Source organism: Streptomyces sp. NPDC004134, from assembly GCF_042874195.1.
Taxonomy (GTDB): Bacteria; Actinomycetota; Actinomycetes; order Streptomycetales; family Streptomycetaceae; genus Streptomyces.
Genome location: NZ_JBIAMS010000034.1, coordinates 1 through 55,458, shown reverse-complemented (window position 1 = coordinate 55,458; position 55,458 = coordinate 1). Strand labels below are relative to the sequence as shown.

At 75.4% G+C, this 55,458-nt stretch carries 50 protein-coding genes, 2 pseudogenes and 1 riboswitch (1 of these 53 only partly in view); of the genes and pseudogenes, 30 read left to right on the top strand and 22 right to left on the bottom strand.

All coding sequences use genetic code 11. The features are described 5' to 3' along the window. The 5 genes in view from ACFYVJ_RS31705 to ACFYVJ_RS31685 are tightly spaced (at most 49 nt apart) and all read right to left on the bottom strand, a layout consistent with a single transcriptional unit that may run on beyond the window. Nucleotides 1-608, bottom strand: the 5' portion of a protein-coding gene (locus ACFYVJ_RS31705; RefSeq protein WP_388898887.1) for a hypothetical protein. 103 nt of this gene lie to the left of the window's left edge; the window shows 608 of its 711 coding nt (coding positions 1-608); its start codon is at nucleotides 606-608; its stop codon lies beyond the left edge, outside the window. Nucleotides 609-613: 5 nt separating this feature from the next. Then, a complete protein-coding gene (locus tag ACFYVJ_RS31700) occupies nucleotides 614-1,288 on the bottom strand; it encodes a DUF6286 domain-containing protein (RefSeq protein WP_388898884.1) in 675 nt (224 codons plus the stop codon). Then, nucleotides 1,285-1,683 carry a hypothetical protein gene (locus ACFYVJ_RS31695; protein ID WP_388898881.1) on the bottom strand — a complete coding sequence of 133 codons (399 nt, stop codon included), beginning with the start codon at nucleotides 1,681-1,683 and terminating at the stop codon, nucleotides 1,285-1,287. The genes ACFYVJ_RS31700 and ACFYVJ_RS31695 overlap by 4 nt, the downstream gene beginning before the upstream one ends. Before the next feature lie 4 nt (nucleotides 1,684-1,687). Continuing rightward, the gene (locus tag ACFYVJ_RS31690; protein ID WP_018835772.1) at nucleotides 1,688-1,882 is read right to left on the bottom strand and encodes a hypothetical protein; all 195 of its coding nucleotides are present in this window, start codon (nucleotides 1,880-1,882) and stop codon (nucleotides 1,688-1,690) included. 49 nt (nucleotides 1,883-1,931) lie between these two features. Next, nucleotides 1,932-2,348, bottom strand: coding sequence for an Asp23/Gls24 family envelope stress response protein (locus ACFYVJ_RS31685; protein ID WP_234380831.1), 417 nt, complete (start codon nucleotides 2,346-2,348; stop codon nucleotides 1,932-1,934). A 229-nt stretch (nucleotides 2,349-2,577) separates the two neighbouring features. Here ACFYVJ_RS31685 and ACFYVJ_RS31680 point away from each other — a divergent pair, with 229 nt between their 5' ends. Further along, nucleotides 2,578-3,303, top strand: coding sequence for a hypothetical protein (locus ACFYVJ_RS31680; protein WP_388898878.1), 726 nt, complete (start codon nucleotides 2,578-2,580; stop codon nucleotides 3,301-3,303). 52 nt (nucleotides 3,304-3,355) lie between these two features. On the opposite strand, the gene ACFYVJ_RS31675 is transcribed toward ACFYVJ_RS31680, so the two are convergent. The 3 genes from ACFYVJ_RS31675 to ACFYVJ_RS31665 form a co-directional block, all read right to left on the bottom strand. After that, nucleotides 3,356-4,147 carry an enoyl-CoA hydratase/isomerase family protein gene (locus ACFYVJ_RS31675; RefSeq protein WP_388898876.1) on the bottom strand — a complete coding sequence of 264 codons (792 nt, stop codon included), beginning with the start codon at nucleotides 4,145-4,147 and terminating at the stop codon, nucleotides 3,356-3,358. A gap of 93 nt (nucleotides 4,148-4,240) precedes the next feature. Next, complete coding sequence (locus ACFYVJ_RS31670) at nucleotides 4,241-4,459, bottom strand: helix-turn-helix domain-containing protein (RefSeq protein ID WP_026276177.1); 219 nt, start codon at nucleotides 4,457-4,459, stop codon at nucleotides 4,241-4,243. A 335-nt stretch (nucleotides 4,460-4,794) separates the two neighbouring features. After that, nucleotides 4,795-6,393, bottom strand: a complete 1,599-nt coding sequence (locus tag ACFYVJ_RS31665) for an ABC-F family ATP-binding cassette domain-containing protein (protein WP_388898873.1) — start codon at nucleotides 6,391-6,393, stop codon at nucleotides 4,795-4,797. Between the two features lie 219 nt (nucleotides 6,394-6,612). On the opposite strand from ACFYVJ_RS31665, the gene ACFYVJ_RS31660 reads away from it, so the two are divergent. Then, a complete protein-coding gene (locus ACFYVJ_RS31660) occupies nucleotides 6,613-7,020 on the top strand; it encodes a VOC family protein (RefSeq protein WP_388898870.1) in 408 nt (135 codons plus the stop codon). 16 nt (nucleotides 7,021-7,036) lie between these two features. Here ACFYVJ_RS31660 and ACFYVJ_RS31655 read toward each other — a convergent pair whose 3' ends face one another. The 3 genes from ACFYVJ_RS31655 to ACFYVJ_RS31645 form a co-directional block, all read right to left on the bottom strand. Beyond that, nucleotides 7,037-8,341, bottom strand: coding sequence for a hypothetical protein (locus ACFYVJ_RS31655; RefSeq protein ID WP_388898867.1), 1,305 nt, complete (start codon nucleotides 8,339-8,341; stop codon nucleotides 7,037-7,039). A gap of 222 nt (nucleotides 8,342-8,563) precedes the next feature. After that, a complete protein-coding gene (locus tag ACFYVJ_RS31650) occupies nucleotides 8,564-9,703 on the bottom strand; it encodes an alpha/beta hydrolase family protein (RefSeq protein ID WP_388898864.1) in 1,140 nt (379 codons plus the stop codon). A 69-nt stretch (nucleotides 9,704-9,772) separates the two neighbouring features. Continuing rightward, entirely contained in the window at nucleotides 9,773-10,405 is a 633-nt protein-coding gene (locus ACFYVJ_RS31645) for a class II aldolase/adducin family protein (protein ID WP_388898861.1), read from the bottom strand. A gap of 160 nt (nucleotides 10,406-10,565) precedes the next feature. Here ACFYVJ_RS31645 and ACFYVJ_RS31640 point away from each other — a divergent pair, with 160 nt between their 5' ends. From ACFYVJ_RS31640 to ACFYVJ_RS31630, 3 genes are read left to right on the top strand one after another with little or no spacing between them, the layout of a single operon-like run. Next, nucleotides 10,566-11,786 (top strand): anion permease, encoded by a 1,221-nt coding sequence (locus tag ACFYVJ_RS31640; protein WP_388898858.1) that lies wholly within the window; start codon nucleotides 10,566-10,568, stop codon nucleotides 11,784-11,786. Between the two features lie 32 nt (nucleotides 11,787-11,818). Further along, on the top strand, nucleotides 11,819-12,061 hold the full coding sequence (locus tag ACFYVJ_RS31635; RefSeq protein WP_388898855.1) for a hypothetical protein: 243 nt from the start codon (nucleotides 11,819-11,821) through the stop codon (nucleotides 12,059-12,061). After that, nucleotides 12,058-13,587 carry a cobyric acid synthase gene (locus ACFYVJ_RS31630; RefSeq protein WP_388898852.1) on the top strand — a complete coding sequence of 510 codons (1,530 nt, stop codon included), beginning with the start codon at nucleotides 12,058-12,060 and terminating at the stop codon, nucleotides 13,585-13,587. The genes ACFYVJ_RS31635 and ACFYVJ_RS31630 overlap by 4 nt, the downstream gene beginning before the upstream one ends. Nucleotides 13,588-13,847: 260 nt before the next feature. Here the strand turns inward: ACFYVJ_RS31630 and ACFYVJ_RS31625 are convergent, their stop codons facing one another. Together ACFYVJ_RS31625 and ACFYVJ_RS31620 are read right to left on the bottom strand one after the other, a co-directional pair. After that, on the bottom strand, nucleotides 13,848-14,825 hold the full coding sequence (locus tag ACFYVJ_RS31625) for an SCO1860 family LAETG-anchored protein (protein ID WP_388898850.1): 978 nt from the start codon (nucleotides 14,823-14,825) through the stop codon (nucleotides 13,848-13,850). 192 nt (nucleotides 14,826-15,017) lie between these two features. After that, complete coding sequence (locus ACFYVJ_RS31620; RefSeq protein ID WP_388898847.1) at nucleotides 15,018-16,109, bottom strand: amidohydrolase family protein; 1,092 nt, start codon at nucleotides 16,107-16,109, stop codon at nucleotides 15,018-15,020. A 410-nt stretch (nucleotides 16,110-16,519) separates the two neighbouring features. On the opposite strand from ACFYVJ_RS31620, the gene ectA reads away from it, so the two are divergent. The 4 genes from ectA (at nucleotide 16,520) to thpD (ending at nucleotide 19,824) form a co-directional block, all read left to right on the top strand. After that, nucleotides 16,520-17,074, top strand: a complete 555-nt coding sequence (gene ectA / locus ACFYVJ_RS31615; protein ID WP_388898845.1) for a diaminobutyrate acetyltransferase — start codon at nucleotides 16,520-16,522, stop codon at nucleotides 17,072-17,074. A 56-nt stretch (nucleotides 17,075-17,130) separates the two neighbouring features. Then, nucleotides 17,131-18,399 carry a diaminobutyrate--2-oxoglutarate transaminase gene (gene ectB, locus ACFYVJ_RS31610; protein WP_388898843.1) on the top strand — a complete coding sequence of 423 codons (1,269 nt, stop codon included), beginning with the start codon at nucleotides 17,131-17,133 and terminating at the stop codon, nucleotides 18,397-18,399. 127 nt (nucleotides 18,400-18,526) lie between these two features. Then, on the top strand, nucleotides 18,527-18,925 hold the full coding sequence (locus ACFYVJ_RS31605; RefSeq protein ID WP_101425214.1) for an ectoine synthase: 399 nt from the start codon (nucleotides 18,527-18,529) through the stop codon (nucleotides 18,923-18,925). A gap of 5 nt (nucleotides 18,926-18,930) precedes the next feature. Further along, a complete protein-coding gene (gene thpD / locus ACFYVJ_RS31600; RefSeq protein ID WP_388898841.1) occupies nucleotides 18,931-19,824 on the top strand; it encodes an ectoine hydroxylase in 894 nt (297 codons plus the stop codon). A 186-nt stretch (nucleotides 19,825-20,010) separates the two neighbouring features. Here thpD and ACFYVJ_RS31595 read toward each other — a convergent pair whose 3' ends face one another. Both ACFYVJ_RS31595 and ACFYVJ_RS31590 read right to left on the bottom strand, forming a co-directional pair. After that, complete coding sequence (locus ACFYVJ_RS31595) at nucleotides 20,011-20,718, bottom strand: DsbA family protein (RefSeq protein ID WP_388898839.1); 708 nt, start codon at nucleotides 20,716-20,718, stop codon at nucleotides 20,011-20,013. Between the two features lie 74 nt (nucleotides 20,719-20,792). After that, complete coding sequence (locus tag ACFYVJ_RS31590; protein ID WP_388898994.1) at nucleotides 20,793-21,443, bottom strand: histidine phosphatase family protein; 651 nt, start codon at nucleotides 21,441-21,443, stop codon at nucleotides 20,793-20,795. 122 nt (nucleotides 21,444-21,565) lie between these two features. Next, nucleotides 21,566-21,648, top strand: a riboswitch (cobalamin riboswitch). A 59-nt stretch (nucleotides 21,649-21,707) separates the two neighbouring features. Between ACFYVJ_RS31590 and ACFYVJ_RS31585 the strand changes: the two genes are divergently transcribed. From ACFYVJ_RS31585 to cobC, 17 genes and pseudogenes are all read left to right on the top strand, one after another. Next, nucleotides 21,708-21,923, top strand: coding sequence for a CbtB domain-containing protein (locus ACFYVJ_RS31585; protein ID WP_388898838.1), 216 nt, complete (start codon nucleotides 21,708-21,710; stop codon nucleotides 21,921-21,923). 23 nt (nucleotides 21,924-21,946) lie between these two features. Further along, entirely contained in the window at nucleotides 21,947-22,735 is a 789-nt protein-coding gene (locus ACFYVJ_RS31580; RefSeq protein WP_388898991.1) for a CbtA family protein, read from the top strand. Between the two features lie 242 nt (nucleotides 22,736-22,977). Beyond that, a pseudogene (locus ACFYVJ_RS31575) lies at nucleotides 22,978-23,223 on the top strand (cobalamin biosynthesis protein); the annotation flags it as partial. Between the two features lie 459 nt (nucleotides 23,224-23,682). Beyond that, the gene (locus ACFYVJ_RS31570; RefSeq protein ID WP_388898988.1) at nucleotides 23,683-24,510 is read left to right on the top strand and encodes a CobD/CbiB family cobalamin biosynthesis protein; all 828 of its coding nucleotides are present in this window, start codon (nucleotides 23,683-23,685) and stop codon (nucleotides 24,508-24,510) included. Continuing rightward, complete coding sequence (gene cobN / locus ACFYVJ_RS31565) at nucleotides 24,507-28,172, top strand: cobaltochelatase subunit CobN (RefSeq protein ID WP_388898836.1); 3,666 nt, start codon at nucleotides 24,507-24,509, stop codon at nucleotides 28,170-28,172. Before ACFYVJ_RS31570 ends, cobN begins: the two co-directional genes overlap by 4 nt. Nucleotides 28,173-28,286: 114 nt before the next feature. Beyond that, a complete protein-coding gene (locus tag ACFYVJ_RS31560; protein WP_388898834.1) occupies nucleotides 28,287-30,461 on the top strand; it encodes a putative cobaltochelatase in 2,175 nt (724 codons plus the stop codon). Further along, nucleotides 30,461-31,084: a cob(I)yrinic acid a,c-diamide adenosyltransferase gene (gene cobO / locus ACFYVJ_RS31555; RefSeq protein ID WP_388898832.1), complete on the top strand. Its 624-nt coding sequence runs from the start codon at nucleotides 30,461-30,463 to the stop codon at nucleotides 31,082-31,084. Before ACFYVJ_RS31560 ends, cobO begins: the two co-directional genes overlap by 1 nt. Nucleotides 31,085-31,091: 7 nt before the next feature. Next, on the top strand, nucleotides 31,092-32,516 hold the full coding sequence (locus tag ACFYVJ_RS31550) for a cobyrinate a,c-diamide synthase (protein WP_388898829.1): 1,425 nt from the start codon (nucleotides 31,092-31,094) through the stop codon (nucleotides 32,514-32,516). After that, complete coding sequence (gene cobI, locus ACFYVJ_RS31545) at nucleotides 32,513-33,241, top strand: precorrin-2 C(20)-methyltransferase (protein WP_388898826.1); 729 nt, start codon at nucleotides 32,513-32,515, stop codon at nucleotides 33,239-33,241. The genes ACFYVJ_RS31550 and cobI overlap by 4 nt, the downstream gene beginning before the upstream one ends. Before the next feature lie 164 nt (nucleotides 33,242-33,405). Further along, nucleotides 33,406-34,194, top strand: coding sequence for a precorrin-4 C(11)-methyltransferase (gene cobM / locus ACFYVJ_RS31540; RefSeq protein ID WP_388898985.1), 789 nt, complete (start codon nucleotides 33,406-33,408; stop codon nucleotides 34,192-34,194). 67 nt (nucleotides 34,195-34,261) lie between these two features. After that, nucleotides 34,262-35,479, top strand: a complete 1,218-nt coding sequence (locus ACFYVJ_RS31535; RefSeq protein ID WP_388898823.1) for a cobalt-precorrin-5B (C(1))-methyltransferase — start codon at nucleotides 34,262-34,264, stop codon at nucleotides 35,477-35,479. A 704-nt stretch (nucleotides 35,480-36,183) separates the two neighbouring features. After that, on the top strand, nucleotides 36,184-37,578 hold the full coding sequence (gene cbiE / locus ACFYVJ_RS31530) for a precorrin-6y C5,15-methyltransferase (decarboxylating) subunit CbiE (RefSeq protein WP_388898821.1): 1,395 nt from the start codon (nucleotides 36,184-36,186) through the stop codon (nucleotides 37,576-37,578). Beyond that, nucleotides 37,575-39,287 (top strand): precorrin-3B C(17)-methyltransferase, encoded by a 1,713-nt coding sequence (gene cobJ / locus ACFYVJ_RS31525; protein WP_388898818.1) that lies wholly within the window; start codon nucleotides 37,575-37,577, stop codon nucleotides 39,285-39,287. Before cbiE ends, cobJ begins: the two co-directional genes overlap by 4 nt. Beyond that, nucleotides 39,275-39,574: an indolepyruvate ferredoxin oxidoreductase subunit alpha gene (locus tag ACFYVJ_RS31520; protein WP_388898815.1), complete on the top strand. Its 300-nt coding sequence runs from the start codon at nucleotides 39,275-39,277 to the stop codon at nucleotides 39,572-39,574. Before cobJ ends, ACFYVJ_RS31520 begins: the two co-directional genes overlap by 13 nt. Next, a pseudogene (locus ACFYVJ_RS31515) lies at nucleotides 39,571-40,134 on the top strand (precorrin-8X methylmutase); the annotation flags it as partial. The gene ACFYVJ_RS31520 and the pseudogene ACFYVJ_RS31515, both read left to right, overlap by 4 nt. 243 nt (nucleotides 40,135-40,377) lie before the next feature. Beyond that, nucleotides 40,378-41,310: a sirohydrochlorin chelatase gene (locus tag ACFYVJ_RS31510; protein ID WP_388898813.1), complete on the top strand. Its 933-nt coding sequence runs from the start codon at nucleotides 40,378-40,380 to the stop codon at nucleotides 41,308-41,310. Beyond that, nucleotides 41,300-42,385: an Rv2231c family pyridoxal phosphate-dependent protein CobC gene (gene cobC / locus ACFYVJ_RS31505; protein WP_388898811.1), complete on the top strand. Its 1,086-nt coding sequence runs from the start codon at nucleotides 41,300-41,302 to the stop codon at nucleotides 42,383-42,385. Before ACFYVJ_RS31510 ends, cobC begins: the two co-directional genes overlap by 11 nt. A gap of 24 nt (nucleotides 42,386-42,409) precedes the next feature. Here the strand turns inward: cobC and ACFYVJ_RS31500 are convergent, their stop codons facing one another. Then, nucleotides 42,410-44,587, bottom strand: a complete 2,178-nt coding sequence (locus ACFYVJ_RS31500; RefSeq protein WP_388898808.1) for a hypothetical protein — start codon at nucleotides 44,585-44,587, stop codon at nucleotides 42,410-42,412. Between the two features lie 138 nt (nucleotides 44,588-44,725). Further along, the gene (locus ACFYVJ_RS31495) at nucleotides 44,726-46,309 is read right to left on the bottom strand and encodes an aldehyde dehydrogenase (NADP(+)) (RefSeq protein ID WP_388898805.1); all 1,584 of its coding nucleotides are present in this window, start codon (nucleotides 46,307-46,309) and stop codon (nucleotides 44,726-44,728) included. A 105-nt stretch (nucleotides 46,310-46,414) separates the two neighbouring features. Here ACFYVJ_RS31495 and ACFYVJ_RS31490 point away from each other — a divergent pair, with 105 nt between their 5' ends. From ACFYVJ_RS31490 to ACFYVJ_RS31475, 4 genes are all read left to right on the top strand, one after another. Next, nucleotides 46,415-47,188 carry an IclR family transcriptional regulator gene (locus ACFYVJ_RS31490; RefSeq protein ID WP_388898802.1) on the top strand — a complete coding sequence of 258 codons (774 nt, stop codon included), beginning with the start codon at nucleotides 46,415-46,417 and terminating at the stop codon, nucleotides 47,186-47,188. Nucleotides 47,189-47,320: 132 nt separating this feature from the next. Then, nucleotides 47,321-48,400 (top strand): hypothetical protein, encoded by a 1,080-nt coding sequence (locus tag ACFYVJ_RS31485; RefSeq protein WP_388898799.1) that lies wholly within the window; start codon nucleotides 47,321-47,323, stop codon nucleotides 48,398-48,400. A 3-nt stretch (nucleotides 48,401-48,403) separates the two neighbouring features. Further along, nucleotides 48,404-49,636, top strand: coding sequence for a sensor histidine kinase (locus tag ACFYVJ_RS31480; RefSeq protein ID WP_388898796.1), 1,233 nt, complete (start codon nucleotides 48,404-48,406; stop codon nucleotides 49,634-49,636). A 101-nt stretch (nucleotides 49,637-49,737) separates the two neighbouring features. After that, nucleotides 49,738-50,373 (top strand): response regulator, encoded by a 636-nt coding sequence (locus tag ACFYVJ_RS31475; protein WP_388898982.1) that lies wholly within the window; start codon nucleotides 49,738-49,740, stop codon nucleotides 50,371-50,373. A 21-nt stretch (nucleotides 50,374-50,394) separates the two neighbouring features. On the opposite strand, the gene ACFYVJ_RS31470 is transcribed toward ACFYVJ_RS31475, so the two are convergent. The 5 genes from ACFYVJ_RS31470 to ACFYVJ_RS31450 all read right to left on the bottom strand — a co-directional run bounded on the left by ACFYVJ_RS31470 (nucleotide 50,395) and on the right by ACFYVJ_RS31450 (nucleotide 55,301). Continuing rightward, nucleotides 50,395-51,300, bottom strand: a complete 906-nt coding sequence (locus ACFYVJ_RS31470) for an NADP-dependent oxidoreductase (RefSeq protein ID WP_388898793.1) — start codon at nucleotides 51,298-51,300, stop codon at nucleotides 50,395-50,397. A gap of 191 nt (nucleotides 51,301-51,491) precedes the next feature. After that, nucleotides 51,492-52,040 carry a S1 RNA-binding domain-containing protein gene (locus tag ACFYVJ_RS31465; RefSeq protein ID WP_388898791.1) on the bottom strand — a complete coding sequence of 183 codons (549 nt, stop codon included), beginning with the start codon at nucleotides 52,038-52,040 and terminating at the stop codon, nucleotides 51,492-51,494. Between the two features lie 7 nt (nucleotides 52,041-52,047). Beyond that, entirely contained in the window at nucleotides 52,048-52,371 is a 324-nt protein-coding gene (locus ACFYVJ_RS31460) for a hypothetical protein (protein WP_388898788.1), read from the bottom strand. A gap of 36 nt (nucleotides 52,372-52,407) precedes the next feature. Then, the gene (locus ACFYVJ_RS31455) at nucleotides 52,408-53,856 is read right to left on the bottom strand and encodes an NCS2 family permease (RefSeq protein WP_388898785.1); all 1,449 of its coding nucleotides are present in this window, start codon (nucleotides 53,854-53,856) and stop codon (nucleotides 52,408-52,410) included. A gap of 164 nt (nucleotides 53,857-54,020) precedes the next feature. Further along, nucleotides 54,021-55,301, bottom strand: a complete 1,281-nt coding sequence (locus ACFYVJ_RS31450; protein WP_388898783.1) for a polysaccharide lyase family 1 protein — start codon at nucleotides 55,299-55,301, stop codon at nucleotides 54,021-54,023. Between the last annotated feature and the right edge of the window lie 157 nt (nucleotides 55,302-55,458).

Genomic DNA, 55,458 nt, shown 5'->3' with positions numbered 1-55,458 from the left:
TCGATGTGGTCCACGGCCGCCGCGGGATGCGCGCCGGGGCCCAGCAGCACACCGAAGCTGGCGCGCGGCGCCGTGCGCCGGCCCGTGAGGGTCACCCGGGCCCGTTCCACCCCCTCCAGCGCACCGGCCTCCTCCGCCAGCACCTCCTCCAGCGCGGAACCGCGCAGCAGGGCCTGCGGGGCGGCCGGCAGCGTGAGCGTGCCGGGGCCCTCCGACTCCGCACCCCCGGCGTCCGGGTCGGTGGCGGAGGCCCAGTCGCCCTTCTCCTCGCGGTCCGCACCGGACGCGCCCGGCACGCCGGGCGCGAGCGCGCCGCCCGTGTCGACGACGACCTCGCCGAGACGGGCCCGGCGCAACTGGGCGACGAGCCACCAGCCGCAGCAGAGCACGAGCAGCGAGAGACCGCCGACCACCGTCGGCCACCACCAGCCGTCGTCCCGCCACCGCATCCGGGTGTCCCGGCTCAGCAGCACGTCGCCGGAGCCGCCGGCGTACGGCGCGAAGCCGGGCCGCGGCAGGTCGAGCCCGGCGAAGAGCACGGCGATCCCGGCACCGGCGACGAGGAGGCCGGTGACGGCGAGCAGGATCCGGTTGACCACACGCAGCATCGCGCTCACCCCTTCGCCGGCGGCCGGCGTACGTGGACGGACAGCTCGGGCCTGCGGGCGAGGCCGAGTTCGCGGATGCCGTCGCCGAGGACCGCGGCGAGATCGGCGCGTACGTCGTCCAGCTCGCGGAAGTGGGACTCGGCGCGGGCGCTGACGCGGCGGCGGCCCACCGAGACCCGTACCGACCGCACGCCCGAGATCTGCATCGCCCGGTCGCGCAGCACGACGGACGCGGCCCGCCGGTCCAGCCCGGCCCGCAGGTCCGGCGAGGCGTGCCGCATCGGCAGCACGCCGCGCAGCCCCGGCGTGACGGCCAGCAGCACCAGCCAGGCGCCGAGCAGCACGGCCAGGGCGGCGGCGGTGAGCACCCAGGCGTCGTCGAGCGGGCGGGCGGCCAGTTCGTCGGCGACGCGGCGGCGCCAGCGCATCCCGGGGCGTTCCGCGCGGACGGCGACGACGTCGTAGAGCAGCAGCCCGATGCCCACGGTGACCGCGGCGGCGGTGAGCGCGGCCGGCACGCGGCGTACGGACCAGAAGCGGGCCGCCGCGTCGGCGCTCGCGCCGTCAGGACCGGCCGCGTACCCGGAGGCCGACGTGCTCTGCCGCCACTCGTCCGGCTCGGCGGCCGCAGTGCCGGCCGAGCCGCCGGCCGGCCGGGACTTCGCCTCGTCGCCGCTCATCGCACCCTCCCCCGCGGCGCGTTCGGCCGCTCCGTGGCGTGCAGCCGCTCGACCTCCACGGCCACCTCCGGGACCTCCAGCCCGACCAGAGCCCTTACCCGCTCGGTGACCGCCCGACTCACGGCGCAGCACTGGGCGCCGAGGTCGGACGGGAACCCCAGGTGGACGCCGACGCGGACGCGGGCGGTGTCGCCGCGTACGACGACGGCGGCGTGCGCGGCGTCGGTGCCTGGCGCGCCCAGGAGCGCCTCGCGGGCCGCCTGGGAGGCGATCTTCGCGATGACGCGGTCCTCGATCCGGGTGGCGCCGCGCTCCTCCGCCGGCACGGCGGGCTCGCCGCCGGCGTCTCCTGGCTGCCCCGCCTCTTCCGCGTGTTCGCTTGTCGCCGACGCCACCCGGTCACCGCCGCCGGTCGTCGCGCTCGCCCGGCCTGCGGAAGAAGTCGCCCGGCTCCAGGTCGCCGTCCAGCACCCTGCCGACGACGAACCCGATCGCGCCCAGCGCCGCCACCAGCAGGAAGGCGCCGAACCCGCCGAAGTAGCCGGCGAAGCCCAGCGCCATCCCGGCGATCAGGCCGACCACTGCCATGCTCATCCGCACGCACCTTCCCCAAGCTCCCCGGGGCGGGTCCCCCGCCCCGCCGTCACTGCAGCCGCGGCTGCTCGGCCCCCTCTTCCTCGTCGTCGGGCAGCTTCACGTCGGTCACCGCGATGTTGACCTCGACCACTTCGAGGCCGGTCATCCGCTCGACGGCCGAAATGACATTCTCCCGTACGGCACGGGCGAGTTCGGTGATGGAGACCCCGTAGTCGACGACGATCTCCAGGTCGAGGGCCGTCTGCACCTCGCCGACCTCGGCCCGCACCCCGGCCACCGACCGGGTGGAGCCGGGCGCGCGGTCCCGTACGGCGCCCGTGGTACGGGCGAGGCCGCTGCCCATGGCGTGCACGCCGACGACGTCGCGCGCGGCGAGGCCGGCGATCTTCTCGACCACGCCGTCGGCGATCGTCGTCCGCCCCCGCGTCGCCGGATCGCCGGTGCCGCGCCGCGTGCCCAGCACCTTCGGCGGGACCGCTGCCGGCTCCCGCGGAACCCCGCTGACCGTCGACTCGCTGCTCACCGTCTCCACCCTTTCCGACGACCGTGGCGTGCGCTCGTTTCGCCCCCCACTATCCGTCCCCTGCCCGGGCCGGGCCAGGGGAATGCGACACCCGGCCCACGCAGGTCCGCGAACGGGTGGCCGGGCGGTGCCGGGCGGAGAGGTGTCCCGGTCGGGGAGGATGGGGCGCATGACGGCGGGGAACTGGGAGCGGGCGGTGCGCGAGCAGGTGGGGCTCGGCAGGCTGCTGCCGCTGGGCGCCGCCGCGGACGGCACGTGGATCGCCGAGCGCGCGGCGGCCGGCGTGCTGCGCCGCGCGGCGGCGGGAGTGCGCGAGGCGCGGGTGACGGGCCTGCGGGTGGGGCCGGCGGACCCCGGCGATGCCGTGGATCCGGAGGCGGCCTGCGGGCGGACCGGCGCCGGGGCCGAGGTGCGGTACCTCGGGCCCCGCGCCCTCGGCGGAGCCCGCGCCGTGGGGCCCGCGCCCGTGAGCGCGCTGCCGTACGGGGAGTTGCGGATCTCGGTGCAGTGCGACGCCGGCGTGGAGCGGCCGATGACCACCACCGCGGCGGCCCTGCGGGAGGCCCTGCTGCGGGGCGCGGAGGAGGGCCTGGGGCTGCGCGTCGCCGCGGTGGACGTCCACGTGGCGGGTCTGCTGGAAACCCCGCAGAACGCCGCAGAGCCCGCCCCCGGCGGCCCGCCGGGCGATCCCCCGCCCGCCCGGGAGACGGCCCGCCCGGGCCACGCCGCACCGGACGTGCCCGGGTTGCTCGGCTCCGACGTCCTCCCCGACGGCGACCACGCCGAGGTACGCGTGGTCCTCGACTCCGCGCACCGCGCGCTCGACGTGGCCCGTGCCGTACGCGCCGGGACCGAGGCCGCGGCCGTCACGGTCCTCGTCACCGACATCCGGTAACCGCCAGGCGGCCGTCCCCGTCGCGCCCGGCCCGGGCCCGCCCGCGGCGGCCCTACTCCCCGACCCCCGCGAGGTCCCGCAGCCTGCGGGCCTGCGCCGCGCGTTCCGCCGCCCGCTGGTCCTCGTACGACCGGCCCGCAGCCCCCCGCAGCAGCGCCTTCGTCTCGATCACCGCGTCCCGCGGCGCCGCCAGCAGCGCCGCCGCCAGGTCCGCGGTCGCCGCGCCCAACTCCGCCGCCGGGACCACGAGGTTCGCCAGGCCCACCCGCTCGGCCTCCTCGGCGTGCACGAAGCGCCCCGTGACGCACATCTCCAACGCCCGCGCATATCCGACGAGTTGCACCAGCGGGCCGGTTCCGGTGAGATCGGGCACCAAGCCGAGCGAGGTCTCCCGCATCGCGAACTGCGCGTCGTCCGCGCACACCCGGAGGTCGCAGGCGAGGGCAAGCTGAAAACCCGCGCCAATCGCATGTCCCTGCACCGCCGCGAGGGAAACGATGTCATTCCGCCGCCACCAGGTGAACGCCTCCTGGTATTCGGCGATGACCGCGTCGAGGTCGCCGTCGGAATAGCGGGCGAGCTCGGGGAATGACGGCTCGTCCGCAAAGCCTTCGGGAGTGAATGCCTGCCGGTCGAGTCCGGCGGAGAACGATTTGCCCTCGGCGCGCAGCACCACCACGCGGACGCTGCCGGGGAGTTCACGCCCGGCGGCGGCGAGCGCCCGCCACAGGGCGGGCGACTGCGCGTTACGCCGGGCGGGGTGGTCGAGGGTCACCGTGGCCAGCGTGCCGTCCTCGCCGTCCAGGGCGAGCCGTACGCCGTCTCTGTGCAGCAGCTCTGTCATATACCGAACAGTAACCACCCGGCCGGTCCGGCGGACCGGCCGGGTGCCTGTGCGGGGTCCGGGATGCCCGTCAGGGCCGCCGCGGCGGTCCCGTCAGGACGACGCTTTCTTGCCTCGCGTCGCGCCGCCGCGACCGCGCAGGGTCACGCCGGATTCGCTGAGCATCCGGTGCACGAATCCATAGGAGCGACCGGTTTCTTCGGCCAGCGCCCGGATACTCGCACCGGAGTCGTACTTCTTCTTCAGGTCAGCCGCGAGCTTTTCGCGCGCGGCGCCGGTAACCCGGCTGCCCTTCTTCAGAGTCTCGGCCACCCGTGCCTCCTCGTACGGAAGTGCGCTCTGGACTCTCATGATCACCCCTTTATGGCCTCCTGGCCACCCGTTCGGCAAGGTCCGCGGCACGAGGTTTTCTCCCCAGTTCCTCTCGGAGACCGTCGGAACCCGGTGTTCCGAGCCCGCCCGCGGACCGGCCGGGACCGCGGCACGGAGTGATTAGGCAGGTCAGGGGGCAGTGCCGGGGCGGGGCCGCGGCGACGGCGCGCGTAGTCGGCACCGCACGCCCGGTGACCAGGCACCACGCCGCGGTACGAGCACCACTCACTCAGATGATGGATCACCCGTGGGCCGAATGATCCAGACGGGGGTGATCAAGCAAGCGCTACCAGGTCTGCGTAGTCCGCGTTCCACAGGTCCTCGACGCCGTCCGGCAGCAGGATGATGCGCTCCGGCTCCAGCGCGTCCACCGCCCCCTCGTCGTGGGTGACGAGGACGACGGCGCCGGTGAAGGTGCGCAGCGCGCCGAGGATCTCCTCGCGGCTGGCCGGGTCGAGGTTGTTGGTCGGCTCGTCGAGCAGCAGCACGTTGGCGGAGGAGACGACGAGGGTCGCCAGCGCGAGCCGGGTCTTCTCGCCGCCGGAGAGCACGCGGGCGGGCTTGTCGACGTCGTCGCCGGAGAAGAGGAACGAGCCGAGCACCTTGCGCATCTCGACGGCGTCCATGTCGGGCGCGGCCGAGGCCATGTTCTCCAGCACCGAGCGGTCCGGGTCGAGGGTCTCGTGCTCCTGCGCGTAGTAGCCGAGCTTGAGGCCGTGGCCGGGGGTGACCCCGCCGGTGTCGGGCTTCTCGACGCCGGCCAGCAGCCGCAGCAGCGTGGTCTTCCCGGCGCCGTTGAGGCCGAGGATGACGACGCGGGAGCCCTTGTCGACGGCGAGGTCGACGTCGGTGAAGACCTCCAGCGACCCGTACGACTTGGACAGGCCCTCGGCGGTCAGCGGCGTCTTGCCGCACGGGGCCGGGTCGGGGAACCGCAGCCGCGCGACCTTGTCGGCCTGCCGCTGCTCGTCGAGCCCGGAGAGCAGCCGCTCGGCGCGGCGGGCCATGTTCTGCGCGGCGGTGGCCTTGGTCGCCTTGGCGCGCATCTTGTCGGCCTGGGCGTTGAGGGCGGCGGCTTTCTTCTCGGCGTTGGCGCGCTCGCGGCGGCGGCGCTTCTCGTCCGCCTCGCGCTGGGCGAGGTAGAGCTTCCAGCCCATGTTGTACGCGTCGATGCGGGCGCGGTTGGCGTCGAGGTAGAAGACCTTGTTGACGACGGTCTCGACGAGCTGGACGTCGTGGGAGATGACGACGAAGCCGCCGTGGTACGTCTTCAGATAGTCCCGCAGCCAGATCACGGAGTCGGCGTCGAGGTGGTTCGTCGGCTCGTCCAGCAGCAGGATCTCGGAGTCGGAGAAGAGGATCCTGGCCAGCTCCACGCGCCGGCGCTGGCCGCCGGAGAGGGTGTGGAGCGGCTGGCTCATGACCCGCTCGGGCAGCCCGAGGCTGGCGGCGATGGTCGCGGCCTCGGCCTCGGCGGCGTACCCGCCCTTGGTGAGGAACTCGGTCTCCATGCGCTCGTAGCGCCGCATGGCCTTCTCGCGGGTGGCGCCCTTGCCGCCGGACATCCGCTGCTCGTCCTCGCGCATCTTGCGGATGACGGCGTCCAGGCCGCGGGCCGCCAGGATGCGGTCGCGGGCGAGCACGTCGAGGTCGCCGGTGCGCGGGTCCTGCGGCAGATAGCCGACGGTGCTGCCGCGGGCGACGGTGCCTGCGGCGGGCTGGCCCTCGCCTGCCAGGACCTTGGTGAGGGTGGTCTTGCCGGCGCCGTTGCGCCCGACGAGGCCGATGCGGTCGCCCTTGGCGATGCGGAAGGTGGCGGATTCGAGGAGGATGCGGGCGCCGGCGCGCAGCTCCAGGCCGGTGGCGGTGATCACGGAAGTTCTCCAGGGCAGGACGGAAGACGGCAGGGACAGCGGAGTGCGGGGCTACGCCGTCTAATGCACGTGGAGAGTTGCCATGCGCCCAGTGTATCGGGGGCCGCAACCCGTTCGGCGCGCCGGACCCGGCGGCCGGCCGTGGGAGCGCGGCCGGGCTGCCGGTGTCAGTGGCCGGTGCCAGACTGCGCGTAGAGCCCCCGAGAGGACGTGATCCGCATGCCCCGCAGCGAGCACACCCCGACCGTCTTCCCCACGCTGGTCTACCGCGACGCCAAAGCCGCGATCCGGCTGCTGACGGAAGGGCTCGGCTTCCGCGAAGTCGCGGTGTACGAGGCCGAGGACGGCACGGTGGCGCACGCGGAGCTGGCCCAGGGCAACGGGATGGTGATGCTCGGCTCGAAGGGCAGGGGCGGCGTCTTCGACGCGGCGATGGGCGACGCGGGCCCCAGCGGGGTGTACGTGGCGGTGGACGACGTCGACGCGCACCACCGGCAGGCCGTGGAGCACGGCGTGGAGATCCTCATGCCGCCGACCGACCAGGACTACGGGGCGCGGGACTACATGGCGCGCGACCACGAGGGCAACATCTGGAGCTTCGGCACGTACGCGCCCGCCCCCCGCTGACCCGCGCCCGCCCCGCTCACGCCCCGCCGGTGTGCACCCGGAAGGCGGCCCGGCGCACGGCCTTGGCCACCGCCGGGTCGGGGTGCGCGGCGGCCAGCGCCACCAGCACCTGGACCGTACGGGGATGGCCCGCGCCACCCACCTCCGCCAGCAGCGCGGGCACGCTGCCCTGCACCGCGGACTCCAGGTGCCGTACCAGCAGGCTGCCCTCGCCGTGGTCGGCGACCGCGGCAGCGGTGTCGACCCACAGCCAGGTCGCCTCCTCGCGGGTCAGCGCGCCCAGCGCCTCGTCCGCGTCGCCGCCCTCCTGCTCGGCCAGCCACAGCAGCGCGTACGGCCGCAGCATCGGCTCGTCGCACGCCCCGCGCACCGCACTCTCCGCGGCCGCGCCGACCGCGCGCAGCGCCTCGAACGCCAGCCCGCGCAGCAGCGCGTCGTCGCCCCGCGCCACCTCCAGCAGCTCGGCGACCGCGCTGCCCGAGGGGCGCGCCGCCAGCCACGCGCGGTACTCGGCGCGGGCCGGGCCGGGCGTCAGCCCCGCGCAACTGCGCAGCATCGCCTCCGCGGGCTTCTCGATGTGGCCCTCGGGGCCCTGGGCGGCGATGCAGATCTGCTCGATCTTCATCCACACGGCCCAGTGGCCCAGCGGCGTCAGCGACACCTCGGGGCCCTCCCGGGTCAGCGCCCCCACGGAGGCGAACGCCTCCAGCGCCCAGTCCAGCAGCCCGGACAGCAGCGCCGGCAGCTCCTCGTCCGGCACCTCCGCCGCCGCCGGCTCGGCCGCCTGGCCCGGCACGGGGGTGCCCTCGCTGCCGTACGCGACCTCGCAGCGCTCGGTGCGCAGTTCGGCGACGCGCTGGCCGAGGAGGTCGAGCAGGACGGGGACGCGGACGGGGCCGCCGGTGAGGTGGAGCAGGGCGAGCATCTGCGGCATGGCCTCGATGGCGTCGCCGAGGGCGACGGAGTCGACGGCCAGCGGCTCGGGCGCGGGGTGCGCCAGCGACCAGGCGTCGAAGAGCGCGACCCAGCCGCGGAGCACCGCGCGCTCGTCGCGGTCCCAGGCCCGCAGCCGCCAGGCGGGGCGGGCGTACGCGCCCTGCACCTCGACCAGGCCCGCGAGCCTGGCCCGGTCCCACTCGGCCTGCGGTGCCTCCGTCCACGGCTGTGGCCGCCCCTCGGCCCACCTGGCGACCCGCACCGCCTCGGCGAGCAGGGTGCGGGCGTGGCCGGCGAGCACCCGGGGCGCGGCGATGCCCTCCGGGGGCCGCGGCGCCGGGCGAAGGGCCCGGTCGACGACGGCCCGGCGGGCTGCGGCGGCCATCTCGCGACGGGGCTGCCTGGGGACGAGGCGGAGCGGCGGGTGGTGCGAACTGTGCGCCATCACGCACCAAGTCTCGCCGGTGGGGCGGAGAAAGCCCAATCCGGGGTTGGCGAGGGGCCGTCGGGGTGGCCCGCGGGGGGGCTCGGCGGCGGGCGGTAAACGGGGCTGCGGCCCGTCCCGCGGATCTTGTCGCGAACCCGGCGGAGATCCGGACGACAGGCGTTAGAGCAGGGGGGTCAGGAAGCGGCGCACGGTCTCCTCGTACGCGGCCGGGGTGGCGTTCCACAGCGCCGCGTGCCGCCCGTCGGGGACCTCGCGGATCAGCATCCGGTCGCCGCCGCGGGCCGCGAACTCCCGCGCCGCGGCGAGCGGGGCGATGTCGTCGGCCTGGCCCTGGAGCACCAGCGCCGGTGCCTCCGGCACGGCGAGGGGGGTGTCCAGCTCCGGGTGCTCCCCGGCCGCCAGCACCGCGAGACCTCGCAGCCGCCCGGGCAGCGGGAGGCGCCCGGGGGCGCCGGAGCGGCCGGAGAGGGCACGTACCGCGGCGCGCCAGTCGAGCACCGGCGAGTCCAGCACCAGCCCCGCGATGCCGTAGGCCGCCGCGGACTCCGCGGCCGTGCGCAGCGCCATGGTGGCGCCGGTCGACCAGCCGTAGAGCACCGCGCGCCGCGCGCCGTGGCGCACCGCCCAGTGGAGCGCCGCGTCGAGGTCGGGCCACTCGGTGCGGCCGAGGGAGCCGCGGCCGCCGGGCACGGGCGGGGCGCCGGGGTCGCCGCGGAAGGCGGGGGCGAGGACCGGCAGGCCCAGCTCGTGCAGCAACGGCAGGGCGGTCAGGGCCTGTTCGCGGGTGTCGCCGATGCCGTGGGCGGCGATGACCCAGGTGCCGCGGGTGCCCGGCACGTACCACGCGGGCAGCGCGCCCAGCGGGCCCGCGACGGTGACCTCCTGGTACGCGATGCCCAGCGCCGAGCGCGGCGTGCCCACGTACACCTTCGGCGTCAGCCGCACCCGCGTGCCCGCGTCCAGGGTGCCGTGCGTGACGCGCTCCAGCCGGCGCACGAGCCGGCCGCCCGGCCAAGACTCGGCGCGCACCAGCGGGCCGACGACGGCGTGCACGTCCCGGCCCGTCAGCCCGTACGTCTCGGGGCGCAGGGCGGGCGGCGAGCCGGGGGCGAGGGTGACCTGCCCGCCGGCCGCGGCCACCACCCGCAGCCGGGGCCCGTCGAAGCCGACGGGACCCGCGGGGGCGGGCCGCAGGGCGGCGCGGGAGCCGTACCGCCCGGCGGCCACGGCGGCGGCCCCCGCGCCGACTCCGGCGGCGAGGAGGCTGGTCAGGGCCGCTGCGGCCGGTTTGATACGCATCCCGGCCATTGTCCGGGTACGGACCGGCCGCTGCCAGTGCGCGCACCCGCCCGGGTCACGGGCGCCGGCTCACCCCTGGCCGTAGCCCTTCAGCTTCTCCGCCACCTCCCCGAGCTGTTCGGCCGACAGCAGCGACGGGCTCAGCCCCGGTACCGAGCGCGCGGCCAGCCACACCCGGCACATCCATTCGAGGTGCGCGGTCCTGTCGTAAGCCTGCGCGAGGCCGGCGCCGTAGGCGACGGTGCCGTGGTTCTGCAGCAGGCAGGCGGACCGCCCGGCGAGCGCCGTCAGCATGCCTGCGGCCAGCTCGGGCGTCCCGTAGAGCGCGTACGGGGCGACGCGCACCGGGCCGCCGAGGGCCGCGGTGGCGTAGTGGACGGTGGGCAGTTCCGGCACCAGCGTGGAGACGGCCGTCGCGTGCACCGCGTGGGTGTGCACGACGGCGCTCGCGTCGGTGTTCCCGTAGACCGCGAGGTGCATGGGCAGCTCGCTCGTCGGCTTGAGCGAGCCGTGCGTCTGCCGCCCCCGCAGGTCGACGGCGACGAGGTCGTCGTCGCCCAACTCCTCGTAGGGAACGCCGGTCGGGGTGATGAGCACATGGTCACCCACCCGTGCGGAGACGTTGCCCGAGGTTCCGACGACCAGCCCTTCGGAGTACATCCGCCGGGCGATCGCCAGCAGCTCACGCCACGCGTGACGCATCTGTATCCTCCCTATGACCTGCGCATGAAGCATTCGGCCGGAGACATTGCGACACCCATTCGCCCTCGTCACCGTCACGTCCGGCCCAGTTCACCTTGTGTTCACTCGGAGTACTTACGTTCCTCACGGCCCCCGACCTTCGAGCGGATTGCTTGGGTACATGGAACACTTCACTCTCATCATCGGAGTCGTCGTAGTCACCGCCCTGGTGTTCGACTTCACGAACGGGTTCCACGACACCGCCAACGCCATGGCCACCACCATCTCCACCGGGGCGCTCAAGCCCAAGACCGCGGTGGCGATGAGCGCAGTCCTCAACCTCGTCGGCGCCTTCCTCTCCGTGGAAGTCGCCAAGACCATCTCCGGCGGCATCATCGACGAAGGGTCCGGCATCCAGCCCGAAGTGATCTTCGCGGGGCTGGTGGGTGCGATCGTCTGGAACCTGCTGACCTGGCTCGCCGGGCTGCCCTCCAGCTCCTCGCACGCCCTCTTCGGCGGACTGATCGGCGCGACCCTCGTCTCCGTCGGCTGGAACGGCGTGCACATGGACGCCATCGTCATGAAGGTCCTCATCCCCGCCATCGCCGCGCCGCTGGTCGCGGGCATCGCCGCCGCCGCCGCGACCCGGCTGACGTACCGGCTGGCCGGCCGCCGCTCCGCGGGCCAGACCGCGAAGGGCTACCGCGCCGGCCAGATCACCTCCGGCGCGCTCGTCTCCCTCGCGCACGGCACCAACGACGCCCAGAAGACGATGGGCGTCATCACCCTGGCCCTGATCACCGGCGGCTCGCTGGCCCCCAACTCCGACCCGCCCACCTGGGTCATCGTCTCCGCCGCCCTGGCCATCGCGCTCGGCACGTACCTCGGCGGCTGGCGCATCATCCGCACCATGGGCAAGGGCCTCACCGACATCCAGCCGCCGCAGGGCTTCTCCGCCCAGACCAGCTCGGCCACGGTGATCCTCGCCTCCTCGCACCTCGGCTTCGCCCTGTCCACCACCCAGGTCTGCTCCGGCTCGATCATGGGCTCCGGCGTGGGCAAGAAGGGCGGCGTGGTGCGCTGGAGCACCGCCGGGCGGATGGTCGCCGCGTGGGGGCTCACCCTGCCGGCCGCGGGGCTGATCGCGGGGGCCTCGGCGTTCCTCGCGGACCGGGGCGACTGGGGCGTGGTGACGGTCGCCATCCTGGGCGTCGCCGCCAGCGCGACGATCTGGGCGGCCTCGCGCCGCGACCGGGTCGACCACTCCAACGTCAACGACGTGGACCCGGTGACCGGACAGCCGGCCGCGGCCGGCGACGGCGGCGCGGACGGCGCCGTGGAGCCGGTGAGCATACCCGCGCCGCGGACCGCGTCGGGCCCCGCCTCCCAGGCCACGGTCTGACGGCCGATCCCGACTGAGACCAAGGAAGCAGCATGGACATCGACTGGGCAGCACTCGGCGAGGTCTTCGGCGTCAGCCTCGTCATGACGGTGGCGCTCGTGGGCCTCTTCACGGTGGGCATCGTCGGCCTCTCCCCGAAGACGGATCCCGACGGCCCCGAGGGCGCCGCGGCGACCGAGACGGCACCCTCCGCCCTGGCCAGGACGGGTGCGTACGTATGCTTCACGCTGTGTGCAGCAGCCGTGGCGTACGGGATCTATCTGATCGTCAAGTGACGGCGCGTGCCGGCGGCCTGCTGGTCGCCGGCACGACGTCGGACGCGGGCAAGAGCGTGGTCACCGCCGGCATCTGCCGGTGGCTGGCCCGGCGCGGCGTCTCCGTCGCGCCGTTCAAGGCGCAGAACATGTCGCTCAACTCGTACGTGACGCGCGAGGGCGCCGAGATCGGGCGGGCCCAGGCCATGCAGGCGGCGGCCGCCCGCACCGAGCCCAGCGCGCTGATGAACCCGGTGCTGCTGAAGCCCGGCGGCGAGGCGCGCAGCCAGGTCGTGGTGCTCGGCCGGCCGGTGGCGGAGCTGAGCGCGGCCGGTTACCACGGGGAGCGGCAGCGGGCGCTGTTCGACACGGTCACGGACTGCCTGGACGAGCTGCGGCGCGCGTACGACGTGGTGATCTGCGAGGGCGCGGGCAGCCCGGCGGAGATCAACCTGCGGCACAGCGACATCGTCAACATGGGCCTGGCGCGGGCGGCGCGGCTGCCCGTCGTGGTCGTCGGGGACATCGACAGGGGCGGGGTCTTCGCGTCGTTCTTCGGCACCACCGCGCTGCTGAGCGCGGCGGACCAGGGCCTGGTCGCGGGCTATCTGGTGAACAAGTTCCGCGGTGACGTCTCCCTGCTGGAGCCGGGGCTGTCGATGCTGCGCGGGCTGACCGGGCGGCAGACCCTGGGGGTGCTGCCGTACCGGCACGGGCTGGGCATCGACGAGGAGGACGGGCTGCGGCTCTCGCTGCGCGGCCTGATACGCGAGCTGCCCGCCGAGCCGCCGCACGGGGCGGAGGTGCTGCGGGTCGCGGTGGTGCCGGTGCCGCTGATGTCGAACTTCACCGACGTGGACGCGCTGGCCGCGGAGCCGGGCGTCGCGGTGCAGTTCACCGACCGGCCGGAGGAACTGGCGGAGGCGGACCTGGTGGTGCTGCCGGGGACGCGGGGCACGATACGGGCGCTCGCGTGGCTGCGGGAGCGGGGCCTGGACGCGGCGGTGGCGCGCCGGGCGGCGCAGGGGCGGCCGGTGCTGGGCATCTGCGGCGGGTTCCAGATGCTGGCGGAGCGGATCGGCGACGCGGAGGGTGTGGAGGCGCGGCCCGCGCAGTCGGTGGCCGGGCTGGGACTGCTGCCGGTACGGGTGGAGTTCGCCGCCCGCAAGACGCTGGGCCGGCCGGCGGGCACGGCGCTGGGCGAGCCGGTGGACGGGTACGAGATCCACCACGGGGTGGCGGACGTACGGGGCGGGGAGCCGTTCCTCGCCGGGTGCCGGGTGGGTCAGGTGTGGGGGACGCACTGGCACGGCGCCCTGGAGAACGACGGCTTCCGGCGGGCGTTCCTGCGGCAGGTGGCGGCGGACGCGGGCCGGGCGTTCGTACCGGCGCCCGACACGTCCTTCGCGGGCCTGCGGGAGGAGCAGTTGGAGAGGCTGGGCGACCTGATCGAGGAGCACGCGGACACCAAGGCCCTGCTGCGCCTGATCGAGTCGGGCGCGCCCGGCGACCTGCCGTTCCTGCCGCCCGGCGCGCCGACGGGCTGACGGGCTGACGGGCTGACGGGCTGACGGGCTGACGGGCTGACGGGCTGACGGGGGCACGCTGCGGCCGCGTTCGAGAGGCGTGGTGCCCGCCGCGGCCGGTGACTTCTTCAACCTCGTGGTACGCGCCAGGGCGCCCGCGGTCGCGGCGGCCGAAGCGGATGGGTGTCCCCTTCAGCGGTCCCGCCGACGCCGGCGGGCGCCCCCGGACCGCCCGTACCGGTAGCGCGCGGAGGCCGTGCACGCACCGGTACGGGCGGGGCTCAGGACCTGGCGCGCAGGCGGGCCAGCACCAGGCCGCTCAGGCCGAGGCCGACGAGCAGGGCGGCGCCGCCGACCAGGTAGGGGGTCGTCGAGCTGCCGCCCGTTTCGGCGAGTTGCTGCTCGGGGGCGGGGTCAGTGGCGTCGGCGGGCCGCTCGTCCTGGACCGGCTCGGCGTCGCCCTGCGGGCGCTCGCCAGGCTCTTCCGCCGGGTCCGTACCGCCGCCGGCCGGCGTCTCGCACGCCGCCTCGACCAGCGTCACCTCGCCCTCCACCTCGGCGACGTTCAGCTTCAGCGGGTTCACCGACACCCGCAGCCGCAGCGCCGCGGCACTGGCCGTCGACTTCGTGGTCTCCGTCTGCGAGAACCCGAGCGACACCTCTCCGACACCCGGCACCGCGACCACCGTGGGCTCGCCGCCCACGGTGACCGTGACGCGCTTGCCCAGGACCGTGACGGAGCCGAGGGTGTGGGACTCCGCCTTCGGCTTCTCCCCCACCGCGCAGACGGCCTTCGACGTCACCTCCTCGACCTTGATGAGCGAGAGCGCAGGCAGCCCGGGGACGTGCACCTCCGCGCGGGCGAGGTTCGACGACGCCTCGGCGCCGTCCGCGTCCACGGTGGCGTCCGCGGTGGCGACTTCGGCGCGCGCGATGTTCACCGCCCGAGGTCCTTCCGGGTGTTCGTCGCCCTCGGAGGCCGCGAGGCCGTCGACCCGGACGTCGAGCGCGGTCTTGTCCGCGGCGCCCGAGTCCCGGCCCGCGGCGGGCACGCGGACCTCGTTGAGCGTGGAAAGCACCGGCACCTGCACGGTCTTGTCGAGCAGGGAGACGTCGAGGTCGGCGCGGAGCACGGAGGCGCCCGCCGAGCCCGTACGGGCCGGAGCGCCGCCGTCGGCATCGTCGGCGTGCCCGGGTGCGGCGAGGAACAGGGCGGGGCCGACGGTCAGCGCGGCCGCCGTGACGGCGGTCGCGGGCATGCGAAACAGGCAGGACAAACGGGACAAGGAACAAACCCCCCACGGGTTTTCGTACGTCGGATCGTCAACTGCCCCGCCATGCTTACGCACTCAGGGTGACGCGACGGACACTCTGCGCTCGTTCACCCCTTCGGGGGAATCAGTTCACGGAAGTCGCCCCGCACCCCCCGCTCCTCTGCTCTCAGCGGGTGCTCAGCCGACGACCCGGCCCCGCAGGACGATCCGCCGCGGCGCCGTCAACACCCGTACGTCGGCCAGCGGATCGGCCTCGTACACCACGAGATCCGCGGGCGCGCCCTCCTCCAGACCCGGCCGCCCGAGCCACTCCCGCGCGCCCCACGCCGCCGCCGAGACGGCGTCCGCGACCGGGATCCCGGCGGCGACCAGTTCGCCCACCTCCTGCCCGACCAGGCCGTGCGCCAGCGAGCCGCCGGCGTCGGTGCCCGCGTAGACGGGGATGCCGGCTTCGTAGGCGGCGCGCACGGTGGCGTACCGGCGGTCGTGCAGCCGGCGCATGTGGTCCGCCCAGCGCGGGAACTTGGCCTGACCGCCCGCCGCCAGCTCCGGGAACGTCGCGATGTTGACGAGCGTGGGCACGATGGCGACGCCGCGCTCGGCGAAGAGCGGCACGGTCTCCTCGGTGAGGCCCGTGGCGTGCTCGATGCAGTCGATGCCCGCCTCGACCAGGTCACGCAGCGAGTCCTCGGCGAAGCAGTGGGCGGTCACGCGGGCGCCGTGGCGGTGCGCCTCGGCGATCGCGGGGGCCAGCGCCTCGCGCGGCCAGCAGGGGGTGAGGTCGCCGGCCTCGCGGTCGATCCAGTCGCCGACGAGCTTGACCCAGCCGTCGCCCCTGCGCGCCTCGCGGGCGACGTACGCGACGAGGTCGTCCGGCTCGATCTCGTGGGCGTAGTTGCGGATGTAGCGGCGGGTACGGGCGATGTGGCGGCCGGCGCGGACGAGCCGCGGCAGGTCGTCGCGGTCGTCGATCCACCGGGTGTCGGCGGCGGAGCCCGCGTCGCGCAGCAGCAGGGCTCCGGCCTCGCGCTCGGTGCGGGCCTGCTTCTCGCTGGTGGCGTCGTCCACCGCGCCGTGCGCGTCGAGCCCGACGTGGCAGTGGGCGTCGACGAGCCCGGGCAGCGCCCAGCCCTCGATGTCGACGACCTCACGGGCGGCGGCGGGTGGCGTGAAGGTGACGCGCCCGCCCACCACCCACAGCTCGTCGCGGACTTCCTCGCGGCCGGTCAGCACCCGGCCCCTCACGCGCAGCACCGGGCTCTCGCTCATGCGGGGCACCTTAGCCAACGGCCGGCCGCGGCGATCTCCCGGGCGTACCACAGCCGCCTTCACGCGAAGGAACGAACACGGGGGGTGAGGCATTGACGTATGTTTAACGGCAGTTTATCGTCGCCTCCGCGAAGTGATTTTCCCGTCTTCTTCTGCCCGCTTCCCGGTCGGATAAACCAGGTAATTTTTCGGCCAGTCAACCTTCTCAATCCGGACAGCGGCCGGAGTCGTTATCAATACGTTACATTTCCGGCTTAGGTGCCCAGTCACCCCGGGAATTCAATGATATATCGGGGCATATCCCCTTCGGTTCGCGCGCTCGCGCGTGCCCGCGGATAACACAGCTACGTCCCTTTTGTAACCCCTATCGGCCGTGCGATTTCAATTTCCCCTAGGTAAATTCAATCTGCATGACTGCCGCACAAGCAGACCTAGCAGGCCCCCCCGATAAACCCCGCACGGCGGCTGCAGACGAGGCCGGTGTCCGGCTGGACACCCCGCGAATCGAGGACGGCGCCGCAATCTGGCGCATCGCACGCGACTCCGGTTCGCTGGACCTCAACTCGTCGTACAGCTACCTCCTCTGGTGTCGCGACTTCGCCGACACCAGCGTCGTGGCACGGGACTCGGACGGCGCCCCGGTCGGCTTCGTCACCGGCTATATCCGGCCCGCGCGGCCGGAGACCCTCGTCGTGTGGCAGATCGCCGTGGACGCCGCGTTCCGCGGCCGCGGTCTGGCCGGCGCGCTCCTCGACGGGCTGACCGAGCGGGCGCTGGCGGACCGCGGCATACGCCGCCTCGAAACGACCATCACGCCGGACAACTCCGCCTCCGACCAGCTCTTCCGCTCGTACGCGCGCCGCCACGGCGCCGGCGTCGACCGCGGCGTGCTGTTCCACGGCGAGCACTTCCCGGACGGGCACGAGCCCGAGCTGCTGTACCGCATCGGCCCGCTCGCGGGCTGAGCCGCACCGACCCATTCGCACCCCCCGCACACCGGATCATCTCCCAGGAGAACGCTGTGACCATCACACCGCCCGCCCTGAGCGTCTTCGAGACCCTGGAGTCGGAGGTGCGCAGCTACTGCCGTGGCTGGCCCGCGGTCTTCGACCGGGCCCAGGGCAGCTATCTGTACGACGAGGACGGCCACACCTACCTCGACTTCTTCGCCGGCGCCGGATCCCTCAACTACGGCCACAACAACGCCGTGCTCAAGCGCGCCCTGCTCGACTACCTGGAGCGCGACGGCATCGTCCACGGCCTGGACATGGCCACCACCGCCAAGCGCGCGTTCCTGGAGACCTTCCAGAACGTCGTGCTGCGCCCGCGCGACCTGCCGTACAAGGTCATGTTCCCGGGGCCGACGGGCACCAACGCCGTCGAGGCCGCGCTGAAGCTGGCCCGCAAGGTCAAGGGCCGCGAGGCGATCGTCTCGTTCACGAACGCCTTCCACGGAATGTCGCTCGGCTCGCTCGCCGTCACCGGCAACGCGTTCAAGCGCGCCGGCGCCGGCATCCCGCTGGTGCACGGCACCCCCATGCCGTTCGACAACTACCTCGACGGCCAGGTCCCGGACTTCCTGTGGTTCGAGCGGCTGCTGGAGGACCAGGGCTCCGGGCTCAACAAGCCCGCCGCCGTCATCGTCGAGACCATCCAGGGCGAGGGCGGCATCAACGTAGCCCGCGCCGAGTGGCTCCGCGGCCTCGCCGAGCTGTGCAAACGCCGCGACATGCTGCTCATCGTCGACGACATCCAGATGGGCTGCGGCCGCACCGGCGGCTTCTTCTCCTTCGAGGACGCGGGGATCACGCCCGACATCGTCACGCTCTCCAAGTCGATCAGCGGCTACGGGCTGCCGATGTCGCTCACGCTCTTCAAGCCGGAGCTGGACATCTGGGAGCCGGGCGAGCACAACGGCACCTTCCGCGGCCACAACCCGGCCTTCGTCACCGCCACCGCGGCGCTCGACACGTACTGGGCCGACGGCCAGATGGAGAAGCAGACCCTCGCCCGCGGCCAGCAGATCGAGCAGGCGCTGGTCGCGATCTGCGCGGAGCACGCCGACGCGGACGCCACGTACCGCGGCCGCGGCATGGTGTGGGGGCTGGAGTTCCCCGACCCGGCGCGCGCCGCGCGTGTCTGCCGGCGCGCCTTCGAGCTGGGACTCATCCTGGAGACCTCCGGGCCGCAGAGCGAGGTCGTCAAGCTGCTGCCGGCGCTGACGACGACGCCCGACGACCTGGACGAGGGGCTGCGCACGCTGGCCCGGGCGGTCCGCGAGACCACCTGACGGCCGGGGTGCGACCCCCGCCCGTACGCGCGGGGGCAGTCCCCGTCGCGTACGGGCAGGCGCGTACCCGCCGGCAGACAAACGGCAGCGCCGCCGACCGATCCCGAGAGAGAGGCACAGAGGCACCGTGATCGTCCGATCCTTCAAGGAGCTTGAGGGCACCGACCGGCACATCAAGTCCGCGTCGGGCACCTGGGAGAGCAAGCGCATCGTGCTCGCGAAGGAGCGCGTCGGCTTCTCCCTCCACGAGACCGTGCTCTACGCGGGCACCGAGACGTCCATGTGGTACGCGAACCACATAGAGGCCGTCGTCTGCGTCGAGGGCGAAGCCGAACTCACCAACGACGAGACCGGCGAGAAGCACGCCATCACGCCGGGGACGATGTACCTGCTGGACGGGCACGAGAAGCACACGATGCGGATCAAGCAGGACTTCCGCTGCATCTGTGTCTTCAACCCGCCGGTCACGGGCCGCGAGGACCACGATGAGAACGGCGTGTACCCGCTGCTGACTGAGGAGGACTGAGAACCATGGCCAGCCCGACTGTCACCGACCTCTACCCGACGCGCGGCGCCGAAGAAGTGAGCACGCCCCGTCAGGACCCGGTGGTCTGGTCGGAACCGGGTGCCGACGGGCCCATCCCGCCCTGGGAGCTGGAGGGCTACGAGCGCAACGGCTACCTGACGGTCGACCAACTGATCACTCCGGAGGAGGTGGAGACGTACAAGGCCGAGCTGGACCGGCTCACCAGCGACCCGGAGGTCCGCGCCGACGAGCGCTCGATCATCGAGGCGGGCACGCAGGCCGTACGCTCCATCTTCGAGATCCACAAGATCAGCGACGTCTTCGGCAAGCTGGTACGCGACGAGCGCGTCCTGGAACGGGCGCGGCAGATCCTCGGCTCCGACGTCTACATCCACCAGAGCCGGATCAACATCAAGCCCGGGTTCGGCGCCAGCGGCTTCTACTGGCACTCGGACTTCGAGACCTGGCACGCCGAGGACGGCCTGCCGAACATGCGGACCGTGTCGGTCTCGATCGCGCTGACGGAGAACTACGAGACCAACGGCGGTCTCATGATCATGCCGGGGTCGCACAAGACGTTCCTCGGCTGCGCGGGTGCCACGCCGAAGGACAACTACAAGAAGTCGCTCCAGATGCAGGACGCCGGCACGCCGTCGGACGGGGCGCTGACGGAGATGGCGGAGGCGCACGGCATCAAGCTGTTCACCGGCGCGGCCGGTGGTGCGACCTGGTTCGACTGCAACTGCATGCACGGCTCGGGCGACAACATCACGCCGTACGCGCGCAGCAACGTTTTCCTTGTGTTCAACAGCGTGGAGAACGCCGCGGTGGAGCCGTTCGCGGCGCCGGTGCGGCGGCCGGACTTCATCGGCGCGCGGGACTTCACGCCGGTGCGGTGACGCGGAGCGCCGGGGCCGTGGCGTACGTCCGCGGACCCGCGGGGATGTGACACCGGGACGGTGCCGCGCCCCCCGCCCGGAGGTTTCCGGGCGGGGGGCGCGGCGGTGTTCCGGGGGCCGCCTGCTCTGCGGGGCGGCCGGCCTGCTTGTGGGCGAGGGCGCGGCCGGCTTCCGCCGGGCGGTCCGCTACGGGACGTCGCAGGCGTCGTCGTCGGCGCAGACGGCGCCGTCGTCGCCCGTACCCGCGACGGTCTGCAGCCCGCCCGCGGCGGCCGCCTGCTCCAGGGCCTGCGTGAAGACCTGCGCCGGCTGCCCGCCGGAGACGGCGAAGCGGCGGTCGATGACGAAGAACGGCACCCCGTTGGCGCCCAGCTCGGCGGCCTCCTTCTCGTCGGCGCGTACCGCGTCGGCGTAGGCGTTCTCGTCCGCGAGCACCTTGCGCACCTCGTCGGCGTCGAGGCCGGCGCCGGCGGCGATGTCGACGATCGTGTCGTCCTCGCTGATGGGGCGGGCCTCGGCGAAGTTGGCGGTGTAGAACGCGTCGAGGAGTTCGTCCTGAAGGCCGCGCTCCTTGGCGAGGTGCAGGACGCGGTGCAGGTCGAAGGTCCCGGTGACGAACCGGTCGTGGCGCATGCCGAGCCCCTCGGCCGCGGCGGCGGCGCCGACCCGGTCCTCCATCGCCTTGAGCTGCGCGTCGTCCCAGCCGTACTTGGCCTTCAGCTCGGGGCCGAGGGCCTGCCGGCCGTTGCGCGGGGCGCCGGCGGAGAGCTCGAAGGAGCGGTGCACCACTTCGACGTCGTCCCGTCCCGCGAAGGCGGCGAGGCCCTTCTCGAACCGGGCCTTGCCGATGTAGCACCAGGGGCAGATGACGTCGGACCAGATCTCTACACGCATGACGGCGGAAACGGACGGGGCGGTGGTGGGTATTCCCGGGGGCGGGGTCGGGGCGCCGGGTCAGGGGGCCGGGGTCAGGGGTCCGGGGTGAGGGGGATGCCGCAGCGGAGGTTCCAGCGGCCGGCGCGGCCGGTCAGCTCGGTGCGGGTCAGGGGCGGTACGTCGAGGCGCCAGAAGGCGGCGGAGGGCAGGTCGAGGGCGTGCACGACGGCGGCGCGGACGGCGGCGGGCTCGGCGACGGCGACGACGCGGTGGGCGGGGGCGGTGCCGTTCGCACTGTCCGTCCCGTCAGTGCTCTGCGTTCCTGCCGTTCCTGCTGTTCCTGCCGTTCCCGACGGGCCGGTCAGGCCGTCGAGCCATACGCCCACCCGTCCCCGCAACTGCAGCAGCGACTCCCCGCCGTGCGGCGCCGCCGCCGGGTCCGTCAGCCAGGCCCGTACCGCCTCGCCCTCCGCCGCCGCCAGCTCCTCCAGCCCCCGCCCGCGCCAGCGGCCGACGTCCCAGTCCGCCAGCTCCGCCTCCGGCTCCGCCGCGAGCCCCAGCGCGTCGGCCGTCTGCCGGCAGCGGACCGACGGCGCGGCGTACGCCGGCGTGTGCGTACGCAGCGAAGCCGCCGCGTGGGCGCCCGCGCGCTCCGCCGCGCGTCGACCCGCCGCGTCCAGCGGTTCGTCCGCGCCGAACACCGCGTGCCGCAGCTCGGCGTTGACCGCCGGCGTGACGAGCATCACCCGGACCGTCACCAGCCGTCTCACCTGCCCCTTCCGTGTTCCGACCGGCGGACGCCTTATGGCCGCCGACCCGCAGGCGACGGTATCGTCACCTCGTCAACCGAAGACGACGGCGCAACGGAAGCCCGGTGAGATTCCGGCACGGCCGCGCCACTGTGAGCCGGACGACGCCCCGCGCGGGGCGGAGTTCGGTGAGTCAGACCCGCACCGTCGTGAGCAGCTCCACCGGATGGGACGCGTGATCCCCGGGAGGTTTCCGCCATGGCTCAGTCGGCCGTGTCACCCAAGACAGACTCTCTCATCACCCCTGTCCCGCTGAAGACCCTCGCCCCATGGGCGCTGTTCGGCGGGATCCTGATGCTCGTTCTGCTGTACTTCGTCGGCGCCGAACAGGGTGCCGTGTCCGTGGTGTCGGGCGAGGGCGTGCACGAGTGGTTGCACGACGGCCGGCACCTGCTGGGCTTCCCCTGCCACTGAGCGGGGGGATCTCGGTGATCACACTGAACTCTGCTGCGGTGCGCGGGCTGTTGCTGCGCGGGATGCTGGCGGGGCTGGGCGCGGGGGTGCCGGCGCTGGTCGTCGCGTACGTCGCGGGCGAACCGCAGGTGGATGCGGCGATCGACCAGGAGGCGCACGCGGCCGGTCACGGTGCGGGTGCGGGTGCGGGTGCGGGTGCCGGTTCCGGAGAAGAAGAGGAACTGGTCAGCCGCTCCCTGCAGTCCACGGCCGGCCTCGCGACGGGCATGCTCGTCTACGGCGTCGCGCTCGGCGGCCTCGCGGCGCTGGCGGTCGCGTACGCCCTGGGCCGGATCGGCCGCTTCGGGCCGCGGGCGACGGCGCTGCTGCTGGCGCTGGGCGGACTGGTCACGGTCTCCGTGGTGCCGTTTCTCACCTACCCGGCGAACCCACCGGGTGTCGGCGATCCGTCGACGGTCGGTTCACGGACGGCGCAGTACTTCCTGATGGTGCTGCTGAGCGTGCTGCTGGCGGTCGGTGCGGCGGTGGTCGGGCGGGCGCTGGTGCCGCGACTGGGCGGCTGGTACGCGACGGTGGCGGGCGGTGCGGTGTTCGTGGCGGCGGCGGGGGTGGCGGCGGCGTTGCTGCCGGAGTCGTCGGTGGAGGTGCCGGAGGGGTATCCGGCGGATCTGCTGTGGCGGTTCAGGTTGGCGTCTTTGGGGGTGCACGGGGTGTTGTGGGTGGGGTTCGGGTTGCTGTTCGGGGAGTTGGCGGAGAGGTTGCTGGTGAGGGGTGGGGTGAGGCGGCGGCCGCGGGCGCCGGTGGCGGGTTGAGGGGGTTGTTCCCCGACCCCGCCCCTTCCCGAAACTCGGGGGCTGCGCCCCCGAGACCCCGCCGGGGCTGCGCCCCCTGCCCCGCTCGGGGCTCCGCCCCGAACCCCGCGGGGGCTTGCGCCCCCGGCCCGCGGACGGCTTCGTAGCCCGCCCGAGGCCGGGGCGGGCGCCCCGCCACTCCGGGGGCTTCGCCCCCATACCACCGAAAGCCCACCGGCCCAGACCTCGCACCGAACGGCACCATGAAACCCGACAACGCGTCACACCCCGCCCGGCTCATCGGCGCCCGCCCGCTGGCGTACGCCGTGGGCGCCACCCTCGGCTACGCCGCCGACCACGTCTTCGGCGACCCCCGCCGCGCCCACCCGGTAGCGGCCTTCGGCCGCGCTGCCGCAGCCCTCGAATCCCGCCTCTGGCGCGACAACCGCGCGGCGGGGGCGGTGCACACGGCACTCTGCGTAGGCGCCACGGTGGCGACCGCCGCCCTGGCCTCGGCGGCAACCCGCAGGGGGGCAGGCCCGGCTTGGGGACAGAGCCCCGAGGCGCGTGCGGATGCGGGGGCGAGGCGAAGCGGCGGCGGACGCACGGCCGTGGCCCCGGGCCCGCGCGCGGGGCTTTCGGACGCAGCCCCGGGCGGGAGTGCGGCGCCAAGCCCCGAAAAGGGCCGGGGCGAGGGCACGAGGCGCAGCCTTCACCGACACACGGGCGCGGACCGGGGCCCGGGCGCGGGGCACAGCCCCGAGGCGGGCACGGGCGCAGCCCCGGCGGTGCCCCAGGGGCGCAGCCCCGAGGGGCACGCGGGGGCGGCCCCGGCACCGGGTTCGGGGCGCAGCCCCAAGGGGGTCAGGGGCGCAGCCCCGGCGGGGCCTCGGGGGCGCGGCCCCCGAGTTTCGGGAAGGGGCGGGGTCGGGGAACAACTCCCCCTCGCCACCCAACCCGGCTCCGGCCTGCCCGCCGGTCCGCGCCCGACGCGCAGCCCCGAAAGGCCCGCGGGCGTAGCCCCGGTGCAGGCATGGGGGCGCGGCGCCCGAGGGGCGGGAAGCGGCGGGGGGCGGGAGCAGGTTGCGGCCGTTCTCCTCGTCGCGTTCGGGGCCTGGGCCGTCCTCGGCGGGGCCTCCCTCCGCCGTGAAGCCCTCGGCATCGCCCACGCCCTCCACACCCACGACCTCGACGACGCCCGCCACCGCCTCCCCCGCCTCTGCGGCCGCGACCCCCACCACCTCGGCGAAGCCGACATCGCCCGGGCCGTCGTCGAGTCCGTCGCCGAGAACACCTCCGACGCCGTCGTCGGCGCCCTCCTCTGGGGCGCGGTCGGTGGCGTTCCCGGGCTCGCCGGCTTCCGGGCCGTCAACACCCTCGACGCCATGGTCGGGCACAGGTCCGCCCGCTATCTGCGGTTCGGCTGGGCCGCCGCCCGGCTCGACGATCTCGTCGGCTATCCCGGCGCCCGGCTCACCGCCGCGCTCGCGGCGCTCGCCGGGCCCGATCCCCGCGCCGCCCTGCGCGTCTGGCGGCAGGACGGGCCGCGGCATCCCAGCCCCAACGCCGGCCCCGTGGAAGCCGCGTTCGCCGGTGCGCTCGGGCTGCGGCTCGGTGGGGAGCTGTCGTATGCCGGGCGGGCCGAGCACCGGGCCGTGCTCAATCCGGCCGGGCGCGCTCCCGGCGTGGACGACATCGAGCGTGCCGTCCGCCTCTCCTCCCGTGTCTCCTTCCTCGCCCTCCTCATCACCACCCTCGCCGCCGCCCTCCTCCCCACCGAAGCGAGTCACGCATGACCACCGTCCTCCTCCTCTCCACGGCCGACACCGACCTCCTCGCCGCCCGCGCCTCCGGGGCGGACTTCCGGATCGCCAACCCGTCCCGCACCGGTCCCGACGACCTGCCCGCCCTCCTCGACGGCACCGACCTCGTCGTCGTCCGTCTCCTCGGCGGCAAGCGCGCCTGGGAGGACGGGCTCGCGGCCCTCCGGGCCGCCGGGCTGCCCACCGTGCTGCTCGGCGGGGAGTCCGTGCCGGACGCCGAGTTGATGGCCGAGTCGTCCGTGCCCGCCGGGGTGGTCGCCGAGGCGCTGCGGTATCTCGTGGAGGGCGGGCCCGCGAACCTCGCCGAGCTGAACCGGTTCCTGTCGGACACCGTGCTGCTCACCGGCGAGGGCTTCGCCTCGCCGCGCGGGATGCCCGCGTACGGGACGCACGGTTCGTACGGGCTGAAGGACGACCGGCCCACCGTCGGCGTGCTCTTCTACCGCGCCCACGAGCTCTCCGGGAACACCGCCTTCGTCGACACCCTCTGCCAGGCCGTCGAGGCGCACGGCGCCAACGCCCTGCCCGTGTACTGCGGTTCGCTGCGCGGCGCGGAGCCCGGGCTGTTCGAGCTGCTGGGGCGCGCGGACGCGCTCGTCGCCACCGTCCTCGCCTCCGGCGGTACGCGGCCGGGCGACGCCTCCGCCGGCGGGGACGACGAGGCGTGGGACGTCGGCGCGCTCGCGGAGCTGGACGTGCCGGTGCTCCAGGGGCTGTGCCTGACCTCGGCCCGCGCCGCGTGGCTGGACTCGGACGCGGCGCTGTCGCCGATGGACGCGGCGATGCAGGTGGCGATCCCGGAGTTCGACGGGCGGCTGGTGACGGTGCCGTTCTCGTTCAAGGAGGACGGTCCCGACGGCGTGCCGGTGTACGTCGCGGACGCCGAGCGCGCCGCGCGGGTCGCGGGGATCGCGGTGCGGCACGCGCGGCTGCGGCACACGCCGAATGCCGGGAAGCGGATCGGGCTGGTCTTCACCGCGTACCCCACCAAGCACTCCCGGGTCGGCAACGCGGTCGGCCTGGACACGCCCGCCTCCGCGGTCAGGCTGCTCGACGCGCTACGGGCCGCGGGGTACCGCGTCGACGGCCACCCGGACGACGGCGACGAGCTGATCCACCGGCTGATCGCCGCGGGCGGGCACGACGTGGAGTGGCTGACGGAGGAGCAGTTGGCGGCGGCGCCCGCGCGCGTGCCGCTGGCCGACTACGAGCGGTGGTTCGCGGCGCTGGACCCTGCGTTGCGGGCCTCGGTGGTCGAGCACTGGGGTGAGCCGCCGGGCGGGCTGTACGTGGACGACGGCGACGCCGGACCCGCGATCGTGCTGGCGTCGCTGCGCTTCGGCAACGTGGTGGTGATGATCCAGCCGCCGCGCGGCTTCGGCGAGAACCCCATCGCCATCTACCACGACCCGGACATGCCGCCGTCGCACCACTACCTGGCCGCGTATCGCTGGCTGGACCGCACGTTCGGCGCCGACGCGCTCGTGCACATGGGCAAGCACGGCACGATGGAGTGGCTGCCGGGCAAGGGGCTCGGTCTGTCGGCGGGCTGTGCGCCGGACGCGGTGCTGGGAGACCTGCCGCTGGTGTACCCGTTCATCGTCAACGACCCGGGCGAGGGCACCCAGGCCAAGCGCCGCGGGCACGCGACGGTGGTCGACCACCTCGTGCCGCCGATGGCCCGCGCCGACTCGTACGGCGACCTGGCGAAGCTGGAGCAGTTGCTGGACGAGTACGCGCTCGTCTCCGACCTCGATCCGGCGAAGGCGCCCGCGGTGCGCAGCCAGATCTGGACGCTGGTGCGGGCCGCCGAGCTGCACCACGACCTGCATGTGGCGGAGCAGCCGGAGGACGCGGACTTCGACGAGTTCGTGCTGCACGTCGACGGCTGGCTGTGCGAGATCAAGGACGTGCAGATACGGGACGGGCTGCACGTGCTCGGCGCAGGACCGGTCGGCGAGCCGCGGGTGAACCTGGCCCTGGCGGTGCTGCGTTCTGCGCAGGTGTGGGGCGGCACCGGCGGCGCGCTGCCGGGGCTGCGGGCGGCGCTGGCGGCCCGGGTGGGGCTGGTCGAGGCGGACCTGCTGGCGGAGCCGGGAGCGAGGGTCGCGGTGCCGGTGGCGCTGACGGAGCGGGCGGACGGGCCGGCGCGTACCGCGTCGGACGCGGTCGACCTGCTGGAGGCGCTGGCGCGGCGGCTTGCGGAGGGTCTTGAGGAGCGCGGCTGGGAGCGCGCGGCGGTGCCTGAGGTCGTCGCGGAGGTGCTGGGCGGTGACGCGGATACGGCAGACGTGGTGCGGGTGCTGGAGTTCGCGTGCGCGGAGGTCGTGCCCCGGCTGCGCCGTACGGGCGAGGAGATCGGCAACGTGCTGCACGCGCTCGACGGCGGCTACGTTCCCGCCGGCCCCTCCGGCTCCCCCACCCGCGGGCTCGTCAACGTGCTGCCGACCGGCCGCAACTTCTACTCCGTCGACCCCAAGGCCATCCCCTCCCGGCTCTCCTGGGACGTCGGCAGCGCCCTCGCCGACTCCCTCCTCGCCCGCCACCTCGCCGACCACGGCGCGTACCCGAGGTCCGTGGGGCTCACGGTCTGGGGCACCTCCTGCATGCGCACCCAGGGCGACGACATCGCGGAGATCCTGGCGCTGCTGGGCTGCCGTCCGGTGTGGGACGACGCGTCGCGGCGGGTGACGGGCTTCGAGGTGGTGCCGGCCGCGGAGCTGGGCCGGCCGCGCATCGACGTGACGGTACGCATCTCCGGCTTCTTCCGCGACGCCTTCCCGCACGTCGTCGGCCTGATGGACGACGCGGTGCGCGCGGTCGCGGAGCTGGACGAGCCGCCGGAGGCGAACTTCGTACGGGCGCACGCGGACGAGGACACCGCCGTCCACGGCGACCGCCGCCGCGCCACCGCCCGCATCTTCGGCTCCAAGCCCGGCGCGTACGGCGCGGGCCTGCTGCCGCTGATCGACGCCCGCAACTGGCGCTCGGACGCCGACCTCGCGGAGGTCTACGCGGTCTGGGGCGGCTACGCCTACGGCCGCGGGCTCGACGGGCGGGCGGCACGCGGCGACATGGAGGCGGCGTTCCGGCGGATCCAGGTGGCGGCGAAGAACGTCGACACCCGCGAGCACGACATCGCCGACGCCGACGACTACTTCCAGTACCACGGCGGCATGGTGGCGATGGTCCGCCATCTGACCGGCGGCTCGCCGGAGGCGTACATCGGCGACAGCGCCGTGCCCGAGCAGGTGAAGACGCGCACGCTCGGCGAGGAGACGCACCGCGTCTTCCGCGCCCGGGTGGTGAACCCGCGCTGGACGGCGGCGATGCGGCGGCACGGCTACAAGGGCGCGTTCGAGATGGCCGCCACCGTCGACTACCTCTTCGGCTACGACGCGACCGCGGGCGTGGTGGACGACTGGATGTACGAGAAGCTCGCCGCCGAGTACGTCTTCGACGCCGAGAACCAGGAGTTCATGCGGCGCGCCAACCCGTGGGCCCTGCGCGGGATCGGCGAACGGCTGCTGGAGGCGGCCGAGCGGGGCCTGTGGACGGAGCCGGACCAGCGGACCCTGGCCCGGCTCCGGGAGATCTACCTCGAACTCGAGGGCGATCTGGAGGGGGAGGAATGACCCACAGGACGCGGACCTGCAAGTCCGCTCCGCGCCCGGCACGTACACGCTGGCATGATTCTTCCCCGTATCACAGCAGTTGACCGCAATATCACCCGTTGGAGGGGCCCGCGCATGAACACCGGTGCGCCGCACTACCCGTTCACCGCCGTCGTCGGCATGGCAGAACTCCGGCTCGCGCTGCTGCTCAACGCCGTGTCCCCGGCGGTCGGCGGGGTGCTCGTGCGCGGCGAGAAGGGGACGGCCAAATCGACCGCCGTACGAGCCCTCGCCGCGCTGCTCCCCGAGGTCGACGTCATAGCCGGCTGCCGTTTCTCCTGCGATCCGGCCGCGCCGGACGCCGGCTGCCCGGACGGACCGCACGAGCCCGCCCGCGCGCACGACGTGCGGGCGGCGCGGATGGTCGAGCTGCCCGTGGGCGCCTCCGAGGACCGGCTCGCGGGCGCGCTGGACATCGAACGGGCGCTGGCCGAGGGCCGCAAGACGTTCGAGCCCGGGCTGCTGGCGGAGGCGCACCGCGGCGTGCTGTACGTGGACGAGGTCAACCTGCTCCACGACCACCTCGTCGACCTGCTGCTGGACGCGGCGGCCATGGGCGCCAACTACGTGGAGCGCGAGGGCGTCTCCGTGCGGCACGCGGCGCGCTTCCTGCTGGTGGGCACCATGAACCCGGAGGAGGGCGAGCTGCGCCCGCAGTTGCTGGACCGGTTCGGGCTGACGGTGGAGGTCGCCGCGTCCCGCGAGCCCGCGGAGCGGGCGGACGTGGTGCGGCGGCGGCTGGCGTACGACGCGGACGCGGCCGGCTTCGCGGCCCGCTGGGCGGCGGAGGAAGACGCGCTGCAGGCGCGGATCGCGGCGGCGCGGGCGCTGCTGCCGGCGGTGGTGCTGGGCGATGCGGCGCTGCGGCAGATCACGGCGACGTGCGCGGCGTTCGAGGTGGACGGGATGCGCGCGGACATCGTCATGGCCCGTACGGCGACGGCGCTGGCGGCGTGGTCGGGGCGTACGGAGGTGGCGGCGGAGGACGTACGGCAGGCGGCGCTGCTGGCGCTGCCGCACCGGCGGCGGCGCAACCCGTTCGACGCGCCGGGCCTCGACGAGGAGAAGCTGGACGACACGCTACGGGAGCACGGCGGCACCGGCGAGGGCCCGCCGGACGGCGACGGCGGCGGGGCGCCGCCCGGGGAGGCGGCGGGACCGGACGGCGCGGACGGAGCCGAAGCCGCGCCCCAGGAGCGACCCGGTGCCGACACCTCCCGGGACCCCGCACCGCAGGACGCCGCCGGTACGGACGACGCCCCCGAACCCCCCGGCTCCGCCCCCGCCGCCACCCGTGCCCCGGCGGAGGAACCCGGCGCGGAGCCCCACCCGCCCGGGACCGCGCCACCCCCGCCCGACGGGCAACCCGCCGCCCCCGCCGAGCCGTTCCGCACCCGCCGCCTCGACGTCCCCGGCGTCGGGGAGGGCGCCGCCGGACGCCGCTCCCGTGCCCGTACCGCCCACGGCCGCACCACCGGCGCCCGCCGCCCCCGCGGCGCCCTCGGCACCCTGCACCTCGCCGCCACCGTCCAGGCCGCCGCCCCGCATCAGCTCGCGCGCGGCCGCCGCGGCCCCGGTCTCGTCGTCCGCCGCGACGACCTGCGCGAGGCCGTCCGCGAGGGCCGCGAGTCGAACCTGGTGCTCTTCGCCGTCGACGCCTCCGGGTCCATGGGCGCGCGGCAGCGCATGGGCGCCGTGAAGGGCGCGGTGCTGTCGCTGCTGCTGGACGCGTACCAGCGCCGCGACAAGGTCGGCCTGGTCACCTTCCGCGGCCGGGACGCGGAGTTGGCGCTGCCGCCGACCTCGTCGGTGGACGCCGCGGCGGTCCGCCTGGAGCGGCTGCCCACCGGCGGCCGCACCCCGCTGGCAGCCGGGCTGCTGCGGGCCCGCGAGACGCTGCGCGTCGAGCGGCTGCGGGACCCGGCCCGCCGCCCGCTGCTGGTCGTGGTCACGGACGGCCGGGCGACGGGCGGTCAGGAGCCGGTCGGCCGGGCGGCGCGCGCGGCGCGCCTGCTGGCGGCCGAGGGGGTCGCTTCGGTAGTCGTCGACTGCGAGTCGGGGCCGGTGCGGCTCGGGCTCGCGGGCGAACTGGCCCGCGAGCTGCGGGGCACGGCGGTGGCGCTGGGCGAGCTGCGGGCAGAGGCGGTGAGCGGGCTGGTACGGGAGGCCCGGGAGGACCGGCGGGCACGTCCCGTACGCGATGGGCCCGCCGCCGGGCGGGGCGCGACGAGTGCGAGGAGGGCCGCCTGATGCCGAAGGGACAGCCGGCCGCCGTGCCGGACGACGGCCTGACGACGCGGCAGCGCCGCAACCGCCCGCTGGTCGTGGTGCACACGGGCCCGGGCAAGGGCAAGTCCACGGCGGCCTTCGGGCTGGCGCTGCGGGCCTGGAACCAGGGGTGGCCGATCGGGGTGTTCCAGTTCGTGAAGTCCGCCAGGTGGCGGGTGGGCGAAGAACGGGCGCTGCGGGTCCTCGGCGCGAGCGGCGAGGGCGGCACGGTGGCGTGGCACAAGATGGGCGAGGGCTGGTCGTGGATCCAGCGGCCCGCGCGCGACGACGCGGCCGGCGGCGCCGAGCCGGACAACGAGGCGCGGGCCCGGGAGGGCTGGGAGCAGGTCAAGCGGGACCTGGCGGCGGAGACGTACCGGCTGTACGTGCTCGACGAGTTCGCGTACCCGATGCACTGGGGGTGGGTGGACACCGCCGAGGTGATCGCGGTGCTGCGGGACCGTCCTGGCAGCCAGCACGTCGTCGTCACGGGCCGCAACGCGCCGGCGGCGCTGGTCGGGTTCGCCGATCTCGTCACGGAGATGGGCAAGGTCAAACACCCCATGGACGCGGGCCAGAAGGGCCAGCGGGGCATCGAATGGTGAGAGTTCCGTGATCGACATCCCCCGGCTCGTCGTCGCCGCGCCGGCCTCCGGCAGCGGCAAGACGACGGTCGCGACCGGCCTGATGGCGGCGTTCGCCGCCGCCGGCCTGACCGTCTCGCCGCACAAGGCGGGCCCCGACTACATCGACCCCGGCTACCACGCGCTCGCCGTCGCCGGCTCTCCCGGCGGCGGCCGCCCGGGCCGCAACCTGGACGCGCACATGTGCGGCCCCGGCCTGATCGCCCCGCTGTTCGCGCACGGCGCGGCGGGCGCGGACGTGGCGGTCGTGGAGGGCGTGATGGGCCTGTACGACGGCGCCTCCGGCGCGGGCGAGTCGGGCTCGACGGCGGAGCTGGCGAAGCTGCTGCGGGCGCCGGTGGTGCTGGTGGTCGACGCCTCGGGGCAGTCGCGGTCGGTGGCGGCGCTGGTGCACGGCTTCGCGTCCTGGGATCCGCAGGTACGGATCGGAGGCGTCATCCTCAACAAGGTCGCCTCCGACCGCCACGAGTCGCTGCTCCGCGAGTCCCTGGACGCGGCGGGCGTCCCGGTCCTGGGCGCCCTGCGCCGCGACCCGGAACTGGCGGCGCCGGCACGGCACCTGGGCCTGGTCCCGGCGGCGGAGCGGCGCCCGGAGGCGGTGGCGGCGGTACGGGCCCTGGCGGCGCGGGTACGCGAGTCGTGCGACGTACGGGAACTGCTGCGGCTGGCCCGTACGGCACCGCCGCTGCCGGCGGAGCCGTGGTCGGCGGCGGAGGCGGTGGCGGCGGCCGAGCCGCCGGTGCCGGAGGCGTCGGCGACGGGACCGGGGAGTACCCGCCGCCCCGCCGGACGGCCGGTGGTCGCCATGGCGTCCGGGCCCGCGTTCACCTTCGCGTACGCCGAGCACGCCGAACTCCTCGCCGCCGCCGGCGCCGACGTCGTCCCCTTCGACCCCCTGCACGACGAAGCCCTGCCGCCCCGCACCCGCGCCCTCGTCATCGGCGGCGGCTTCCCCGAGGTGTACGGCGGCGGGCTGGCCGCCAACGAGCCGCTGCGCCGCGACGTCGCCCGGCTCGCCGCCACCGGCGCACCGGTGGCCGCCGAGTGCGCGGGCCTGGTCTACCTCGCCCGCGACCTCGACGGCGCACCCATGTGCGGCGTGCTGGACGCCCGGGCCCGTATGACCGACGTGCTCACCCTCGGCTACCGCGACGCCGTCGCCGTCGCCGACAGCGCGCTCGCCGCCGCCGGCACCCGGGTGCGCGGCCACGAGTTCCACCGCACCGCCCTCGACCCGCCCGCGGGCGAGACGCCCGCATGGGGGATGACGCGGCCGGTCCGGCGCGTCGAAGGATTCGTACGGGGCGGCGTCCACGCCTCGTACCTGCACGTGCACTGGGCCGCCGCCCCCGCCATGGCGCGCCGGCTCGTCGAAGGGTGTGAAACGGCATGAGCATGCGACTCGTCGGCGTCGGGGTGGGCCCCGGCGACCCCGAGCTGGTCACGGTCAAGGGCGCGGGCGCGCTGCGGACGGCGGCGGTGGTCGTCGTCCCCGTGATGGAGGGCGGCGGCACGGGCCGCGCGGAGGCGACGGTGCTGCACTACGTCGACGAGGCGAAGGTCGTGCGCGTCGTCTTCGCGCTCAACGAGCGCAGCGACGCCGCGCGCCGCGAGGCGGCGTGGGACGCGGCGGGCGCCCGGGTCGCGGAACTGCTGCGCGCGCACCGCTCGGTGGCGTTCGCCACGCTCGGCGACCCCAACGTGTACTCGACGTTCACGTACCTCGCCGCGACCGTCACCGCCCTGCTCCCGGACGTACGGATCGAGAGCGTGCCCGGCATCACCGCGATGCAGGACCTGGCGGCCCGCGGCGGCGCGGTGCTCGCGGAGGGCACGGAGCCGCTGACGCTGGTGCCGGTGACGGCGGGCACGGCGGTGCTGAAGGAGGCGCTGCGGGGGCCGGGAACGGTGGTGGCGTACAAGTTCGGCCGGCTGGCGGGCGAGGTGGTGGGGGTGCTGGCGGAGACGGGCCGGATGGAGGGGGCGGTGTGGGGATCGTCGCTGGGTCTGGCGGAGGAGTCGGTGCGGCCGGCGGCGGAGCTGGGGGCGGAGGCGCTGCCGTACCTGTCGACGCTGATCGCGCCGGCGCGGCGGACGGGGCGGGGCGAGAAGCTGTGAACGGGAAGGGGATGCCGGGCCAGCGCCCGTACGCGAAGGGGAGCCCGCGCGTGAAGGGGAGCACGCACACGAAGGGGAGCCCGGCCGCGCAGCCGGAACCGGAACCGGACGCGAACCCCGAACCGAACCCGCAGACGGCGCAACGCCCGCCCGCCACCGGCAAGGTGACGTTCGTCGGGGCCGGGCCGGGCGCGGCGGATCTGCTGACGTTCCGGGCCGCGCGCGCCATCGCGGAGGCGGACGTCGTGATCTGGGCGGCGAGCCTCGTCCACGAGGACGTACTCCGGCACGCCCGCGCGGACGCGGAGATCGTCGACTCGGCGGCGGTGCCGCTGGAGGAGGTCGTCGCGGTCTACGCGCGGGCGGCAGGCGCGGGGCTGCGGGTGGCGCGGGTGCACTCCGGCGACCCGGCGCTGTGGGGCGGCACGCAGGAGCAGGTCGAGCGGTGCGAGGCGCTGGGGCTTGAGGTGGAGATCGTGCCGGGGGTGTCGTCGTTCTCGGCGGCGGCGGCCGCGGCGGGGCGGGAGCTGACGGTCCCGGAGGTGGCGCAGTCGGTGATCCTCACGCGGCTGGGCGGCGGGAAGACGCCGATGCCGGGCGGCGAGGAGGTGCGGGAGTTCGCGCGGCACGGCACGACGATGGCGGTGTTCCTGTCGGCGGCCCGCTCGGGGCGGCTGGCGGAAGAGCTGCTGGCGGGCGGGTACGCGGCACAGACGCCGGTGGTGGTGGCGTACCGGGTGACGTGGCCGGACGAGCTGGTGGTGCGCTGCACGGTCGGCACGCTGGCGGCGGCGGTGAAGGAGCACCGGCTGTGGAAGCACACGCTGTTCCTGGTCGGCCCGGCGCTGGGGGCGGCGGGCACGCGGTCGCACCTGTACCACCCGGGCCACTTCCACGGCTTCCGCCGGGCGGACCCGGCGGCGCGGAGGGCGCTGCGCGGCGGCGGCGAGTAGGGCGGGGTCCGGTGCGAGTCGGCGGAGAGGAGGGGAGCGGATGACCGGGGACGCGCGGGAACGGAACATGCGGGAACGAGACGCGAAGGAACCGCACGCGCGGGAAGCGGACTTGCCGGAACCGGCCCCGCGGGAACCGGACCCGCCGGGGCCCGACCTCCGTGAGCCCGACCTGCCGCGTACCGCGAAGGTGCGGCAGAAGGCGTTGCGTACCGGATGGACCACCGGCACCTGCGCGTCGGCCGCCGCGCGCGCCGCGGCGCTGCTGCTGGCGACCGGCGAGGCGCGGCGGTGGGTGGAGGTGGCGCTGCCGTCGGGGCGGCGGGTGACGTTCGCGGTGGAGCGGGCGGTGGAGCTGCGGCCGGGGCGTACCGAGGCCGTGGTGGTGAAGGACGCGGGCGACGATCCGGACGTCACGCACGGCTCGCACCTGACGGCGACGGTCAGTTGGCGGCCGCGGCCCGGGCTCGAACTGCACGGCGGTGTGGGGGTGGGGGTGGTGACGAAGCCGGGCCTCGGCCTGGAGCTGGGCGGCCCGGCGATCAACCCCGTGCCGCGGCGGATGATCACGCAGGCGGTGGCGGAGGTCGTGGACCTGGGACGGCGGGGTCTGGACGTGACGATCAGCGTGCCGGACGGCGAGCGGCGGGCGCGGAAGACGACGAACGCGCGGCTGGGGATCCTGGGCGGCATCTCCATCCTCGGTACGACGGGCATCGTGCGGCCGTTCTCGACGGCGTCGTGGCGGGCGAGCGTCGAGCAGGCGGTGTCGGTGGCGGCGGCGCAGGGCGAGACGGCGGTGGTGCTGTGCACGGGCGGCCGGACGGAGCGGGGGGCGATGGAACTGCTGCCGGGGCTGCCGGCGGTGTGCTTCGTGGAGGTGGGGGACTTCACGGGGGCGGCGCTGCGGCGGGCTGTGGCGCAGGGGGTGGAGCGGGTGGTGTTCGTCGGCATGGTCGGGAAGCTGACGAAGCTGGCGGCGGGGGTGCTGATGACGCACTACACGCGCTCGAAGGTGGACCCGGGGGTGCTGGCGGAGATCACACGCGCGGCGGGCGGGGCGGAGGGCCTGGCGGCGGAGGTGGGAGCCGCGAACACGGGGCGGCACGCGTACGAGTTGTGGGAGGCGGCGGGTCTGCTGCCGGCGGCGGGGCGGGAGTTGTGCGGGCGGGTGGCGGAGGTGCTGGAGCGCTTCACGGAGCGGAGGGTCGCGGCGGAGGCGGCGATGGTGGACTTCACGGGGCGGGTGCTGGTGGCGCGGAGCGACGGGGAGTTGCTGCGGTGATCACGGTCATAGGCTGCGGCACGGGTTCGCCTCCGGCGCGGATCGAGGATGCGGCGCTGGTGGTGGGCGCGGCCCGCCACCTGGCGGAGGCGGAGCTGCCACGGGACGCGGAACGCGTGCCCCTGGGCCCGCTGGGCCCGGCCCTGGACCGGATCGCGGCGTATGTCGAGGGAGCTGCATGGCCGGCGAAGCCGCGGGGTGCGGGTGGGTCGAAGTCCTCCGCGAGGCCGGGGACGGAGTCCCAAGGGACTCCCGGGGCGGAACTCCGGGCAGAGACGAGGGAGACGCGTGACTGGCCCGCGGCGGAATCGCGGGTCGGCACGGCCCCGGAGCCCCATGAGGGCAGCGGGACGCAGCACCCGGCAGGGCCCGGGGTGCGGCAGGAAGGTGAGTTCGGGGCGGAGTCCCGGGCCGATTCAGGGGCGGCGATGCGTGGGCGGCCCGGGGCGGAATCGCGGGTTGGGCCGGACGCGGAGCCTCACGGGGGCCGCGGGGCAGGGCCCGGAGCGCGGCACGGAGGTCAACTCGGGGCGGAGTCCCGGACCGATTCAGGGGCGGCGATGCGTGGGCGGCCCGGGGCGGAATCGCGGGTTGGGGCAGACGCGAAGCCCCGCGAGGGCCGCGGGGCGCAGCAACCGGCAGGCGCCGGGGCACGGCACGGGAGTGAACTCGGGGCGGAGTCCCGGACCGAGTCGGGCGGGGCGATGCGTGGGCGGTCCGCGGCGGAGTCGCGGGTTGGGGCGGACGCGGGGGCTCGTGGGGCGGAGGCCCCGGTGGGGTCCGGGGCGGAGGCCCGGTTGGGGTCCGGGGGCGGAGCCCTCGGCGGGGGGCTCGGGGGCGCGGCCCCTGAGTTTCGGGAAGGGGCGGAGACGGGGAAGACCCCCCAACCCCCCACCCGCGTCGTCGTACTCGCCTCCGGAGACCCCGGGTTCTTCGGCATCGTCCGGGCACTCGCCGACCGCTTCGGCCCCCGGCTCCTCGACATCCGGCCCGCCGTGCCCTCCCTCGCCGTCGCCTTCGCCCGCGCCGGGCTCCCCTGGGACGACGCCGTCGTCGTCAGCGCCCACGGGCGCGACCTCCGTACCGCCGTCAACGTCTGCCGCGCCCACCCCAAGACCGCCGTCCTCACCGGCCCCGGCGCCGGCCCCGCCGAACTCGGCGCCGCGCTCGCCGCCTCCGGCGTGCCCCGTACCCTCGTCGTCGGCACCGGACTCGGCTCCGCCGACGAGGACGTCGTGCACCTCTCCCCCGCCGACGCCGCTGCCCGCCCCTGGCCGCCGGAGTCCGTCAACGTCGTGCTCTGCCTCGACCCGCGTCCCGGCCGCACCCTCGCCCCCGCGCGGCGTGTCCTCGCGGGCCCCGGCCCGTATCCCCTCGCCCGGCGCCCCGGTGACGGCTGGGCGCTTCCCGAAGGGGACTTCGCGCACCGCGCCGGCATGGTCACCAAGTACGAGGTCCGCGCCCTCGCCCTCGCCCGCCTCGCGCCCCGCCTCGGCGACCTGGTGTGGGACGTGGGCGCCGGGTCCGGGTCCGTCGCGGTGGAGTGCGCGCGGTTCGGGGCCGCCGTCGTCGCCGTGGAGCGGGACGCCGAGGGCGTCGTACGGATCCGGGCCAACGCCGCGGCGCACGGCGTCGACCTGCAGGCGGTGCACGGTACGGCCCCCGCCGCGCTGGCCGGACTCCCCGACCCCGACGCGGTGTTCGTCGGCGGCGGGGGCGGCGACGTGGCGGAGGTCGTCGCGGCGTGCGCGCGGCGGGCGCGGCGGGCGGTGGTCGTGACGCTGGCCGCCGTCGACCGGGTGCCGGGGGTACGCGCCGCGCTGGCGGCGGCCGGGTTCGCGGTGGACGGCGTACTGCTGCAGTCCTCCCGGCTCGCGCCGCTCCCCGGCGAGGTCACGCGACTCGCGGCGACCAACCCGGTGTTCGTCCTCTGGGGCCGCCGGGACGCGAAGGACGTGGAAGAAGCGCAGGACGTACAGGGCACCGGGGCGGAACCCCACCACCGGCCCGCACCCGGACGGCCATCGGCCCACCCGCACCCGACACCTCCCCAGGAGCAACCACCCGTGACCGCCCCGCCCCGCCGGACCGCCCCGTGATCGGCCTCGTCGCCGCGACCGCCGCCGGCTCCGCCGCCGCGCAGCGGCTGGCCGACGCCTGGCCCGGCCGGACCCGCCGCTACGACGAGAGCCCGGTCCGTACGGCCGTCGCGCGTGCCTTCGCCGACTGCGACCAACTGGTCTGCTTTCTCGCCACCGGCGCCACCGTCCGCCTCCTCGCCCCCCTGCTCCGCGACAAGGCCGCCGACCCCGGCGTGGTCTGCGTCGACGAGGCGGGCCGCTTCGCCGTCGCCCTCCTCGGCGGCCACGGCGGCGGCGCGAACGACCTGGCCGCCGAGGTCGCCGACCTGCTCGGCGACGGGTGCACGCCGGTCGTGACCACCGCCACCGACGCCGTCGGCATCCCCGGGCTCGACTCCGTCGGCTGGCCCGTGGAAGGAGCGGTAGCCGCCGTGACGCGCGCGGTGCTGGACGGCGCTCCCGTCGGATTGCGGGCCGACGCGACGTGGCCGCTGCCCGCGCTGCCGCCGCACGTCGGGGTACGCGGCGTGGCCACGGACGTCCGCCTCTACGTCACCGACCGCCGCCTGCCGCTCGCCGCCCGCGAGGCCGTGCTCCGCCCGCCGTCCCTGATCGCCGGCGTGGGGGCCAGCCGCGGCGTCGCAGAGGACGAGGTGCTGGGCCTGATCCGGGACGCCCTCGACGGGGCCGGGTTGAGCCCGCGCTCCGTGGCCGCGCTCGCCACCGTCGACGCCAAGGCCGGAGAACCCGGCCTGCTCGCCGCCGCCGACCGCCTCGGGGTGCCGCTGCGGACCTTCCCCGCCGCCGAGTTGGCCGCCGTCGACGTACCGACGCCGTCCGCCGCGCCCCTCGCCGCCGTCGGCACGCCCAGCGTCGCGGAGGCCGCGGCGCTCACGGCCGCGGGCCCGGGCGCCGAACTCCTCGTACCCAAGCGGAAGTCCACCCCCGCGGACCGGCCCGCCATGGCCACCTGCGCCGTCGCCCGGCGCCGGCCCCGCGGGCGGCTCGCGGTCGTCGGTCTCGGCCCCGGCGCCCGCGACCTGCTGACGCCACGCGCCCGCGCCGAGCTGCTCCGGGCGTCGGTGGTCGTCGGCCTGGACCAGTACGTCGCGCAGATCCGCGACCTGCTCCGCCCCGGCACCCGGGTCCTCGAATCGGGTCTCGGCGCCGAGGAGGAGCGGGCCCGTACCGCCGTCGCCGAGGCCCGCGCCGGGCACGCGGTGGCGCTGGTCGGCAGCGGCGACGCCGGGGTGTACGCGATGGCCTCGCCGGCGCTGGCGGAGGCGGGCGCGGACATCGACGTCGCCGGCGTGCCCGGCGTGACGGCGGCGCTGGCCGCGGCGGCGCTGCTGGGCGCGCCGCTGGGGCACGACCACGTGTCCGTCAGCCTGTCCGACCTGCACACGCCGTGGGAGGTCATCGAGCGCCGGGTGCGGGCGGCGGCGGAGTCGGACCTCGTGGTCACGTTCTACAACCCGCGCAGCCGCGCCCGCCGCCGCCAGCTTCCGGAGGCGCTGGCGCTGCTGGCGAAGCACCGCGAGCCGGAGACGCCGGCCGGTGTCGTACGGAACGCGTCCCGGCCGGACGAGCACGTGCTGCTGACGACGCTCGCGGAACTCGACCCGGAGACCGTGGACATGATGACCGTGGTGACGGTCGGCAACTCGGCGACCCGCGAGATCGCGGGCCGGATGGTGACGCCGCGCGGCTACCGGTGGCAGACGTGAACGCCCGCCGTACGCGCACGGCCGCGTCCCCGAACCGCCCCACCGCCCGAGCCGCCGCGGCCGACGGCCTCCCCGCCCCCCGCCCGCCGGGGCCCCCGGCCCTGACCCTCACCGTCAACGACCGCTGCACCGGCTGCGGCGCCTGCCTCCTCACCTGCCCCGCACACGCCATCCGCCCCCGCGGCGGCGCCCTGTTCGTCCGCGCCGACCTGTGCACCGGCTGTCTGGAGTGCGTGGAGGTCTGCCCGGCCGACGCCATCGATGAGGCCCCCGAGGAGCGCCCGTGACGAGGACCGTCCACCCCATCGAGGAGGAGTCGTACCGCCGGCTGCGCGCCCGCGTCGGCACCGCGCATCTGCCGCCGCTGACCCGCGCGGTGGTCGAGCGGGTGATCCACTCCTCCGCCGATCCCGCCTACGCCGGCGACCTGGTGTGCGACGAGACGTCGCTGCGCGCCGCGCACGCCGCGCTGCGCGCGGGCGCGCCGGTCGTCGCCGACGTCGAGATGGTCGCGGCGGGCATCACCGCCCGCAGGGCGGTCTGCCGGCTGCGCGACGCGCTGGCCGCGCCCGGTCTCACTCGCTCGGCGGCGGCGGTGCGGCTGGCGTACGAGGAGGTGGGCGACGGCGCCGTGTGGGTGGTCGGCTGTGCGCCGACGGCGCTGGACGAGCTGCTCGCGCTGGGCGCGGCACCGGCGCTGGTGGTCGGGCTGCCGGTGGGGTTCGTGGGGGCGGCGGAGAGCAAGGCGGCGCTCCGGGCCACGGGGCTGCCGGCGATCAGCAACGTCTCGGAGAAGGGCGGCTCGGCGGTGGCCGCGGCCGCCCTGAACGCCCTCCTGTACGCGCCGCCCGCGGCGGCGGCGTACCGCACGGACACGGCCCCCGAGACGCCGGGCCCGGCCGCCGGCCCGGCGGACCACGGCCCCGCGGGCCGGAACCAGGCCGCCGGCACCCCGGACCACACCTCCCCCGCCGCCCGGCGGAACCCGCCCTCCCCCGGCGCCGACCCGCCCCCGCGCAGCCCCGGCCCGTAGCCCACCGGCACCGACCCGCCCGGCCCCGCCGGGTCCCGTACCACCGAGGAGACGCAAGTGACCAAGCCCGCCCTGCTCATCGCCGGTCACGGCACCCGGGACGCCGCCGGTGCCGAGGCGTTCCGCGCGTTCGTGCGCGTGCTCGCCGAGCGCAGCCCCGGGCTGCCCGTCGCCGGGGGGTTCATCGAGCTGTCACCGCCCCCGCTGGGCGAGGCCGTCGCGCAGCTCGTGGCGCGCGGCGCACGGCACTTCGCCGCCGTGCCCCTCATGCTGGTCTCCGCCGGGCACGCCAAGGGCGACATCCCCGCCGCGCTCGCCCGCGAGAAGGAGCGCCACCCCGGCCTCTCGTACGCCTACGGCCGCCCCCTCGGCCCGCACCCGAAGCTCCTCGCCGTCCTGGCGCGCCGCGTGGCCGAAGCCCAGAGCACCGAACGGGCCCGCACCACCGTCCTACTCGTCGGCCGCGGCTCCACCGACCCCGACGCCAACGCCGAGGTCCACAAGGCCGCCCGGCTGCTCTGGGAGGGCCGCGGGTACGCGGGCGTGGAGACGGCGTTCGTGTCGCTCGCCGCGCCGGACGTGGCCGCCGGGCTGGAGCGCTGCCGCCGGCTCGGCGCGGAACACGTCGTCGTGCTGCCGTACTTCCTCTTCACCGGCGTGCTCCCCGAGCGCGTCGCCCACCAGGCGGGGCAGTGGGCGGCGGCGCACCCCGAGGTGGTCGTGCGCACGGCGGGCGTCATCGGCCCGGCGGAGGAGCTGGTGGACCTGGTGACGGAGCGGTACGAAGAGGCCGTCGCCGGGGACCTGCGCATGAACTGCGACTCCTGCGTCTACCGCATCGCCCTCCCCGGCTACGAGGAGAAGGTCGGAGCCCCGCAGCGACCCCACTTCCACCCCGACGAGGACGGCACGGCCCACGACCACGGCCCGGGGCACGGCCACACCCACGGCCACGGGCACCACCACGGCGACCACGCCCATGCGCACTGAGCCCTCCCCGCCCCCCGCCCCGCACGACCTCCGCCACCACGGCGACGCCGAACTCCGCGACGCCGCCCCCGGCCTCACCGACCTCGCCGTCAACGTCCGCGCCGGTACGCCTCCCGGCTGGCTGAAGGCCCGCCTCGCCGCCTCCCTCGACCGGCTCGCCGCCTACCCCGACGGCCGCGCCGCCCGCGCCGCCGTCGCCGCCCGCCACGGGGTGCCGGCCGACCGGGTGCTGCTCACCGCCGGCGCGGCGGAGGCGTTCGTGCTGCTGGCCCGGGCGCTGCGGCCCGCGGTGCGCCGGGCGGTGGTCGTGCACCCGCAGTTCACGGAGCCGGAGGCGGCGCTGCGGGACGCGGGGTACGCCGTGGACCGGGTGCTGCTGCGCGCGGAGGACGGCTTCGGGCTGCCGCCGCGGGCGGTGCCGGAGGACGCCGACCTCGTCGTCGTCGGCAACCCCACCAACCCGACGTCCGTCCTCCACCCCGCCGCCGCGCTTGCCGCGCTGGCCCGGCCGGGTCGGGTCCTCGTCGTGGACGAGGCGTTCATGGACGCGGTGCCGGGCGAGCGCGAGTCGCTGGCCGGGCGCAGCGACGTCCCCGGCCTGGTCGTCCTGCGCAGCCTGACCAAGACCTGGGGGCTCGCGGGCCTGCGCGTCGGCTACGTCCTCGGCGACCCCGGCACCGTCGCCGCACTGGCTCGGGCCCAGCCGCTGTGGCCGGTGTCGACGCCCGCGCTGGCCGCGGCGGAGGCGGTGTGCGCGCCGCGGGCGCTCGCGGAGGCGGAGGCGGCGGCGCGGGCGATCGGCGCGGACCGGGCGTATCTGCTGGGCAGGCTGGGGGAGTTCGCGGAGATCACGACCGCGGGGACCGCGGCGGCGCCGTTCGTACTGGTCCACGTGGCGGGTGCGGACGGTGGCGCCGCCGGTCTCGTCGTACGCGAACGGCTGCGCGGCCTCGGCTTCGCCGTACGCCGCGGCGACACCTTCCCCGGCCTCGGCCCCGGCTGGCTGCGGCTCGCGGTGCGGGACCGGCGGACGACGGACCGGTTCGCCGGGGCGCTGGCCCGGGCGCTGAGTTGAGGCCATCCCCCGTCCCCGGGGCGGTCACGGCAGCCGGAGGACGACCAGCTCGCGGACCGGATCGGCGCGCGTCCAGCCTGCGGCCCGCCCGGCGTACGGACGGCCCACCTCCGCGTCGCCGCGGCTGAACCGCTGCCGGGTGCCGGGCGGGGCGGTGACGGGTACCTCGACGCCGGCCGGCGCCCGCACGGTCACGGTGCCGCCGACGCGGTACGCGGTGACCTCCCCGTTCCGTACCGCCTCCGCCCAGGCGGCGCGGCGCTGGAGGTCGCGGGCGATCGCGCGGGGGCGGGGGTTGTCGAGCGGGGTGGCGGGGGTGAACAGACGGCGGTACTCGGCGAGTACGCGGTCGAGGAGGGGGTACGCGATGCGGTCCTCGGCGAGGTTCGACTGGTGGAGGTAGTGGGGGGCGGGGTCGGCGGCGAGGACGTGGCCGAGGGCGGCGCGGGCAGCGAGGGGCACGAGGTGCGAGCGGTAGCCGGTCTCCGGGTCGGGTTCTGCGGCGGTGCGAAGGGGACCGTCACCGCCCGCCACGGGGCCGCCCACGTCCCCGGCCCCGCCGCCCGCCGCGGCGCCGTCCGCGGCCCGCCTCCCGCCACCGCCGCCCGCCGCGGCGCCGCCCCCGCTCCCCTCCCCGTACCGGTACGCGTACTCGTCGACCTGCTCCCGCTCGCTCCCCGCCCCCGCGAACAGCCCCAGCCCGTACCGCGGCACCGTCGACGCCGTGCCCACCCGCCGCGACAGCGGGTCCCGGGCCCGGTCGGCGGCCAGCCAGCGGACCCCCGTCGTGCCCAGGGCGGGCGCGAGGTTCGGGTTGTCGAGCGGCTGCCCCGGCGGGGCGGCGAGCCCGGTGTGGCCCGCGGTGACCAACTCGTCCCTGCGCACGAGCAGGTTCCTGGCCCGCCCCCAGCCGACGTTCTCCTCGATCTGCCGCGCGATGCGCCGCTCCGGCGTCCACCGCACCTCGCCCGCCGCGTCGCGCGCGCAGCGCACCGTATCGCCACGGCCCCCGGGGACACAGCCGAACGGCGCGCGATCGTAGGTGCCGTTGACCCACCGGAACGCCTCGCGGTCGGTGATCAGCCGGTCGGCCAGCGCGTCGGCGCCGCCGTGCGCCCGGCGGTAGCGCTCGGCGGCGCCGCCGCTGTAGACGAGGTCGAGGGTGAAGTCGCGGTCGGCCGACCAGTCGCGGGCGTACGCGGCGTCGCCACGGGTCATCCGGACCGGCGGCAGGACGGCGCAGCCGGGGGTGCCGGAGGTGCAGTCGCCGTCGGGGTCCCAGCGGGCGTCGCGGCCGAGGACGCCGTCGACCTGGACGGCGAACCCGTAGCGGGCGGCGCCCAGATGCACGCCCCCGGTGGCCCAGTCGACGATGCCGCGGGCCAGCAGCCGGTAGGCGAGCCGGTCGCCGGGGTCGCCGAAGGTGACGAGGAGCCGGCGCCGCCCGTCGTCGGCGTACTCGCCGACGAGCGCGCCGCGTGCGCGCGGCTTCCCGGGCACGGCGGCGTCGACGTACGGCGTGAAGTCCGGGCCCGGCCGCACGAGATGGCCGTACGTCCCGGCCGCGCGCGGATCGAGGTCCGCGAACGGCACGGGACCAGCGAGGTAGCCGAAGGGCCCGGCCCGCCCGGCGGGGGTGACGCGGGCCGTCCGGCCGTCGAGGCGGCCTGACCACGCGGGTGCGCCGACGCCGGAGTGCGGTCCCGGGGCGGCGTGGGCGTCGACCTGGCGGATGCCGAAGCGCCGCTCGTACGCGGCGAGGGCGGCGGTCTCGGCGCGGCCGAGGGCGGGGGCAGGCGCGCGGGGGCCGGCGGGAGCGGGGGCTTCTTCTCGTCCGGGCGCGTCACCGCCCGCGGCCACGACGGGAACGGCAGCGGCGACACCGCCGCCCGGCTTCCCCGCGCCGCCGCCCGGTACCACCACGGCCTGGTACCGCGCCCGCGGCCGCCCCTCCCCCGTACCGGCCAGGAACTCCTCGTCGATCCGCGGCCGGCCGCGCTCCCCCAGCCGCACCGCCGTGACCGGCGTGCCGATCGCCGCCAGGTGCTCGGCGATCGCCGCGACCGGCTCCCCGCCGTCGTCCACGACGAGGACGGCGAGGTCGACGCGGGGCGTACTCGCCGTGCGGGCGTCGGGGACGGCGGCGAACGACAGCGCGGCGGCGAGCGCGCACGCCGCGGCCAGGCGCCTGGACCGGACCATGGTGCTCCTCCCCGGGAGCGCCTTCGGGCGCTCCCGGGGAGCCATCCTGCGGGACCGGACGGGGGTGCGGCGCCTCGCGCCACCCGTACGGGCGACGGCGGCGGGCGGCGTTCGAACCGCCGCCGCCCGCGCCGCTCGTCAGTTCTCCCGGACGCCGTCCACCGTGCGGGGCACGCCCGCGGGGTTGTCCTCGCGCAGCTCGGCGGGCAGCAGCGCCTGCGGCGCGTTCTGGTACGTCACCGGGCGCAGCCAGCGCTCGATCGCCGTGCCGCCGACGGACGTCGAGGTCGATGTCGTCGCCGGGTACGGGCCGCCGTGGTGCTGCGCGGGGGCGACGGCGACGCCCGTGGGCCAGCCGTCGACGAGGATCCGCCCGGCGAGCGGCGTCAGTTCGGCGAGCAGCCGCGCCGCGCCGCCGTCCCCGGCGCCCGCGTCTCCGGCGCCCGCGTCCCCGGCCTCCGCGGCGCCCAGGTGCGCGGTCGCGGTGAGGTTGCCCGGCACCCGGGCCAGCACCGCGGAGACCTGCGGCACGTCCTCGTAGCGCACGATGACCGTGACGGGCCCGAAGCACTCCTCCGTCAGCAGCTCGTACTCCCCGCCGCCCGCGAGGCGTTCGGCGTCGACGGTGAGGAAGCCGCCGCTGACGGTGTGCTCGCCGTTCGCGCCCGGCGTCACCGGGCTCTCCACGCCGGGCAGTTCCGCCCGCTCCCGTACGCCCGCGACGAACGCCTCCCGCATCCGCGGGTCGAGCATCACGCCCGGCTCGGTGTCGCTGACCGCCGCCGTGAGCGACGTGACGAGCCGGTCGCCGGCCTCGCCCGCCGGCACCAGCACCAGACCCGGCTTCGTGCAGAACTGCCCGACGCCCAGCGTCATCGACCCCGCGAGCCCCGCGCCGATCTCCTCGGCGCGCTCGGCGGCCGCCGCCGCGCTGACGACGACGGGGTTGAGGCTGCCCAGCTCGCCGTGGAAGGGGATAGGCCGGGGCCGGGCCGCCGCGGCGTCGAACAGGGCCCGCCCGCCGCGCACCGAGCCGGTGAACCCGGCGGCGGCGACGACGGGATGGCGTACCAGCTCCACCCCGGCGTCGAAGCCGTGCACGACGGAGACGACCTCCTGCGGCAGCCCCGCCTCCGCGGCGGCGCGGTGCAGCAGCGCCGCGGACAGCTCGGAGGTGCCCGGGTGGTCCGGGTGCGCCTTGACCACGACGGGGCAGCCGGCGGCGAGCGCGCTGGCGGTGTCGCCGCCGGGGACGGAGAAGGCGAGCGGGAAGTTGGAGGCGGAGTAGACGGCGACGACGCCGAGCGGCACCTTCCAGCGGCGCAGGTCGGGCCGCGGCGGGGCGAGGGCGGCGTCGGCGTGGTCGATGCGCACGTCGAGGAAGTCGCCGGCCTCGGCGATGTCGGCGAAGGCGCGCAACTGGTAGGTCGTGCGGGTGAGTTCGCCGCTCAGCCGGCCCGGCCCGAGGGCGGTCTCGGCGTCGGCGCACTCGACGACCTTGTCGACGTGCTGGTCGAAGAGGTCGGCCGCGGCCCGCAACAACCGGGCGCGCTGCGCGCGTTCGGCGAGCGCCGGGGCGGCGGCGTGCGCGGCGCGTACGGTCTCGTCGACCTCCTCGGCGGTCGCCTCGGTGGCGACCTGCTCCCGGCGGTTACCGGTGCGTGGATCGACGCTCCAGACTGGTGCGGACAACTGAGATGTCTCCGTTCCTCTTGCACACATGGCGGACGGTGACCGACGATACCGTTGGTTCGGTATTCTGAACGCCGTCTCTATACATGAATTTCTAGGACTTTTATCGCTGCGGCAGCAGAGGGGTCAAGCGTCATGGGGGTCGCCGACGCCGGTGGGGGTGGACAGGTCAAGTCTGCCGTCCGCACCGTGGAACTGCTCGAGTATTTCGCGGCCAGGCCCGGAATGCACAGCCTCGGTGACGTCCAGCACGCGGTCGGCTACCCCAAGTCCAGCCTCTACATGCTGCTTCGCACGCTGACGGAGCTGGGCTGGGTGGAGACCGACGCGACCGGCACACGGTACGGGATCGGGGTGCGGGCGCTGCTCGTCGGCACCTCGTACATCGACGGCGACGAGGTCGTGGCCGCCGCCCGCCCCACCCTCGACCGGCTCGCCGACGACACGACGGAGACGATCCACCTGGCGCGGCTGGACGGCGTGAACATCGTCTACCTCGCCACCCGCCAGTCCCAGCACTACCTGCGGCCGTTCACCCGCGTCGGCCGCCGGCTGCCCGCGCACGCGACGGCGCTGGGCAAGGCGCTGCTCGCGACGTACCCGGACGAGGAGATCCGCAAGCTGCTGCCCGAGTCGCTGGCGCCGCTGACCGAGCACACGGTCACGGACCGGGAGGCGCTGATCGGGGAGCTGCACGGGGTGCGCGAGCGCGGATACGCCCTGGACCGGGAGGAGTCGACGCTGGGGCTGCGCTGCCTGGGGGTCGCGGTCCCGTACCGGACGCCGGCGCGGGACGCCATCAGTTGCTCGGTGCCGGTGGCGCGGCTGACGCCGGCGCACGAGCAGGGGATCCGCGACGCGCTGCTCGACGCCCGCGACCGGCTGACGCTGGCGACGCGGCACCTCTGAGCCGGCCCGCTCCCGGGCCGGGCCCGCTCCCGCCCGTACGACCCGGCGGCGGGGCCGTCTCCGCCGCGCGGCGGAGGCGGATCACCGTCGCGGGCGACGTACGGGACAGGGGCCGGACGGGAACGTGAACGCATGGACGTCACCGACCCGTACCCCGCGCGCACCGCACGCGCGCTGCGCCTCGTCGCCGCCCTCGCCTGCCTGCCGTACCTGTCGCTGAAGACGGCCTGGATCGCCGGCGGCACGGTCGGCATCCCGGCCGGCAGCGAACTGCTGGAGAAGCGCGGCACCATGGCCGCCGTCAACTCCCTCACGGTCCTCATGGACGCGGCCGTCATCGTGCTGGCCTTCGCGCTGACGCGGCCGTGGGGCCGCCGGATCCCGGCGTGGCTGGTCGCGCTGCCGCTGTGGGTCGCCACCGGGCTGCTCGCGCCGATCGTGGTGGGCTTCCCCGTGCAGGCGGTGATCGCCCTCTTCGGCGGCGGCGGCGCCGGGGCGGACGACGGGGAGCCGTTCCTGGACGAGTGGGTGTTCACCGTCGTCTACACCGGCTTCGGGGTGCAGGCGCTGGCGCTCGGCTGGCTGTTCGCGCTGTACGTACGCGACCGCTGGGGCCACCTGCTCCGCGGCCGGCTCGCCGGCCTGCCCCCGTCGCCCACGGCACCGGCGCAGCGGGTGCTCGCGGTGCTGGCCGCGGTCGTCGCGCTGCCGGTCGCGGGGCTGCACCTGAGCTGGGCGCTGGGTTCGACGGCGGGCCTGTCCGGCCACCTGATCGGGCAGCGCTCCGCGAACCTCCAGGTGAACGAGGCGATCCAGGTCGCCTTCGCACTCGCCGCCACGGCGGGCGCCGTCCTCCTCGCCCACCGCCCGCGCCCGCGCACCCGCCTGGCGACGGCGGTGGCCCTGGGCTGGACCGGCGGGGCGGCGCTGGCGGCGTGGAGCGGCTGGATGCTGCTCGCGTCGCTGGTCACGGAGAACCCGGTACGGGGCGACAGGCAGCCGACCCAGCCGATGAACCTCGCCTACGCTGGCGGCATGATCACCGGCCTGCTGGTCCTCGCGGTGGGCGCCACGCTGCTCGCGGAGCGCGCGGCGGCGGGCAGGGGCGCGGCGGCCGCGGACCGGCCGGGGCCGGCGGGGTCCACGGCGGTGTCCGGGAGCGCCGGAGCGGGTGCGGCGGCCGGGGGTTCGCCGCCGCCGCGGCGGGGCTGATCCGTGTCGGCGGGGGTCGTACGGCTGCGCTGGGCCCATCTGCTGCTCGGCGGTGCGCTGCTCATGCCGTACTTCCTGCTGGTCAGCGTGGCGCTCCAGGTCGCGGACCACGATGTCGACACCTTCCGCAGCCTGGGCTGGCAAGTCGTGGCGTACCTGCTGGCCCTGCCCCTCGTGGCGGTGACGCCGCTGGCGTTCCCGATGGTGCGGACGCTGGAGACCTCCGCCGCGCAGGCGCTGTGCCGGGTGCCGGGCGGGCTGCCGCCCGCCGGGCGGGACCGGTCGTGGCCGGCGCGGCGGCGGACGGCGGGGTGGTTCACGCTGCACGTGGGGCTGGGGGCGCTGGTCAGCGGGGCGACGCTGGCGGTGCCGCCGATGGCGGTAGTGCTGCTCGCGACGCCGTTCTGGCGCGAGTTGCGCGAGCGGGACTGGGGACTGCTCGCGGTGCCCGCGTGGATCGCCCCGCCGCTCGGCCTCGCGCTGCTCGCGGGGCTCACCGCCGCCGCGGCCGCCGCGGGCCTGCTGCTGGCCCGCGCCGCGCCCGCGCTCCTCGGCCCCACCCCGGCCGACCGGCTCGCCGCCGCCGAGGAGCGCGCCGCCGACCTGGCCCGCCGCAACCGCCTGGCGCGGGAGCTGCACGACTCGGTCGGGCATGCGCTGAGCGCCGTCACGCTGCAGGCGAGCGCGGCGCGGCGGGTCTTCGACCGGGACCCGGAGTTCGTGCGGGAGGCACTGGCGGCGATCGAGGGCACGACCCGCTCGGCGGTCGCGGAACTGGACACGGTGCTGGGGCTGCTCCGGCAGGAGGACGCCGCCGTGGGTCCGGATTCCGGCTCCGGCCGTGCGCCGTCGCCCGGCCTGGCCCGGGATCTCGACGCGCTGCTTGCCCGCACCCGGGCGGCGGGGGCGACGGTGGTGGCGGACGTCGCCGCGGATGCGGCGGCGCTGCCGGGGCCGGTGTCGCGGGAGGCGTACCGGATCGTCCAGGAGGGGCTGGGGAACGTCCTGCGGCACGCGGGCCGGGTGCCGGTACGGCTGCGGATCACGGTGGCGGACGGAGAGTTGGGGATCGTGCTGGAGAACGACGTACCGGAGACCGGGGGCACGACGGCTCCCGTCGCCGGCGGCGGGAGCGGGCTGCGCGGGATCGCCGAACGCGCGCGGCTGCTGGGCGGCGCCGCGGAGGCGGGCCCGTGCGAGCAGGGCTGGCGCCTGACGGCGAGGCTCCCGCTGTGAACGAGCCGCACGGGGACGCCGCGCAGCCGGGCCCGCGGCCGCCGCGATCCGGGACCGGTGAGGCGCACACCGCCGCGCAGCCGGGCGCGCGGCCGCTCCGCATCGTCCTCGCGGACGACGAGCGCATGGTGCGTACCGCGCTCCGGGCCATCCTCTCCGCCGAGGACGACCTGGCCGTCGTCGGCGAAGCCGCCACCGGCGCGGAGGCGGTGTCCGTCGTACGCCGCCTGGAGCCCGACGTCGTGCTGATGGACGTACGGATGCCGGAGATCGACGGCATCCGCGCCACCGAGCGACTCCTGCGCACGATGCGCACCCCGCCCCGCATCGTCGTCGTCACGACCTTCGAGAACGACTCGTACGTCTACGACGCCCTCCGCGCCGGCGCCGCCGGCTTCCTGCTCAAACGCGCGGGGGCCGCCGACCTGGTCCAGGCCGTACGCCTCGTGGCCCGCACCGACTCCCTCCTCTACCCCGCTGCCGTCCGCGCCCTGGCCGCCGCACACGCCAGAACCCGCCGCACCACCGCGCTCCGCGCCCGGCTCACCGACCGCGAGGCCGACGTGCTGCGGCTGATGGCGCAGGGGCTGACGAACGCGGAGATCGCGGCCCGGCTGGGCATCGGCGCGGCGACGGTGAAGTCCCATGTCGCCGCGCTGCTGGCCAAGTTGGGCGCCCGGGACCGTACGCAGGCGGTGATCGCCGCGTACGAGTCGGGCTTCGTCTCCCCCGGCTGAGCGCTCCGGGACGGGTGGGACTCAGACGCGGACCACGATCTTCCCCCGGGTGTGCCCGAGCTCGGCGTAGGCGTGGGCGTCCGCGATCTCTTCGAGCGGATAGGTCCGCTCGATGCGCGGTGTGTAGCGGCCCTGCCGGCCGAGTTCGGCGGCTTCGGCGAGAAGCGCGGGGTCGTTCTCCGCGCGCGCCCAGTGCGCGCCCAGGCCCTGCGCGCCGGCGTAGTCGGCGATCGTGGCCACGCGCGCGGGGTCGCCCACGATGGCGACGAGATCGGCCAGGGACCCGGAGGCCGCGGTGTCGAACGCGAGGTCGACGCCGTCGGGAGCGAGGGTGGCGAGGCGCTCGGCGAGGCCGGGGCCGTAGGTGGTGGGAACGGCTCCGAGGGAGGCGAGGAAGTCGTGGTTGCGCTCGCCGGCCGTCCCGATGACGGTGGCACCCTCGGCCACCGCGAACTCGACCGCCGCACTGCCCACGCCTCCGGCGGCCCCCTCGACGAGCAACGTGCGCCCCCGCAGCGGACCGAGCGGCCTCAGCCCGCCCAGCGCCGTCACGGCCACCAGCCCGGCGCCGGCGGCCTCCTCGTCGCTCCACGTACGGGGCGCCGGCGCCCAGGCCGAGAGCACGGCCAGCTCCGCGGTCGCCCCCGTGGCACCACCCAGCCCGAAGACCCGCTCCCCGACGTCCACCCCCTGCACCTCCGCACCGACTTCGTCCACCACCCCGGCGGCGTCCCGCCCCGGGATCGCGGGCAACTCCACGGGGACCACGTCCCGCGCCGCCCCGGAACGCACCTTCCAGTCCATGGGATTGACGGCGGCCGCCGCCACCCGGATCCGGATCTCCCCGGGCCCGGGATGCGGCTCCGGCACCTGCTCGACCACGAGGGTCTCCACACCGCCGTACTCGTGATACCGGACTGCGCGCATGACGTTCTGCCTTCCCCACGGCCCGACCCGGCCGCTTCGTACGATCGTGGGCTGCCTACCCGGCGGGTGCCGGGAGCCCCACGCTAGAACCTCACGCCCACGTCAGATGCAAGCCACGCGGACCACCGCGGACGCCACATCGGCTCCGCGCACGCCCGGCGGGTCGACCGGCGAGCTGCTTTCGAGCACTCCTAGGGTGTGTCCTCGGCAGCCAGGAGGACACGGGCCCGATCCGGGTCGACGGCGACTATCCGCACGGATAGGTCCTGCCCCTCGCGGACGCTCGTCGCCGTGTCCGCGCCCTGCTCGGCGAGCGGAACGAGCCCTTCGACGCAGTGGGCGATACGCACGAAGAAGCCGAACGGCGCGATCTTCGTGACACGCCCGGTGACGACCTGCCCGACCCGCTCCACGAACCGAGGGAGCAGGTCCTCGTGCGCCACCCACGCGCGGAGCGTGACGCCCACCTGGTGGTTGTGCTCGGCATGCCAGACCACCTCACCGGTGACGACCTGTCCCACGAGCGGCAGTTCCATGCACCTGGGCATCCTGTCGACTCTCGCCAGGCCGACGGCTTCGGGGTGGCCGTCGACGGAGAGGAAGGCACCGAAGGGCTGTCTCCCGGTGACCTCCCCGGAGATCGGGGCACCGACAGGCAGGGAGCGCACCGTCTCCAGCCACTCCTCGGCGGAAACCGGCGCGTGAAACGAGCCGCCGGAAGGCCAGGAGTACTCACCCATACACCGATCATGACACGCAGAAGCCGCGGGCAGAACGCGAGCCCTGGCACCGGTCGTGATCGACCGGACGGGCGGCATCGCCGAACTGCCACCGCAACGGCCGGGAGCCGGGCCAGGGCGCCGGGGGCCGGGGCAGGACGGCGGCGAAGAGGGTGAGCCGGATGTCGCGCGCCTGCTCGTCCACCCACGCGCACTCGGCCGCCGACTTCAGCTCCGCCACCACCTCGCGGCCCCGCCGGAACGTCATCCGCACCCGCTCGCCCGTCTCCGCGAACCGGCCGACAGCCGCCTCGAAGTCCGGGACGAACCCGCTCAGTTCGACGCTCTCCATGCCCCGGACGCTACGGGACGGGTCTGACAGCGCCCCTCAGACCCCGAGCAGGTCCTCGATCGGCTCGATCGCGAAGTAGATCACGAACAGCACCGACACCGCCCACATCAGCGGGTGCACCTTCCGGGCGCGGCCCATGACCGCCTGGAGGAGCACGTACGCGATGAACCCGGCGCCCAGGCCGTTGGTGATCGAGTACGTGAACGGCATCACGGCGATCGTGAGGAACGCGGGGACGGCGATCTCGTAGCGGGTCCAGTCGACGTGGCGTACCTGCGTCATCAGCAGGAAGCCGACGGCGATGAGCGCGGGCGCCGCGGCCTGGGAGGGGACGACCAGGGCCAGCGGGGTGAAGAGGAGGGCCAGCGCGAAGAGTCCGCCGGTGACGAGGTTGGCCAGGCCGGTGCGGGCGCCTTCGCCGACGCCTGCGGCTGACTCGATGTAGCTGGTGCTGGAGGAGCCGGAGGCGGCGCCGCCGAAGACGGTGGCGAGGCCGTCGACGAAGAGGAGGCGGCCCAGGCGCGGGACGCGGCCCTGTTCGTCGAGGAGGCCGGCCTCGCTGGTGACGCCGACCGCGGTGCCCATGGTGTCGAAGAAGTCGGTGAGGAAGAGGGTGAAGACAAGCAGCACCACGGTCACCGCGCTGACCTCGTCGAACGCACCGAAGAAGCTGAACTCCCCGAGCAGCCCGAAGTCCGGCGCCTCGACCACGTCGCCGGGCCAGTCCGGGACGGTCAGGCCCCATGCCTCGTCGGCGATGTCGGCGAGGGAGTTGATGACGATGGCGACGACGGTCATCGCCAGGATGCTGATGAGGATCGCGCCCTTCACGCCCCGCGCGAGCAGCGACACGGTGAGCAGCACACCGGCGCAGAAGACGACGACCGGCCAGCCGCTGAGCGACCCGGTGCTGCCGAGCTGGAGCGGGACGGTGGTGTCGGCGATGTCGGGGATGCGGGTGGCGAAGCCGGCGTCGATGAAGCCGATGAGGGCGATGAACATGCCGATGCCCACGCTGATCGCGACCTTCAGCGGCTGCGGGATGGCGTTCATGACGGCCTCGCGCACGCCGGTGGCGGCGAGGAGGCAGACGATGATGCCCTCCAGCACGATGAGCCCCATCGCGTCGGGCCAGGTCATCAGGGGCGCGATCTGGTACGCGACGACGGCGTTGATGCCGAGGCCGGCGGCGAGGGCGAGCGGGAGGTTGGCGGTCACCCCCATGAGCACGGTCATCACGGCGGCGACGAGGGCGGTGACGGTGACGAGCTGACCGAAGTCGAGCTGGTTGCCGTATTTGTCCTCGGCGCCGCTGAGGATGATCGGGTTGAGCACGAGGATGTACGCCATCGTGAAGAACGTGGCGAGTCCACCGCGTATCTCCCGTCCGACGGTGGACCCGCGCTCACGTATGCGGAAGAAACTCTCCAGGCCCGCGGAACTCGGCGCTGGCGAGGGGGACTTGTCGGCAATCTGGTCGGACACGGGGGTGCTCCTGAACGGCGGCGGGGACGGTTGCCGTGCACACGGCAGGTCGCATTGTGCCTGCTGAGCCGCCTGATCAGGTTGAGCTTGTGTTACACCTCAGCGGCGGAGCCGTACAGTTACGTGCCCTGCCCACGGACCGTTCCGCCGGGTACGCGACCGGCTCAGCCGATCCGGCCCGCTCCCGCCCGTGGCACCACCACGCCCGCCACCGCCCGCGGCTCGTCGACCCGGGTGCGCAGCGCCGGGGTCCAGCCGGCGTCCCGCTGGAGCGGGGTGTCCGGGTGGGCCGTGTTGTGGGCCGCGATGAGATCGGCCGGGGCGCCGTTGACGATGTTGTGGGCCGCCGTCAGCGGGGCCTCGCTCCACTTCTTCAGGATCCGGCCCGCGTCTGTCCCCGGCGGCAGGCGGAAGGAGTTCTTCTCCGCCACCAGCCGCGACTCGAAGCCGATGCCGAAGGAGTAGGAGTACGACTCCGCCGCGATCACGTAGTGGTTGTTGTACGCGTCCACCTGCCCGAAGCGCACCCGCGGCGCCCGCTCGCCCACCCCGCGGAACAGGTTGTGGTGCAGCGTCACCCGCAGCCTGCCGCGGTCCGTGCCGCCCGCACCGTCGCTGTTGCCGATCATCAGGGTCTTGGCGTGGTCCTCGAAGACGTTCCAGGAGACCGTGACGAGGTCCGCGCCGCGGACGACGTCGAGTTCGCCGTCGTGCCGCTGGTACAGCTCGCCGTAGTGGTGCGGCAGGGAGCTGTCGGGGTGGCGGCCGTCGGTGAAGGTGTTGTGGTCCAGCCAGACGTGGGTGGAGTTGTGGACCACCGCCGCGTCGTACTCGGAGTTCCAGGCGCCGCGGTCGCCGTCCGTGGGGTCCCACTGGGGGAAGCAGTCGAGCGGGCTCTCCAGCGTGAGGTTGCGGACGATGACGTTGTCGGCGTCCTTGAGCTGCAGACTGGCGCCCCTGAGGGCGGCGTCGCGGCCGACGCCGACGACGGTGGTGTCCGAGGGCACGTACGCCTCGATGGCCGCGGCCTGGTTCGCGGCGGAGGCGGCGCGGGCGTCCTCCTGGGGGCCGCTGACCGGGGTGTCGTATCCCCAGACGGCGGGGTCGTAGTCGGCGAGGTAGCGGCCGAAGTCGTAGCCGGGGGCCTCGTACGCGGCGCAGCCGGCCGCGCCGGCGTCGATCGTGCCGGCGACGCGGACGATCTGCGGCTCCCCGGCGCCCGCGGCCAGCGCGGCGCGGAACTCTTCCCAGGTACGGACCGTGCGGACGTTCTCCCGGCCCGCCGCGGCGCCGCCCGTCGTGCCGCCGGCCGCCGACGCCCAGCCGTCGCCCGCCGGGAGGGTGCCGCGGGCGGGGTCGTGCCCGTACGCGGGAGCGGCCGCCGCGGCGAGCAGTGCCGCGCAGCACGCGAGCGAACCCGCCGCGTGCCATGTCAGGTGACGCATGTGCGGCTCCTTCACAGAGTCGGTGTCGGGGGGGGGGGGGGGGCCCCCCCCCCCCCCCCCCCCCCCGGGGGGGGCGGGGCGGGGGGCCCCCCCCCCCCCCCCCCCCCAAAAAAACCCCACCCCCCCCCCCCCCCAAAAAAACCCCCAAAACGCCCCC

What these genes read in the sequence shown, in the direction of transcription:
- ACFYVJ_RS31700 (WP_388898884.1), bottom strand. Translation starts at nt 1,288, where the DNA reads ATGAGCGGCGACGAGGCGAAGTCCCGGCCGGCCGGCGGCTCGGCCGGC.
- ACFYVJ_RS31690 (WP_018835772.1), bottom strand. Translation starts at nt 1,882, where the DNA reads ATGAGCATGGCAGTGGTCGGCCTGATCGCCGGGATGGCGCTGGGCTTC.
- ACFYVJ_RS31680 (WP_388898878.1), top strand. Translation starts at nt 2,578, where the DNA reads ATGACGGCGGGGAACTGGGAGCGGGCGGTGCGCGAGCAGGTGGGGCTC.
- ACFYVJ_RS31675 (WP_388898876.1), bottom strand. Translation starts at nt 4,147, where the DNA reads ATGACAGAGCTGCTGCACAGAGACGGCGTACGGCTCGCCCTGGACGGC.
- ACFYVJ_RS31660 (WP_388898870.1), top strand. Translation starts at nt 6,613, where the DNA reads ATGCCCCGCAGCGAGCACACCCCGACCGTCTTCCCCACGCTGGTCTAC.
- ACFYVJ_RS31655 (WP_388898867.1), bottom strand. Translation starts at nt 8,341, where the DNA reads ATGGCCGCCGCAGCCCGCCGGGCCGTCGTCGACCGGGCCCTTCGCCCG.
- ACFYVJ_RS31650 (WP_388898864.1), bottom strand. Translation starts at nt 9,703, where the DNA reads ATGCGTATCAAACCGGCCGCAGCGGCCCTGACCAGCCTCCTCGCCGCC.
- ACFYVJ_RS31645 (WP_388898861.1), bottom strand. Translation starts at nt 10,405, where the DNA reads ATGCGTCACGCGTGGCGTGAGCTGCTGGCGATCGCCCGGCGGATGTAC.
- ACFYVJ_RS31640 (WP_388898858.1), top strand. Translation starts at nt 10,566, where the DNA reads ATGGAACACTTCACTCTCATCATCGGAGTCGTCGTAGTCACCGCCCTG.
- ACFYVJ_RS31635 (WP_388898855.1), top strand. Translation starts at nt 11,819, where the DNA reads ATGGACATCGACTGGGCAGCACTCGGCGAGGTCTTCGGCGTCAGCCTC.
- ACFYVJ_RS31625 (WP_388898850.1), bottom strand. Translation starts at nt 14,825, where the DNA reads ATGCCCGCGACCGCCGTCACGGCGGCCGCGCTGACCGTCGGCCCCGCC.
- ACFYVJ_RS31620 (WP_388898847.1), bottom strand. Translation starts at nt 16,109, where the DNA reads ATGAGCGAGAGCCCGGTGCTGCGCGTGAGGGGCCGGGTGCTGACCGGC.
- ectA (WP_388898845.1), top strand. Translation starts at nt 16,520, where the DNA reads ATGACTGCCGCACAAGCAGACCTAGCAGGCCCCCCCGATAAACCCCGC.
- thpD (WP_388898841.1), top strand. Translation starts at nt 18,931, where the DNA reads ATGGCCAGCCCGACTGTCACCGACCTCTACCCGACGCGCGGCGCCGAA.
- ACFYVJ_RS31595 (WP_388898839.1), bottom strand. Translation starts at nt 20,718, where the DNA reads ATGCGTGTAGAGATCTGGTCCGACGTCATCTGCCCCTGGTGCTACATC.
- ACFYVJ_RS31590 (WP_388898994.1), bottom strand. Translation starts at nt 21,443, where the DNA reads ATGCTCGTCACGCCGGCGGTCAACGCCGAGCTGCGGCACGCGGTGTTC.
- ACFYVJ_RS31585 (WP_388898838.1), top strand. Translation starts at nt 21,708, where the DNA reads ATGGCTCAGTCGGCCGTGTCACCCAAGACAGACTCTCTCATCACCCCT.
- cobN (WP_388898836.1), top strand. Translation starts at nt 24,507, where the DNA reads ATGACCACCGTCCTCCTCCTCTCCACGGCCGACACCGACCTCCTCGCC.
- ACFYVJ_RS31560 (WP_388898834.1), top strand. Translation starts at nt 28,287, where the DNA reads ATGAACACCGGTGCGCCGCACTACCCGTTCACCGCCGTCGTCGGCATG.
- cobO (WP_388898832.1), top strand. Translation starts at nt 30,461, where the DNA reads ATGCCGAAGGGACAGCCGGCCGCCGTGCCGGACGACGGCCTGACGACG.
- cobI (WP_388898826.1), top strand. Translation starts at nt 32,513, where the DNA reads ATGAGCATGCGACTCGTCGGCGTCGGGGTGGGCCCCGGCGACCCCGAG.
- ACFYVJ_RS31535 (WP_388898823.1), top strand. Translation starts at nt 34,262, where the DNA reads ATGCGGGAACGAGACGCGAAGGAACCGCACGCGCGGGAAGCGGACTTG.
- cbiE (WP_388898821.1), top strand. Translation starts at nt 36,184, where the DNA reads ATGCGTGGGCGGTCCGCGGCGGAGTCGCGGGTTGGGGCGGACGCGGGG.
- cobC (WP_388898811.1), top strand. Translation starts at nt 41,300, where the DNA reads ATGCGCACTGAGCCCTCCCCGCCCCCCGCCCCGCACGACCTCCGCCAC.
- ACFYVJ_RS31500 (WP_388898808.1), bottom strand. Translation starts at nt 44,587, where the DNA reads ATGGTCCGGTCCAGGCGCCTGGCCGCGGCGTGCGCGCTCGCCGCCGCG.
- ACFYVJ_RS31495 (WP_388898805.1), bottom strand. Translation starts at nt 46,309, where the DNA reads ATGTGTGCAAGAGGAACGGAGACATCTCAGTTGTCCGCACCAGTCTGG.
- ACFYVJ_RS31490 (WP_388898802.1), top strand. Translation starts at nt 46,415, where the DNA reads ATGGGGGTCGCCGACGCCGGTGGGGGTGGACAGGTCAAGTCTGCCGTC.
- ACFYVJ_RS31485 (WP_388898799.1), top strand. Translation starts at nt 47,321, where the DNA reads ATGGACGTCACCGACCCGTACCCCGCGCGCACCGCACGCGCGCTGCGC.
- ACFYVJ_RS31470 (WP_388898793.1), bottom strand. Translation starts at nt 51,300, where the DNA reads ATGCGCGCAGTCCGGTATCACGAGTACGGCGGTGTGGAGACCCTCGTG.
- ACFYVJ_RS31465 (WP_388898791.1), bottom strand. Translation starts at nt 52,040, where the DNA reads ATGGGTGAGTACTCCTGGCCTTCCGGCGGCTCGTTTCACGCGCCGGTT.
- ACFYVJ_RS31460 (WP_388898788.1), bottom strand. Translation starts at nt 52,371, where the DNA reads ATGGAGAGCGTCGAACTGAGCGGGTTCGTCCCGGACTTCGAGGCGGCT.
- ACFYVJ_RS31450 (WP_388898783.1), bottom strand. Translation starts at nt 55,301, where the DNA reads ATGCGTCACCTGACATGGCACGCGGCGGGTTCGCTCGCGTGCTGCGCG.